The sequence below is a fragment of the Clostridium sp. CS001 genome (assembly GCF_020443565.1).
Classification (GTDB): Bacteria; Bacillota; Clostridia; order Clostridiales; family Clostridiaceae; genus Clostridium_AD.
This window is the reverse complement of the sequence record NZ_JAIZZN010000009.1, coordinates 1-57671: the sequence shown is the minus strand read 5'-3', so window position 1 is coordinate 57671 and position 57671 is coordinate 1. Positions and strand designations below refer to the sequence as shown.

Sequence of the window (57671 nt, the reverse complement as noted above, 5' to 3'; positions counted from 1 at the left end):
CTACAGGAACTAAAGAGTTGAAAATGATATTTGGGGATAAAATTTTTGATACAACGAAACCTATTGCTATTACAGAATTTTTACTTGATTTAGCTATGTTTAACAAGAATGAAGGCACAGTTTTAGACTTTTTTGCAGGGTCGGGAACTACAGGTCAGGCGGTTCTGCAATATAATCAGAAGAATAATAAAAATCTTAAATTTATTCTCTGTACGAATGATGACATGAAGGAAAGAACTAGAAATAAGCTTTTGCAACAAGGATTTACTGAAGAAACTGAAGAGTATAAAGCTGAAGGCGTTTGCAGAAAAGTTACTTATCCCAAAATAAAGGCTATCATTGAAGGATATAAGTGTGAGGGAACAATTAAAACAGTTATTGGGAGTAAGAAATTAACCATAACTAATTTAAAAAATAATATGCCCTCTATATTTGAAACGATGGATTTAACGAAAGAACAAAAAGGTTCAGAATATGATGAATTTAAGTATGTTATTTCAAACGAATTGTTAAACTTGATTGGGATTAAGAACATTTCATATGATGTTACTGGTATTAAGTCTAATTTAAAGTATTTTATCACCGATAAAATAGCGAAAAACAAGAATAGGGACCAGATGATGGTCCTTATGGCACAAAAGATATACGATTTATTAACCATAAAAGAAAATTGTTTCGAAATTATAGAAGAAAGCCCTTATTATAGAATTTATAAGCAGGGAGATAAGATAATGGGAGTATATACATTCTTCTTAGACACATATATTAATGATTTTAAAATATCATTAAAAAGATATGCTGAAAAAACTAAGGTAATTTATAGTTTTAGTTTCTTAGATGATGTTGATTCAGAAGCATTCCAAGATATTGAGGGCTGTAGCGTTAAGGCTATACCTTCTAAGATATTAGAAATTATGGATGAACTAAATAGAAGGAGGTCTTAAATGATGTATGTTAAGAAAGTTGATTACCAAATAAAAGCTGTAGATAGTCTTATAGATATAACTGAAATTCTATTAGATAACGGAAAGGATTCATCTATACTTGTTTTTAAATCCCCAACGGGTTCAGGAAAAACAATAATGACCGCTAAATATATTCAGAAAGCTATTAGAACCTTTGAAGAAAATTTATGTTTTATATGGATGAGTGTTGGTAAAGGTAGTTTGCACATTCAATCAAAGAAAAAACTGGAGAAAATATTTAACAATTCGCCAAAGGTTTCATTATTAACTGAAGAGTATTATGGTAATAAAGCTGTTATTAGGAAAAATGAAGTTGTCGTTGTCAATTGGGAATCTATAAATAATAAGGACAGACAAGGTAATTATACAAATCTTGTTATGAAAGATGGAGAAAAGAGAAACTTTAGGCAAGTTTTAGCTAATACGAGGGCTTTAGGAAGAAAAATCATCTTAATATTAGACGAATCTCACTTTGGAACTTCAACTGAACGTGCAAATGAGTTGAGAGACCAAATAAAAGCAAAAATCATTTTAGAAATGAGTGCAACACCTAAATTTACACCTTCTAGGGATGAAGAAGATGATGGGCTTGCTGGTTATGTCCGAGTTAAAGTAAAAGATGTTATAGATGCACAAATGATAAAAAAAGAGATAATTGTAAATCAAGGGTTTGTTAGGCAGGAAGAAAAAACTCTTGATAGAAGTTTATTAGAAAGTGCATATAGGAAAAGGCAAGAATTAAAGAAATTATATGAAGATGAAGGTAGTTCAGTTAATCCGCTGGTAATTATTCAGCTACCTAACTCAGAAGAAGGTGCAACTAAAAAGGATTTAATTATTGATTTTCTTAAAGAAAAAGGAATTACTAAAGAAAATAAAAAACTTGCAACATGGTTAGAAAAAGATACATATAATACTGAAAATATCTCAGACAATGAAGATTCAGTTGAATACCTTATTTTTAAGCAAGCAATTGATACTGGTTGGGATTGTCCACGTGCACAAATATTGCTTAAATATAGAGAAACTCATTCGATGATTTTTGCAAAGCAAACATTAGGTAGAATTCTAAGGATGCCAGAACAAACTCATTATAGTAATGATATAATCAACTTTGCTTATGTTTATACTGACTTCACAGGTGAGATTTTAAATGTTATAGATGAAGAATTTGACTTCCCAAGCGATAGAATACAGACCATTCCCTTAATTAAGAAGGATGAATTTAAAAATATAATATTAAATAGCCAACAAGTAATTATAAAGAAAAGACCAGTGGTTTCAGAAGTTGCAAGAAAAGTTTTTCAAGAACTTATTAAAGAACATGGACTTGTTAGCGGTAAGTATGATGCTAATTGTGAAAAACTTGAAAAAGTAGGTTTTGTTTTTGATAGTAAGAAACTATCAGAGGATATTATAACAAATATTCAAATTGATACTGGTGAACTGTTATCTGATAAAAATGAATTTAAGGGAGACACAGTAAACATTCAAATTGATGATGAAAGAACAGAACAATTATTCAAGAGAATATTAAGGAAAAAATCAGGGACGTTAGGTAATAATAAGCAAATGATGTTTGATGTCTTAAGAGATAACATATATGATTTTTTCTTTAACTACATCTTAAACTTCACACAGCATGAAAATTTAATTATTGAAATGCAAAGATTATTGATAGTTAATTATAACTATCAAAATAATGACTTCTTTTTTAAACTAATTACAGATGTTGTTGATAAATATAAACAACTCAAAGAAGATGATTTAAAAGAAGTTATTGTTTCACCTAATTCACTTTATATGTTACCAGAAAAAATAAACGTTAATACTGTTACTTATGAAAAAAATATACTTGAAAAATGTTTTTATGAACCATGTTATTTGCAAAAGGATAGGTCAATACCTGAAAGAGGTGTTGAGGAATTCATAGAAAGACATTTAGACAAAATTGAATTTTGGTATAAAAATGGTGATAATGGTTCAGAGTATTTTTCAATAGTGTATGAATTAGAGGGTGAGGGTATAAGGTCTTTCTATCCTGATTATATAATTAAATTTGTTGATGGGAGAATTGGCATACTAGAAGCTAAGGATAAGAAGGATAGTGAAGCTAAAACTAAAGCTAAGGCAGAAAGATTATATCAATACATCCAAGAAGAAAATAATAAGGGTAAAAACCTTATTGGTGGTATTGTTGCAGACTTTGGAGATACGGATAACATATATATTAAAATCAATAGACAACAGGCATATTTTACAGATGTATACAATTGGGAGGACTTAGAAAGTTTAATATAAAGAATCATTAGCAAGGGAAAATTCCCTTGCTTTTTTATTGTGATTGATTAAAGTTTATCCACCCAACCCTATAAATTAACTGTTCTATATGGAATATAGTGGCTTAAATCAACATAAAAATAAAATTTTAATTGTCATCAAAACATAAATAAAATTATACAACTAGAAGACTTTTTGAAAACACAAGCTTTTTGAAAAAAAATATACGATAATTAAATTACTTTTCGAAAAGGTAAAAAAATAAATAAAATTACAGCATAATTTGCATTATCCAATCTATAATATATAAATATAGAAAACTGGAAAGATTTAATTTATGGATTGGAAATAAACTTAGGATTTAAATAGATGTAGAGGTATGCAAAGCATATAAACTACTCGTGGTAGGAATTTCTGAAATGATAGGAAATTTTTGTGGCGGGAATTATACGTGGTTGCATATCTCTTTTACTTTTACTATTAAAAATATTAAAAACAAAGGAGAGTTGATTTTTATGAAAACAACACTTAGAGAGGTTTATGAGAAAAATGAAGGAAAAATTGACAAAATAATAAGCGGGGCTTGTTTGGAATCATTAGAATGGCCAATTGGATATACAGTCGAAGTTGCAATAACTAAAGATGGTAATTGTTCGTGGAATGTTCTTGAGAAGGGTTCTTACAATATTTTTGAAGGTGAGGTATATACTTTTAATATACCAGCAAACAATGAATCTACTTATTGTGAACGTGAAGACCAATCGTTTATTGATGCCAGAGAAGAAATAATAGAAAAATACACAAATTTGCTAGTTGAAAACTACGGAAAAGAATTAAATAAATTATCTTTTTTAGAAATACTCAAAGAATATCTTGGAAAAGAAAATTTTGAAGAAGCTAATTACGAAATTGATGAAAAAGATGAATTTATAGAATCTTTAAAAAATGATTTAGAAGAATCTATAGAGAAAGAAATTGGCTGGGATTACATTCCTAATGAACTAACAGACGCTTTTCCACAAATTAAAGAAGAAATATCTAATTTACTAGAAAAGTGTGAGGAAGATTATAAAGAATGGCAAGATGAAGAGAGAGTATCTATTATGTTTGATAATTATGTATCAGAAATTGACTGGAATTTTGAATTTAACGACGATGATGATGAAGAAGAAGCTGACGAAGAATAAAATCATAAACCTACAGAAGAAGCCTAATAAGCTTCTTTTTTTATATGCAAGCAGTCTTTTAAACATCTCATTAAAAGACTTTTTATTTCATTAAAAAATATATCCAAAAACAGCATAAAGTAAGTCCATAAATGCATCTTTTAATCATAGGACATTAATCAAGTTATAGATGGGTTTAAAAGACACTATAATAATAAAAATACTAAAACGAAGGAGGAGAAAATATGATTTTTGGATACGCAAGAATAAGCACAAATGTAGACAAACAAAGCTTTGATAGGCAAACAGATGCCCTAAAAAAATATGGGGCTGATGAAATAATTAAAGAAGCCTATACTGGCACTAAAAAAAGTAGACCAGAATTAGACCAGCTTTTCGCTAAGCTAAGAAAAGGCGATAAAATAGTAGTAACAGAACTTACAAGGCTGGGGAGAAACTTAAAAGATTTAATCATACTTGCAGAAGAATTTGAAAAAATTGGAGTAGAATTAATAAGTTTAAAAGAAAATATAGACACAACAACAGCAACGGGAAGATTGTTATTCCAGATGATGGGAGTACTAGCAGAATTCGAAAGAGATTTAATCGTAGACCGAGTTAAACAAGGGTTAGAGAGTGCTAGGGCTAGGGGGCGAATTGGCGGAAGGAAGCCACTGCTAAAAAGTAAAATTAATGATGCTTTAAAGTTATACGATACAAAAGAAATCCCAATTGCCAAAATAACTGAACTTACAGGCGTTTCTAAATCTTGCTTATATAAATACGTAAAAGAAAGACAAAAGGACAAGGAGGATAAATAGTTATGGGTTTTAAATTACTTTTAATAAAAATATATAAAGATATAATCAAAATACTTAGAGAAAGCGACTTTAACATTTTAATAGAGATTAAAATAAAGATTTTGGGATTTATTTATCAGTACAAAAACGCAGTGATTGCAACATTATTACTTAGTTTATTAACAATTATATTATATATTTTCTTTGGACAAGCAGTAGTTATAGCAATAATAGTTTTGTTAATATTTATGTTTATTACACAAGTAAAAAAATAAAGTTATTAAACAAAAACTTAGTGTGTATAATACATTATAACTAAAAAAATGGAAAGAACTTTTTATGGATACCTAATTCCTCTCCCTTTTTTAACATAGAAGCCCCAGCAATTTTGCTGGGGCTTTTGCTTGTCTAAATAAGTCTTTCTTATATATTTTTTTTAATAATCTATAATAAAGAAATATAAAAAACTGGAAAGATTTATAAAAGGTAAGAATTAAAATTTGGGAGGAATTTATTATGGAGAAAATAAAAGTAACTGGAAAGAAAATAAAAGCGGTAGAAATTGAGATAAGGGACTATCTAAAAGTCAAAGAATTAGACAAGTATTACGATTGTTTTAGGTTCATAAAAGCTTGCACAGGAGAAGAGATAATCCCAGATGCGGATTATCAAATCATTATTAATGTGCAACAAGGGAGTAACGAAGGGTTCTATATCTTTATATCAACTTTAAATTATTCTTATAAGTTAAGCGATTGGTTTATGCTTAGATTTAATTGTTTCGATATTGAGAATGTGCTAAAAGTGCAAAACGAACTTATAAAAGCATTAGAACTCTAAGAGAAGTCTTTTTAGGCTTCTTTTTTTATTAAATTAAAGTGCTATAATAGATATAATTAGTCTATACGAAAGAAGGGGTATAATTATGTATATAAGTGAAACTAAATTAATTGTTAGATATGCAGAAACGGACAAAATGCAAATTGTTCATCACTCTAATTATTTGATATTTTTTGAAACTGCTAGAACGGAATTTATAAAAGGAAGTGGAATGTCATACTCCCAAATGGAAGAAAATAATATTATGTTACCACTTGTAGAAAGCAATTGTAAGTATATAGCAGGGGCAAAATATGAGGATGAATTAACAGTAAAGGCTTGGATAAAAGAATTAACTCCAGTTAAGGTTCAATTTAATTATTTAGTTATTAGAGAAAAAGATGGGAAAGAAATCGCAAGGGGAAGCACAACACACGCTTTTGTAAGTTCAAATGCTTTTAAAATAATTAATATGAAGAAAAAACACTTAGAGGTATTTGAAAAACTAAAAGCATTGATATAAATAAAAAAGAGAAGTCACATTCTGACTTCCCTAAAAAGCATTGATAATACTGTGTTTTAAGAACATACAAGTTTAAGTTCAGTCTTTCTATTTTCTTCGGAGTATGCCATGATACGTTGAGACAGATCAAATGGCAATAGTGCATCATTCAAATTATTATGCCTGGTTTGAGGTAGGTAGAACAGAATACATAACGGAGATAGGGATGACCTATAAAGAAATGGAAGAAAATAATATTATGCTACCAGTGGTTGAGAGTTCTTGTAAGTACATAGAAGGTGCAAAATATGAGGACATACTTATAATTCAAACATTTATGCAAGAGCTAAATGGGGCTAAGGTAATATTTAATTATAACGTTATTAGAGAAAGAGATGGAAAGATTTTAGCTAAGGGTAGCACAACTCATGCGTTTGTTAATGAAAAATTTAGAGTTGTAAATTTAAAAAAGGCTAATGTAGATATGTGGGAGAGGTTTAAAAAACTCTTTGAAGAGTAAAGGGTAAATTCTATTATGAGTAAAGAGTTTTTTCTTAGATTAAGCTATAACTAAAAGTATATGTTGCTAAAATGCGCTCACTTAGCCGAGTAATTCTAAAATTTATTTTATTTGCAGTTGCTAAAAAACATAAACTCGCTTCGCTCAAACATATGTTTTTCTTTACGCAACTGTAAAAAAATAAATTGTGAATTACTAAGGCGCGTTCAAACGCATTCCACGCAACATATACTTTTGTTAGCATAATCCAAGAAAAAATATATAATTTAAAAAGTATTACTATTTTTGTATATGCGTGAATGGAGTTTATTCCGAGATTTAGTATGAGATAGAGAGAGTTATAGACTATATATGTTGTGTGTAGTCCATGTATCAAGCAAAATCAATCAGTGTACAAGCATATACACTGGATATTTAAAGGAGTGAATTTAAAAATGTTTAATACTTTAAGTTACATAGGGGAGAAACTGAATGAAGAAGGAATTGTCTGGGCAGTTGGTGCTTCTATATTACTTAATCATTATGGATTTATAGATAAACCTAATGATATTGATATTTTGGTAGATTTAAAGGACATTGAAAAAACAGATAAGGTTCTTAAAGGTATTGGAGAAAAGATAGCCTGGGAAAAGACAGATACATACTCTACGAAATATTTTTATGAATATATTATAAATGGCTTTGATGTTGATGTTATGGCAGGATTAAGCATTAATTATGATAGTGGCACATTTAAATATATTTTTGACCAAAGTTCAATTTCGGAGATTAAAATAATTAATGGAGTAAATATACCGTTAACTTCTTTAGAGGATTGGTATGTAATATATCAGCTAATTCCTAATAGAGAAACAAAGGCTTATATGATAGAAAATTATTTATTATCAAATGGAATAAAGAAACCTAATTTATTAAAGAGAACATTAAAAGAAAACATACCAGATGAAGTGAGAAAAAATATTCTTAGGTTATTAAATGCATAGTAATCTACACAAGGGGGTATTTTAAAATGAAGTATTTAAACTATTCAGTATTAGGGTTTATAGTTTTTTTTATTGTTGAATTCCTATCCATAAGTGTGGGTGGTGTTTTAGGTTCAGTACCCGCAGAGATAGGTAGTGTAGTTAGTGCCATATCAGTACTTTGTGCAATTATAGTAATTTGCACAGTAATATTGGTCGATGCCATTAAAAGGTATACTCAAGAGAATAAATAAGCCATACTTAATTATAAATATTCATAGAAATAATACTAAACCTTGAATTTATTTAATGAATAATTGTATATAATAACGTCATAACTCATCAATGAAAAGGATTTTCTTGATATATTTATATTGAAGAAAGCACTTCTTGAATTATATATTTTATTGTGAGATAATTTTTTAAGATTGCACAAAGGAAAGGAGATATATTATGCATATTCAGCATGTGACCTTAATGGTCAACAACTTAGAAGAATCTATTGAATTTTATGAGACGATTACAGAACTAACTATTTCCCGACGCTTTAAAGCAGGATCTGGAGAGGTTGTATTTCTGACAAATGGCAGTGAAGAAACTGAGATTGAACTTGTCTGCATGCCACAAGGTCAGAAGTTTGAAGGCAAAGGTATGTTCATTTGCTTTAATACAGATAAACTGGATGAAATGCATAAGCTTGTGCAAGACAGAGGGTTTAACCCTTCTGCTATCCAAAACCCTGGCGATGGAACTCGCTATTTTTATGTTTATGACCCAAATGGGGTATCTGTACAGTTACGAGTTTTCCCGAAGTAATTTTTAAAATCATCCGGCTTGAATCTTTAAAATTAAATATTTTTTCTTACATTATGCTAACAAAAGGATCTATTGCGTAAAATGCATTTAAGCAATAGATCCTTGACCTTATAGCATAATCTAAGAAAAAACGCTTAATCACCTTTATAAATTATTTAACAAGCTGCGAAAAATAATGTTTAGGGATAAAACCTTTCTTAATACCCTCTGTAACCAGCAAATATGTTGCAGTAGTATCAAATCTAGCGTCATGAAAACTTGCAGTATCTCCAAAATATTCATTGCTTTTTAAATTTATTTCATTTTCATTTAATTTTAGGAAATCGATGCTTTCCGATAGTTTGGGGTTTTTATAGCCTCCGCGTGCCGTGTATAGTTTGCAAATATCTTTATAATATTTCATTGTGCAAAATATGTGTTTAGGGCTTAAAGTATGCCCACAATTATTAAGTTCGTGAGTTAAAAACTTTATATCAAAGTTAACATTGTGACCTATAAGAATATCTGCAGTTATAAAATCATCAATAAAATCTTCGTAAGAATCTTCAAAGGTTTTACCATCACTTAGATCAAATAAAGTATCTATACTAAAACCATGAACCTCTTGCGCAGATGGTTCAATATAATCTACAGTAAAGAATATATTTTTTCCTGTCGTTTTTGTAGGTTTATAACTAGTATCAACAAGTATATAACTAAGCTGACATATGTTTCCTGGTCTTATACCAGTAGTTTCTGTATCGAAAAAAATCATTTTCATTAAATGGACCCTCCTGTAGTTCTCTATAGCACAAAACAATCATTAATAGCTTTGCTGATTGTAAGTTATCTGTGTGCAAATGATTAATTATTTTTTAATACTAAAATAATATCACATTAATTATAACATAGATTTTATATCTTTATATATTGTAGATTGTTGTATATAATACTTATAAAACCTTCTTTAGGAATCTAAGATGGTCAAGAATTAATATTAATTATGTTTTAGAGAGTTCCTTAGGTGAAAGGGAGTTAACATAAATGATTGAACTGTTAAAAAATCTTACTAACAATTTAGGATATGTAATTCTTATTGCTTTTTTTGTTTCTAGAATTGGAAGCTTTAAGAAAATTGTGCAAAAGGACAAGTTCAGAAATGTAGATTTAATTATGCTTTCAATAATCTTTGGAGCATTTGGAATTTTGGGAACCTATTCAGGAACAGAGATTAATGGAGCTATTGCAAACACAAGAATTATTGGGGTAATGGCAGGGGGCATATTATGTGGTCCTTTTGTAGGGATATTTGCAGGAATTATTGCTGGAATGCACAGGCTACTTGTGGATATAGGGGGTATTACTTCAATACCTTGTGCAATAACCACTATAGTTTCAGGAATAGTTGCAAGTTTCATATATAAGAAATCTAATGAAGGTGACAAATGGTTCTATGGATTAATAGGTGGACTTTTAATTGAAGTTTTAGAGATGATTTTAATACTTGCAATGTCTCGTCCTTTTACCAGTGCTGTAACCATTGTAAAAGGTATATATTTTCCTATGAGTTTTACCAATGCCATTGGAATTGCAATCTTAATAATAATAATTCAAAAAATACTTAAGGAAAAGGACGAGATTGCAGCAAAACAAGCACAAATTGCTTTAGAGATAGCTAATAAAACTTTACCGTACTTTAGGGAAATGGACGAAAATTCCTTGGAAAAGATATGTGGAATAATAAAGGAATCAATTAATGCAGATGCCGTATCTATAACAAATAAGGAGTATATATTGGCTCATGTGGGCGTGGGAGTTGATCATCATATAAAGGGGCAGAGAATTGTAACAGAATCTACAAGAAAGGTTATTAAGGAAGGAAATTTAATTTCCTTAACTACTGCAAAACAGATTGACTGCCCTAACTTAAATTGTAAATTAAAGTCTGCTATTATTTCTCCATTGAAGGAAGGGGAGGAAACCATAGGGACATTAAAGATATATTATTGCAAAGGGGATGCAATTTCCTTTAGAAATATAAACTTAGCCATAGGATTATCCCAACTTATTTCTACTCAACTAGAAATAAGTAAACTTGGAGAGTTAAAGCTTATGGCAAATAAGGCTGAGATAAAGGCGCTACAAGCTCAGATAAATCCACATTTTTTATTTAATGCATTAAATACTATAATCTCATTTATTAGAATTGATCCAAATCGTGCAAGGGAATTAATTATAAATTTATCCACTTATTTAAGATATAATTTGGAGATAGGAGAATCACCAGTAGATATTTATAGAGAACTTGAGCAGGTTAAAGCATATATAGAGATAGAAAAAGCTAGGTTTGGAGAAAAACTTAATATAATTTATAATATTGAAGATGATTTAGAAGTTAAAATTCCAAGTCTCATAATCCAACCAATAGTTGAGAATTCTATAAAACATGGTATCTTAGAAGGAAAGGGAACAGGCAATGTTATAATCGAAGTTAAAAAAATAGAAGACGGCAATGTTATGGTAACAATTGAAGATGATGGAGTTGGCATTTCCAAAGAAATCATAGAAAAAGTCTATGAGGGTGAAATGGTAGAAAGTAAAATAGGGATGTCAAATGTTCATAAAAGGTTAAAATATATTTATGGTAAGGGATTAAATATTGAGAGGCTTGAAAATGGTACTAGAATTAATTTCAATGTGAAGAACGTAAGGGAGTGATAATGTGAACTGTATTATCGTTGATGATGAATATCCTTCAAGAGAAGAATTGAAGTATTTTATAAAAAACTTTAGTAATATAAAGATAATGGAGGAATTTGATGATTCTATTAAAGCACTAGAATACATTGAAGAAAATAAGCCAGACATTATTTTTTTAGACATTAATATGCCTAAGTTAGATGGAATGGCGTTAGGTAAAATTATTAATCACTTCCCTAAAAAATCACTTATTATTTTTATTACAGCTCATAAAGATTATGCAGTAGATGCCTTTGAGCTTCAGGCTTATGACTATATATTAAAGCCATATTCAGAAGAACGTATAGTTAGCACATTAAAAAACATTGAAAAGCCTATTGATAAAAAAAGTGTAAATAGTAAAATTACACTTTGGAAAGATAATAAGATGATAGTAAGGCGCATAATTGATATTTCTTATTGTGAAGCAAAAGAACGAGAAACATTAATCTATATTAAAGGGGTGCAGTACACTATAAATTGTAGCATTTCAGACTTTTATAAAAAGCTACCTAAGGAATCTTTTTTTAGAAGCCATAGATCATATATTATAAATACTGATAGAATTATTGAGATAATTCCATGGTTTAACAATACATTTATGTTAAAGCTACAAGGTGAAGAAATAGATATACCAGTTAGTAGAAGTAATATTGTTGAGTTTAAACAAATTATGGGCATATAAAAGCACTTGATGTGCTTTTTTTGTTTTCTCATGTATGAAAGCGTATTCAAATCTTAAAAGTATATTACAATTGTGTTAACAATTAATTAGGAGGGGTTAAAATGATATCCTTTATTTTAGCAATTATTGCCCTTGTTGTAGGTTATTTTATTTATGGTACAATCGTAGAAAAAATCTTTGGGGCAGATGAAAAGATTCAAACTCCAGCAGTGAGACTAGAAGATGGTGTAGATTTTGTTAAGATGCCTGGTTGGAAGATTTTCTTAATTCAATTTCTTAACATAGCAGGACTTGGTCCTATATTCGGGGCAATTGCAGGTGCAATGTGGGGTCCGTCAGCGTTCTTGTGGATTGTTTTTGGATGTATCTTTGCAGGTGGAGTTCATGATTATTTTTCAGGAATGTTATCTGTAAGACATGATGGAGCAAGTATACCTGAAGTTGTAGGAAAGTATCTTGGAAAAGGCTTTCAAAACTTTATGAGAGTGTTCTCAGTAATACTTTTAGTACTTGTAGGAGTTGTGTTTGTAAGTGGACCAGCAAGTATCTTAAAAGGTTTAACAGGAATGAACTTACAATTATTAATTTATATCATATTTGCATATTATATAATTGCAACAATGGTTCCAATAGATAAACTTATCGGAAAGATATACCCTATCTTTGGAATTTGTTTATTGATTATGGCAATTGGTGTTGGTGGCGCATTGATTTTTGGAGGTTTCCCAATTCCAGAAATAGTACCTTCAAATTTAATAAATATGCATTCAAACCCAGGGAAAAATCCAATATTCCCTATGCTATTTATAACTATTGCATGTGGAGCTATTTCAGGATTCCATGCAACTCAATCACCTCTAATGGCAAGATGTATAACTAGTGAAAAACAAGGTAAAAAAATATTCTACGGTTCAATGATAGCAGAAGGTGTAGTTGCATTAATTTGGGCAGCAGCAGCAATGAGCTTCTTTGGTGGTGTAGAACAATTAAATGCTACTATGGCAATAAAAGGTCATACAGCAGCATGGGTAGTAAATGAAGTTTCAATTAGTTTACTTGGAAAAGTTGGTGGAGTTTTAGCTATACTTGGAGTCGTGGCTTGTCCTATAACTTCTGGTGATACAGCATTTAGAAGCGCAAGATTAACTATAGCTGATGCATTTAAATTTAATCAAGGACCTATAAAAAATAGATTTATAATTAGCATACCTCTATTTGTAGTAGGATTCATATTAACTAAAATAGATTTCAATATAATATGGAGATACTTTGGATGGTCAAACCAAACTTTAGCAACTATAATATTATGGACAGCAGGAATGTACTTAGTTAATATAGGTAGAAAGCATTGGATTGCAACAATTCCGGCTACATTTATGACAGCGGTATGTACTTCCTACATTTTAATTGCACCAGAGGGTTTTAAGCTTTCTCAAGCAATTTCATATCCAATAGGAATTATAGGTGCAATCGTAGCAATGATAATTTTCCTAGTTGCAGCAAAAAAGGTAGAAGCAAAAATTGACGTTAAGATGTAAGATTACTTTATAGTCCCCCTATAAAATAATGAGGCTGTTAACATAAACAAATTATGTTAACAGCCTTTTCTTATTATTTTACAACTAAACCATTAACCATTACAAACTCTACTTTACTTTTTAAATCAAAGGGATGTCCACTATACATGACAATATCTGCATCTTTTCCAACTTCGAGACTTCCGAGTCTATCTGCTATACCAAGTATTTCAGCAGCATTTATAGTTATTGCTTTAAGAGCTTCATTTTCATCCATACCTTCTCTTGCAGCTATACCAGCACATATTGGAAGGTATTGAAGAGGAATAACGGGGTGGTCTGTCATTATAGCTACTTTTATTCCTGCTTTAGAAAGGATTCCCGGAGTTTCAAAAGTTAAATTTTGAAGTTCCACTTTTGATCTATTTGATAAGGTTGGACCAACTACTATACCCTTTTGAATGCCTTCTTTCAAATAATCTATAATTAAATGACCTTCTGTACAATGCTCAAGGGTTATATCCACATGGAATTCTTTTGCAATTCGAAGAGCAGTAAGGATATCATCAGCTCTATGGGCATGGGCTTTTAGAGGGATTTCTTTTCTAATAACCTTTGCCATTGCCTCCATTTTCATGTTAAATTCAGGTGCTTTGTCAGGATGTTCTATAGCTCTATTTTGTTTTTCAATATACATCTTTGCTTTAATAAGATTTTCTCTTAGTATTGCAGCAGTGGCCATTCTTGTGCTTGGTGATTTCTTCTGAGCATTATAAACTCTTTTAGGATTTTCACCAAAAGCGACCTTCATTGCAAGACAATCATTTATAATCATATCATCAATTCTATCTCCATAGGTTTTAATAACTGCAAATTGTCCGCCAATGACATTAGCACTACCAGGACCAGTTGCAACAGTTGTTATTCCAGCTTCCACTGCATCTTTAAAACATATATCTTTCGGATTAATGGCATCTATTGCTCGAAGCTCTGGAGTAACAGGGTCGACAGCTTCATTTCCATCAGCACCTTCAAAACCCATTCCATCTTCCCACATACCAAGATGGCAGTGAGCATCAATCATTCCAGGCATAACAAACTTACCTTTAGCATCAATTATTTCTACGTCACTTGGCGCATCAACAACATCTCCAATGGCAATTATTTTACCATTATCAATTAATATCATTCCATTTTGAAAGTTTTTATCTGCCATACTGTGTATGTTGGCATTTTTAATTAAAAACATATAAAGACCCCCTCGATATTTTAATAATTTCATAACAAAAAAAGATATTTAATATTCATTTCGCTATACTAATATTTCTGTATTCGAAATATTATGTTAAGGATATTATAACATATTATTATAATATTGTTAAAGAAAAAGGTTAAGGTAATATGCATTTTAATATAACTTATTACTAAAAAGAACTGATTAGAAATCTTACTTTCTAATCAGTTCTCTTAGAATTTAAAGTAAATACAATGAAGTAATATTAGAGTACAAGTTATCTTCTATGCTCCATCAAATCAATGGCCCCAAGTACAATGTGAGCCAGCCCAAAGCCAACAACAGCAGCTTCAAGCATAGGGATTTTGTTCTTCTTACTCATGTTATTTCTTGAAAATGATGCACCAGTAGCAGTAACAACTGTTCCTAATAAAGTTGGAATTAATCCTTCACGCATATTAAAAGACCTCCTTTTTAATAACATGTTATTATGTTTTACAAATAGGGGAATTTTAATACTTCATATTTGTAATGCTAAGTATTATTTTTTAGTTCTAATTGAATTATAATTCTTTTACTATATTATTTATTATAAATTCCCGCAACAGAATTCAGCTCTGTAACGGCAGCTAAAACCTGTTCTTTATCAATTGTGCTAGTAGCTGCGGAAAGACCATGTTTCTTTAAGATTGCAGTTACTTCTTCATGGGTAATATTAGTTGAAGGATATTCACCACGAATTCGTAAATCTAAATCCTCATTATCGCGTTTAAAAGACACAAAATATTCACCAGCATTATTTTTATCTAATATAAAACCTTTAGCCATGTTTATGCCACCTTTCTTTTTATAAAAATATTATAATTATAGTATAATGCCTAGTTAAGAAATTATCAAAGTATTTTAATGATATATTAGTGCCACCCACGTGACAAGTGGCATATTCATATGCCACTTGTCACGTGGGTGGCGCTAGTGTATTAAATAACAATAATATGTAAAAGATAATAGGTGTAACTAAATACTAATTAGAAAATATAATTAGATAGTAAATGAAGGAGGAAAATCATGGCCAAGAAAGGAATGAGCAGACCATCACAACCACAAGTTCAACCTAAAGGTGATAATAATAAGAAAATGAAAAATAAAGATGTAAAACCAGTTCCAGAAGTAGGTAAGTAAAGCTAGTATACTGTGTATCACCTTTAAATAAATTTTATAAAAAACAACAAAAAGCTACTTATTTAATGGGTAGCTTTTTGTTGTTTTTATAAGGATAAGAAGTTAGAATAATAAATAATTTATAAAAGTATAAAAGTATAAAAGTAAACATAGTATATAAGGTTGATGTTTATTTAAGAATATTTCATTGATTTACCATTTGAAGTTTAGTATAATGCCTAGGGGGGTGTGGGACATGAAAACACATAAAATTAAAAATTTGGTTTTATTAATTGCTATAACTTTAATATTTTTGATGCCAGTTAAGGCTTTTGGTATTGAAGGTGAAATCATACAAACAGTTAGTAAGGATAAAATATGGAGTATAAACTTTAATGAAGCTACTTTACTTGATGAAGTAAATGCGGATAATGTCTATATATTAGATGACAAGGAGCAAAAGGTTGATGTAACTTTAGAATTAGATAAGGAAAGTAAAGTACTTTTGTTAAAACCACCAAGTGAGGGATATGAAGTCGGAAGAACTTATATACTAGAAATAACTGATAAAGTGCAGAATCCTGAATATGTAGACTTAAAGCAACCTGTTAGTTTTAAGTTTATAATAGAAAATCCTGTATATATAGTAAATGCAAATAATATAAATTTATCTATAAAACAGGGACAAGCATTCACATTTCAGAAAAAGGTAACTGTGGATTTAAGTAATGGGGAGAAAAATGATAGAGATGTTGTATGGGATTCTATAGCTATAGATACCACGAAAGTAGGTACATATAATTTTAAAGGAACTGTAGAAGGATATGATTCTAAAATAAATTTAACTGTAAATGTAATGTTAGATTATAACTATCTTGTAAAGCCATCAATTGTAACGGCAGAATTAAACTGGGATTCATATTTTTATAATGATATGTCATTAAAGTCTAAAAAATTAGGTATGATTAAAAAAGGTAGTAAAGTTGAAGTTATAAGGGATAAAAGCTATCAATGGTATTATATAAGAAGTAAAGAAGGAACCTGTGGATGGATTAGTGCAACTGCATTAATAATATCTAAAGATCCAGTAACGAATACAAGTAAATTGACTAAGAAAGAGGCAGAGGGATATATAAATTTAAAGAAGTTTAGTAGTTCTTCTAAGTACTTTTTATGGGTAGATATTAGTCGTCAAACAGTTAATGTATTTGAGGGAACTAAAGAAAAATACAAACTCACAAAAACTATGAGTTGCGCAACAGGAAAAAATGTATCACCTACAGCTAGGGGTACGTTTACTATCCAAACTAGAGGAACTTGGTTCTTTAAAGGTAGTAGTGGCGCTAAGAATTGGGTGCAGTTTAATGGGGCTTATTTATTTCATTCTGTAGTTATGAATGAGAATAAAACCGTAAAAGACAATACCATAGGGAAAAGAGCTTCTGCTGGATGTATAAGATTATCAGAGAATGACAGTAAATGGATATACGATAATATTACTAATGGTACTACTGTGTGGGTTAACTAATCTTTAAGTAAATTAAAAACCATGTTGAATGCTAAATTCAACATGGTTTTTAATTATTAATATTGCACTTTGCAGGATATGATTAAATCAAAATTTCAAAAGTCGAAGCTTATTCATATAGCCCAAATCCAGTTATAACCAGTAAGTCCCAATCGGATTCTTCGTCTTTTACCCAATTGTATTCTATGGCTAGTTGTTTTAACCAAGCATTAAGGCCACTGCTTTTCTTGCTTACATTTGGTGCTTGACGTCCAAATCGGTCCTTTATTATTTCAAGTAATTCTAACTGCTCATCTTGTGCAAGTGGCGTATCTAGCATTTCGTCTATAACTTCACAACATAGCTCATAGCATTTTTTATCATCAGTATATAATTCATCTGCTAGTATTTGTCTTTTCTTGTTTAAGGTATCTCGCACAGAATTAATTTCTTCTAAGTTTGATAAGTATTTCTTAGCTATGTTCATAGCCGCAATCTCATTATCTATTTTAATTATTGCTCTTTCTAATTTTGCATTTCTCATTTTAATCTTCTCACCTTACATTTTTTATTTAGTCATTGATTGAGGTATCTTTTACTTATTATTTAGATACTCAATGACAATATATTAATTATAGCATTAAATTTACTATGATACAAAACTTAGCTTATATTAGAAGTAAATAGGGAAGTAGTACTACCTTCACTTACTTATTAAAAATTATTTACAAGAATCTACATAGATTATCTCTAATTCTCTTAGTAACTTCACATATTTATCTTGAAGATTAGCTTTTGTTGCTTCAATTTCTACGTTATTGCATTGTAGATCTATTTCCGCTAGTTGATCTTTACTTAAACTTCTTTGTGCAAAGGTATAAATGGCAGTGTTCTCTTTGTCAATGTGTCTATTTAGAAGGTCAGCGTAACCAATAGCATTGGCAATTATATCTACTCTAGAATCATCATCGCCAGCTTGGAACTTATTTAAGGCTGCTTCTAGGTTTCCTATAAAAAGTCTGCCTAAATCATGTTCAGTAAGCATTCCCATAATTGGTCCTTTAGCTATTCGCTCTCCTAAAACATCACTCATTGTTTTAAAAAGAATAAGTTCTTCCTTGCTATGATGATGTTTATCAGCATAGTTACGTATAAAATCTACAATTTTATTAAAATCATTATAATCTACATTTTCATTGTTTAGCACCTTAATAGAAAGACTTCGCACTACGGCTAGCATTCTTTTTATAAGTTTATGTTCTTCAACCATTAATTCTATTGCGTTCATAATAGATCACTCCTCATAGTTGTATTGTATACATATCAATTGTTAATTAATATGGTTCTTGTAAATTTTTAATTTATGAAATAAGGTTTTTTTATTCATAAATTACTTTTGGTATAATAACTATCTTAATCAAAATCATAACTTTGTATACATAAAAATAAATGATAATCATTATTAATTAATAATATACCATATAAATTTATGTAAGTAAATAAAAAAATGAAAAACCTATATTTTAAGACCTCAAAAACTTTATGACAGAGGTAGAGCGGTGCTCGCTTTTAGTACTAAGAAAATATATTTCGTATATCGAAAGAAATATAGTGAAGTTTAAAATAAAATATGATATTCTTAAATTATAGCTCATGAATTTAACATATTTTATAGCAAATAAAGTTATAAACAATACATATGGAGGTATAAGAATAATTCTAATGCTTAGACTAAAATAACGGCTTGGGAGGCTATATATGATTGACTTAAATATAGGACAAGTAGCGGCACTAATTACCGCTATCTGTTGGACACTAACCCCTATTGCATTTGAAGCAGCTGGGAAAAGAGTAGGATCACTATCAGTAAATTTTATAAGACTTATTATAGCATTTTTACTAATAGGGATATTCACCTTCTTTACGAGAGGTATGTTTTTACCACTAGACGCATCAGGCTCCACATGGATGTGGTTAAGTATTTCTGGAGTTATAGGATTTGTTTTAGGAGACTTATTTTTATTTGAAGCCTATGTACTAATAGGTTCACGAATAGCCCTATTAATAATGGCTGTGGTTCCGCCTATAACGGCATTAGTTGGATTCTTTGTTTTGGGTGAAAAACTTACTGCTTTAGATTTACTAGGTATGTTTGTAACTATGGGTGGTATCAGTCTGGTTATATTGGTAAAAGGATCCAAGGAGAAAAAGGTTAAGTTATCTCATCCTATAAAGGGAATCACTTATGCATTTATAGGTGCTATAGGACAATCTGTAGGTACGGTTTTTAGTAAGCTAGGAATGGGGGATTATAATGCCTTCGCGGCCACTCAAATTCGAATTATAGCAGCTACAGTTGGTTTTATAATAATAATTACTTTAAGGAAAAATTGGAGCAATTTAGCTCTAGCATTAAAAGATTTTAAAGCTATTAAATACATTACAGTAGGGGCATTTTTGGGACCATTTATAGGGGTATCTTTATCCTTATTATCTGTCCAATATATTTCTACGGGAGTATCCTCAACGATTTCTTCAATTTCACGTATTTTAATCATTCCAATTTCTATAATTGTATTTAAAGAAAAGGTAACTGCAAAAGAGATACTAGGAGCAGCTATAACCATAGCTGGGGTTGCACTTCTGGTTATCTAAAGCATCTTATCTTTTCGTGCAAGTTTTAAATGCCTAATAGATACACATTAAGGAAGTAATTTGATAGTATTATAAAACAGTAAAAACCCCAAGTTGCCCTGGGGTTTTTACTGTTTTAAAGAGCTTTTAGAGAATATGGTTTAGCATAATTGAGTGAATTGAAAAGCGAAGTTTATTTATTAGGAGAGTGAAATAAAGTTCACTTAACATTTAATATTTTTGCCACATTATTTTTATTTAAACACAAATACATAACTTTTTTAAAAACATCATTTGCGCAATCTATTAATATATTTTTATTTTGTGATTTATTCTTATGTAACAGAAAATCATACACTGTAATATTATATACTACAAAGATTACATTTTAAATATTATATTTTGCCTTGTAAGTAAATGTATCTTCAATAGTTAATAAAAGGCAGAATACTATAGGCTTGTTAGAATCTTTGTATGCAAAATTTCCTTATGTCAATTCCCTTAAATAGAAGGAGGATAATATTATAATGAATATTAATTATAAATCAAATCAAGATAATAATGCTTTCACTGCAGCTTGTGCTATAGAAGCTCAAGGTTGTGCAAATGTTGCTACCCAAATTCAATCAATAACTGAACAGCTTGATGTAGCACCTGCTGTTATTCCTGCTGGAGCTGTAGTAGTTAAGGTTCCAGTTGTTATAGCAGAGACAAATATAACAATCCCTGTTGAAGCTACTATCACATTAGACCAAGTAGCTATGGAGATTAAACGTATCAAGAAAAATGTATATTTAACTCAATCTCGTCTTATTCCATTTTCTCAAGACGGCCGTGGAAACACTGGGATATTATTCATAGCAGGTTTTATTAGAAAGAATATTGAATATGCAACCCAAAGTTGTCCAGTAGGTATAAGTGCAAACGTATGTGGAGATATAAGGCACTGTACAGTTGAAGTTCCTTTTAATTTTACAACTAGAGTTAATTTCCTTAGAGGACCTGTTTTTGAAGAAAATACTACTCCAAGTGAACTAGAATTCTTTACAGATAAACTTCAGGGCTGTGACACTTGTGCAGATCCAGTTATTGGACGTAATCCTTGTGATCAAAGTTTCTTTTTCACAGAAATTTTCAATGAAAAACCTTTTGTTGAATTAGTAAGAGCAGATATTACTGAAATTGATATTCACACAAATCCATCTTCAAACTGCCTAAACCCAACAGAACAAAAATTCACAAAACTTACTGAAAAAATAATAGTAAATTTAACTCTAAAAGTGTTACAAAATCAACAAGTGAGAGTTACCGCAATATAAGCCATCTTCAGCATCATTTCACAGAATAGTTGCAAGTGAAAATTTAATTGAAGATTAAGTTTTATACTATAAATAAGGGGATAGCTTTAAGTTATCCCCTCTTTAATTATTACCCTTTTTCAGTAACACAAAAACATAAATTTTAATATTATATAGTATAAATACCACGCTAAATTTTACATTCCATATAATAATTTCACAAGTTTTCAATAGTAAATGACTGAATGTAATAGATTTAATAGGATATTTACACAATCCACTGATTATATTAGGTTAGATAAAAAGGAGGATACTATTATTATGAACACTGATCATAACTCAAGTCAAGAAATTGAAATGTACATTGATAATGTCCCTAGCACTGTAGGTGGATGCAAAGAAGATAAGCATTGTGCAACCGTTAAAACTCAAGCTGAATCAATAACTGAACAAGTTAATGTTACCCCTACTGTTATTACTCCAGGACCTGTAGTAGTGAAAATTCCAGTTGTCATAGCAGAAACAAATATAACAATTCCCGTGGAAGCTACTATAACATTAGACAAAAATGCCATAGAGATTAAACGTATTAAGAAGAATGTGTTTTTAACTCAATCTCGTATTATTCCATTTTCTCAAGGTAATCATGACTGTACTGGAGTATTATTCATTTCAGGTTTTATTAGAAAGAATATTGAATATGCAACTGAAACTTGTTCGTCAGGTAAAAGTGGAAATGTATGTGGAGATATAAGACACTGTACGGTTCAAGTTCCTTTTAATTTTTCTACTAGGGTTACTTTCCTTAGGACCCCTATTTTTAACGAGAATACTACTCCAAGTGAGTTAGAGTTCTTTACAGATAAACTTGAAGGTTGCGATGAATGTACAGATCCAGTAATTGGACGTAATTCTTGTGATCAAAGCTTCTTTTTTACAGAATTCTTTAATGAAAAACCTTATGTTGAACTTGTCAGAGCAGATATTACTGAGGTTGATATTCACACAAATCCAAATTCCTGTTGCCAAGAAGCTACAGAGCAAACTTTTTCACAACTTACTGAAAAAGTGATAGTAAACTTAACATTAAAAGTATTACAAAAACAACAGGTAAAGCTTGGAGCAATTTAATTAACTAATAGATATTCTATAGGTCCAAAGCTTACTAACAGTGGGTTTGGGCCTATTTTAGAACTAGATAAATATTGAATTATGGGGACAAGGTGACAATGATCTTTAGGAACCTCAATCTATAACAATTTTAATAGGGGGAGAAATTATGTGTAGTAGACACCATCCAAGGGTATATGATAAGAATGGCAATAAAAAAGAAGATGATGGGGGATTCAATAATATAGATTGTGTTAAGCTAGAAGATACAATGAAAGAAAATTATAATAAAGAACATGAGGATGTCCAAAATAAAAAGATGCATAAAAAGGAACATCATAAAAAGCATCATAAAAACCATAGAGAGGATAATCATCAAAAGAAAACACACAGTGATAATCATCATAAAAACCATGATGATTATAATCTACATAAGAGAAAACACGTGGAGAAACACCTTGAAAAGGATCATAATGAAATTGAGCTTGAGAAAAACAGAAATAGGAATATTTACTTGAAAAACTGGCTTGTTAATTTTTTAAAAGCCTATAGTGGGGATTTCAATAATAATTTCTTCTTAGAAAGGAAACGAAAACCTAAAGAAACTAATTTATTCAAACAGGATAGCTTAAAAGGTAACCCAAAGCGAGAAAATGAATATTCTATCAATGATAATCCTTTAGAAGTTAATATGGGGAGCGATTTGGAAGTTAATATAGAAGAGGAAAACTATAATTTATGTAAGAATCATGAGCTAAAAAATAAGCAACATGACGATTTTGAAGATTTAAATGAAGAAGATTCTCTAAAAAAAATGGATAATAATATTATAAAAGGGGACTGCTCAAAAGAAAATTATGATAACATTGAAGATGAGGACTATCTAAAGGAAGATGGTGAAAATATCAAAGAGGGAGATTTTCCAAAGGAAAGTCAAGATGATTTTAAAGAAGACTGTACAAAAGAAAATTATGATAGTACTGAAGAGGAAGACTATTCAGAGGAAAGTATTGGAAATATACAAGAGGGAGATTTCGTAAATGAAAGCTATGATAATTCTGAGGGAGACTACCTAAAAGAAGGCTATGATAATGTTGAATATGAAGGCTATCTAGAAGAAAGTTATAACAATACTAAAGAAGATTTACCTAAAGAAATCTATAAAGAACAAGTTGATGAGTATACAATTATTAATTGTAAAACAGAGGTGATTTCTGAAACCTTACCCACATGCCACAATGTTCCTTATAACTCTGAAGTAACTGTAGGTCCTGTAATAGCAAAGGTGCCAGTGGTATTAATAGAATGCACAGTGGAAATTGCTGTGGAGTCATCTCTTAAGTTGGAAGATGCTATTTTAGAAATCAAAAATATAAAAAAAAACGTATATTTAAGCCAGTGCCAACTTATTCAAAGTTCGGAGGATTATAATTCAAATACTGGCATGATATTTCTAGATGGATTTATCAAAAGTGACATAGAATACACCACAAAGGTCCATAATCATGAAGGTGGTCTGTATGGAGAGGTTAAATATGTTACAGTTAAAGTTCCGTTTAAGTGTACAACTGTAGCTATGTTTAAAACTTACCCCCAGTTTAGGCATAGCACCAACCAAGATAAAATGAAAATATTAGAAACTAGTATTAAAGTTTACGATGATTGTGGAGGAGAAATAACGGGTAGGGATATGAGGGAACAAAGTTTTAAAATCCTTGAAGTTTTTAATGAAAAGGTATTTTGTGAATTAATTAGTGCCGAAATTATAGAGTCTAGCATTCTTGAAAACCCAATAGACGAAGAATGTAAAATAACATTACAGCAGGGATTTCATCATATTGCTGAAAAAGTGGTACTATTACTAACAATAAAGTTGTTACAAAATCAAAATGTGGAAATTTCAAAAAAAGATGAGAAGTAAATGTTAATATGAAATAAAGGGAAACATAAGAATAAATCTTATATTCCCTTTTTAAGTTGAAATAATATAACAAAATGCAGTAATATATAAATAAGTAGGATATAATAGTCTTAAAGTAAGATATAGCAAATAAAATAAGCTAGTACAGTGACTAGTTATTTTTTTATATACCTAAAGATAAACTTTAATTAAGACAGAGAGGTTGGGAGTTATGTCTAATCAAAATGCCTTTAGCGAGGAAATTAGTATTAAAGAAAAGACAGAAATTAAAATGAAGATGCCAAACAAGTATAAAGTCATTATTCATAATGATGACTATACAAGTATGGAATTTGTTGTGCAGGTTTTGGTTGGAGTTTTTAAAAAACAGGTTGTGGAAGCCACAAAGGTTATGTTTGATGTCCATAAAAAAGGTAGTGGAATTGCAGGAATATACAGCTACGACCTAGCTGTAACAAAAGTTGATCAAACAATGGAGATGTGCGAAGAAAGTGGATTTCCATTAAAATTAACATTAGAAGAGGAGTAGTTATGCAATTAGATAATATATTAAATGAGATTATTACTGCAGCTTATAATGAAGCTCAAATGTCCAATCATGAATACTTTACCCCAGAACACATTCTATATGCTTCTTTATTTTTTGAAGAAGGAATTGACATAATAGAAAGCAGTGGTGGTAACGTTAATAGACTTAAAAAACAGATAATTAAATTTTTAAAAGAAAATATAGACATTGTGGAAGATACAGAGCCAATTCAAACCGTTGGAATTCAAACAATATTATCAACAGCTGCAGATCACGTTATGTTGTCAGGAAAAGATTTAGTTAAAATTGGTGACGTTATTGTAGCAATGTATGATGATGAAGAAAGCTTTGCTTCTTATTTTTTACGAAAACAGCAAATAAAGAGGAGAGATCTTCTTAACTATATAGCTCATGGCATATCTGTGGTAGATACTTTTGAATTTCTTGGTACTACAAGTAATGAGGAAGATGAAGAATTTTACTTTCAGGATGATGATCAAGATGAAGAAGATGGTATGGAATATGACTTTGAAGATGAGGTATACAATCCTAAGGGTGAAGAAAACTTTTTAAGTAACTTTACTGTGGAGTTAACGGGGAAAGCTAGCAGAGGAGAAATGGATCCGCTTATTGGAAGGAAGGATGTTTTGCAAAGGACTCTGCAAGTGTTATGCAGAAGACTTAAAAATAATCCGGTACATGTCGGGGAACCAGGGGTAGGGAAAACTGCCATCACAGAAGGTATTGCACAATTAATAGTAGAAAATAGAGTGCCAAAGTTATTGCAAGGAAGTAAGATATACTATTTGGATATGGGTTCTCTTCTCGCAGGTACAAAGTATAGAGGGGATTTTGAAGACCGCATTAAAAAAGTATTAAGAGAAATAAGTAAAGAAGAAAAGGCTATAGTGTACATTGATGAAATACATACAATAGTTGGAGCAGGTGCGGTTTCGGGAGGGTCTATGGATGCTTCTAATATTTTAAAACCTTTTCTTGCAGATGGGAAGATAAGGTTTATTGGCTCAACTACTTATGATGAATATAAAAAACATTTTGAAAAAGATAGTGCACTAGCAAGAAGATTTCAAAAGATTGAAGTGCCAGAGCCTTCAATTGAGGATACTTTTGATATTCTAATGGGACTAAAAGATAAATATGAAGATTACCATAAGGTTACATATAAAGAAGAGGCTTTAAGGTCAGCAGCGGAACTATCAAGTAAATATATTAAAGATAGATTCCTTCCGGATAAAGCTATAGATATTATGGATGAAGCAGGGGCGTATGCAAGGCTCTATGCTAAGGAAGATGAGGAGAGTATTACCATTACTGTAGATGCAGTGGGTAAGATAGTTGCAGAAATTGCAAAAATTCCAGAGCAAAATGTATCAATAAATGAAGTAGATACGCTAAAAAATCTAGATCTTAATTTAAAGAAAAAGGTTTTTGGGCAAAGTGAGGCCATAGAGACTTTAGTAAAATCTATAAAGAGATCAAGAGCAGGTTTTAATGAAGAAGAAAAACCAATAGCCTCCCTCCTTTTTGTTGGACCTACGGGAGTTGGAAAGACGGAGGTGAGTAAGCAGTTATCAAAAGTATTGTCTATTCCAATTGTTAGGTTTGATATGAGTGAATACCAAGAAAAACATACTGTGGCTAGACTTATTGGATCTCCACCAGGATATGTAGGCTATGAAGAGGGTGGGCTATTAATTGATGCCATGAAAAAGAATCCTCATTGTGTGCTACTTCTAGATGAAATTGAAAAAGCTCATCCTGATATACTAAATGTGTTATTGCAGGTTATGGACTATGCAACACTTACAGGTAATACTGGTAAAAAAGCAGACTTTAGAAATGTGATTTTAATAATGACTTCTAACGCAGGAGCGCGTGAGGCTAGCAAGAATGTAATTGGGTTTGGAGACAGAGTAGGTTCAGGAGCTGCAATTATCAAAGAAGTTGAACGAGTATTCTCACCAGAATTTAGAAATAGATTGGACAATATAGTTGTATTTAATAAAATGGATGAAGCCATGGCTCTGCAAATAGCAAAGAAGGCAATGAAACAGTTTGAAGAAAAACTTCTGTCTAAAAATATAAGATTAAAGGTTACAGACAAGTTATATGAATGGTTAAGTAAGAAAGGTTTTTCAGAAACTTACGGTGCTAGAGAAATCAATAGGGTAGTTCAACAGGACATAAAGACTTACTTTGTAGATGAAGTATTGTTTGGGGAACTGTCTAGGGGTGGTAGCGCAGTGGTTGATATTGTGGAAGATAAACCTAAGATTAAAATAGAGAGACAACATTAGTACGGTTTTATAGTGTTTTTTCATGTATTCTAATTTGGATTATTAGAAAAGGGTTTACTAAAGTAGTAAATCTTTTTTTTGCGTTTTAATCTAATTTTAATCTTATCAATAGATAATAGAGACATGATGATATAACGAGAGGGGAAAAAGGAAATGAATATGGAACTTTTTAGATTAATAAATAATTTAGCAAATAAGAATATAGCTTTAGATTGGATGATGGTTTTCTTTTCAAAATATGTACCCTATCTATTTATGGCTGTTATTGTAATATTATTTATTATGGGAATTGTAAAAAAGAATTCTGATTATAGAAAAGTTGCTGTTAATACTTTTGTCATTACAGTAATTAATTTAATTCTAAGCTTTATCATTGGAGGGATATATTATGTGGATAGACCCTTTATTCATAATAAAGTGAATTTATTATTTCCACATGTAACAGATGCATCTCTGCCAAGTGACCACGCTACAGGAACAATGAGTATTGCATTAGGGATTAAAAAATATAATAATCTATTTAGTATAATATTAACTATATTATCAATTATTGTAGGCTTTTCAAGGGTGTACGTGGGACATCATTATCCTATGGATGTTATAGGAGCATATGTAATTGTTTTTGCAACAAGTTATATTTATAATTTAAAATTAAGAAATAAGATTGATAATTTATATGAAATTATAGAAAAGAAAATAAAAACAAGTTTTGGATTTGAAAAAGTATAAAAAGAAGAACGGTAAACCATCACCTATACTAATACAAGATTAAGGACTTCAGAAGGAGAACAACCTTCTGAAGTTCTTAGAATTTATCTCGTATTTTCAAAACATGAGGTGAATTTAATTATCTTTTTGGAATAATCTCTATCCAGTATCCATCAGGGTCCATTATGAAATATATTCCCATTGGCTTATTTTCATAGCATATGCAGTTCATCTCTTTATGATGTTTGTATGCCTCGTCAAAATTATCAGCAACTACAGCAAGGTGAAATTCATTTTCGCCTAAATCATAGGCATTAGTTCTATCCCTCATCCAAGTGAGTTCTAACTTATGATTAGTAGTCTCATCACCTAAAAATACAAGGATGAAACTATCGTCTGAAGCATATTTTCTTCTTGCTTCTACAAAGCCTAGAGCATCCTTATAAAACTTAATGCTTTTTTCTAAATCCAATACATTTATATTATTATGATCGAAAGAAAATTTCATTTAATATAAACACCTCCAAATAATTTGATATATTACATATACTATATCATAATTATACACTTACTGGAGTTCATTCTGATACCTTATATTGATTTCCACCATTTATTTTTTCAAGGGTTGAGGATATTTTTAATATAATTATCTTGATATTTTAGTCTGAATATATGGTATTATTTTAATATGAGATCAATATGAAGGGGTGATAGTTATGAATGAAATACAAGCTAAAATATATTATATATACCATAGTGGATTTGCAATTAAGACTAAAAATCATTTTTTAATATTTGACTACTATAAGGAACCTATACAAAATAACAAAACAAATGTAAGCCATGAAAGTAAACAGCGGGAAAGTGTATTATCGCCTGAAAATATCAAAGATATGAAAAATATTATTGTGTTTTCAACACATAGCCATGGAGATCACTTTAATCCTAATATTTTTAATTGGGAGAATTATAACAGTGATGTACAATACATACTTAGTAGTGACATAGAAGCAGATAAAGATAAATGTAATTATAGTTTTATAGAAGAAGGCGAGGAAAAATCATATAAGGATGTCCATGTAAAAGCTTATGGCTCAACTGATATTGGAATATCTTTCTTAGTGAAAGTAGATGGATTAACTATTTTTCATGCTGGGGATCTTAATTGGTGGCATTGGAAGGAAGATAGTCTAGAGGAACAATTAGTTGCGCAGGAAGCATTTAAGGCTCAGATAGAAAGGCTAAAAGAAGAAAAAATTATTGATATAGCGTTTTTTCCTGTAGATCCAAGGCTAGAAGAATCTTATTATATAGGCGGAGAGTATTTTGCCAGAGAAATTCATCCTAAAATGATTATACCTATGCATTTTGGAGATGCTACTTATATTACTAAAGAGTTTAAAAGTAGAATGGAAAAGATCAACATAAAGGCAGTTGAAATAAATTATCCAGGGCAAGAAATAATATATTAAAAATATTTTTAATAAATAGGAATAAACATAATGGTTTATGTCAATCATTTATATAAACCCAATAAAAAAGCATCACAATCAATATTTTTAGTCCCCCTAATTAATATTGATTGCGGTGCTTTTTCTTGGGTGATTTTTTATAAAGATATTTGCAACAGAAGTAAAATTAATTAATAAAATTACTTTTATGTTTACATAGCATTATAATTGTGGTAGTTTAATTGAGGGCAAAATAGAAAATAGAAAGTAGGATGCAACAAATGAGAAAAGAAACCAGAAAAGAAAACATTTTGAATTATATTTTTATTATTATTGGAACTACAATATTAGCAGCAGGAATAAATATGTTTTTCGCAAAAATCAAATTAGTAACTGGTGGGTTATCAGGCCTTGCTATTGTTATAGAGTATGTTACAGAAAAGCAATATGGGAAAGGTATACCTTTGTGGTTTACTAATATTGTAGTAAACATACCACTACTTGCAATTGCTGCAAAGCTTAAAGGAAAAGAGTTCGTAGGTAAATCGCTCTTTGCGTCGGCTTATTTATCTTTTGCATTGTTTTATACAAGCTATATACCATCCCCAGAAGTAGATTTTTTGTTAGCAAGTATATTTGGTGGGGTATTAGTTGGGACAGGATTAGGATTTGTACTAAGGGCATCTGCTAGCACTGGAGGTACTGATTTAGCTGCAAATATTATAAAAGTTTATTTGAAAAATATACCAATAGCGAAAATCATATTAGCAATGGATTCAACAATAATACTAATAGGTGCATTTGTATTTGGAATTGAAAAAGCAATGTATGCCCTAATAGCCATATATATAGTTACTAAGGTTATAGATAGTATACTTGAAGGAATAAATTTCTCAAAAGGAGTATTTATTATCTCAGATCACTCTAAGCAAATAGCAGAAGCATTAATGAAGGACCTAAAAAGAGGTGTTACAGGAATAAATGGAACAGGAATGTATACAAAGGGCGAAAAACAAGTTCTATTTGTTGTTGTTGGTAAAAATCAAATAGTATCTCTTCAAAAAATAGTTAAAGACATAGATAGTAATTCATTTATTACCATAACTGATGTAAGAGAAGTATTCGGAGAAGGATTTACAGAATAATTAATTAGGAAAGATTTTCAAAGCATATTTTGAAATGGATCTGCACAGACTATCTTTAGAAAGGAAGTGATTATACCATGAATGATAAATTAAACGACAAACCCGTTACATTTGAGCACCCAGAAAAACTCACAAAGGGAGTCACTTTAAAGGAAGGTAATATCACAGCAAAAGCTTTCATTAGCGAGGAAGATGGATGTGTAAAATCTAACATTGTCATTGAAAACAAAATTACTGGAAATGTATCAAAGAAAGATGCAGTTATCGGGAATATAGATGAAGATGTGGATGAAGAAGAAATAGAAGAATATTAATTATTTTGAGTATATATACCTATAGTATAAACATGTTAAAGTGTTTATATTATAGGTATTTTTTATATAAAATTTCAGCACCTCAGGTGATGATTTAATAGCTTTTGGATTTCAGTGAAATTATCATGAGCTTCATGTGTATCGTATTTAAGAATTATGATATAAATAAAAAGTCTTTTATACAACGAGCTATGGCTTCTTCGGTTTTAGAAAAAAATATACCATGTTGTTTAAGTTTATCATTACATATTCTTAAATCTCTACTTTTTAGATTATACCTTTCTGTATCTTCCAGTAAAACTTCATTAATCCTATGACTAAGACCCATTTTATTAAGTACTATCGTGCCTATGTCATAAGTGCTTAAATCATTTTCACTTCCTGTGTTATATATACCGCTTGGAAGATTAAGAATTTTATCAAAATTATCTATCAAATCATAAACATAGGTTATTCCTCTGTATTCATGTGATGGAAGCTTTAATATTTCATTTTTAAGAGCTGCTGATAATACATTACAAATAATATTTGCATTTGTTTTTTTGCTTTTCTCGGGAAGAGTAAAAAGCCAAGTAAGTCTTAAAATACAGGCATTATTAAGTATTTCTGTTATCTTATTTTCAGCTTCGAGCTTATGGTTACTATATACAGTGTTAGAAGTAGCAATGCAATTTTCATTATAAGGGCCAATTTCAGTATTTCCGTTATATACTTGATCAGAACTAAGATAAATAAGTTTTGAATTTGAAATTGAACATGCTTTGGCTATATTTATAGAACCACGAACATTAACATCAAAAGATAAATATGGGTTTGTTTCACATATACCTGTATCTGAAATTGCGGCTGCATGAATTAAGTAATCAGGATTATACTTTTCAACAATTTCAATGGTTTTATTCTCATTTGTTATATCTAAATCGTTATGGCCAAAACTTATAATGTTATATTTTGATTTATAAGAATCAATAAATCGAGAAGCAAAAAAGCCATTTGCGCCAGTAATTAATATAGTCTTCCTAATTTTAAACACTTCCTTTCTAAAGTAGCATAAAAAATGATACATTTATCATTTTTGAAACTACATATCTACTATTATCTACAATTAATAAACACATAATAATGTTTTTAATATAGCACAAGATATATTATATAGAAAGTATATTTCTTGGTAATTAAACTAAAACTTAAGGGAAAGATAAGAAATATAAAATATGAAGGTGAAAGAAATTAAAAAGTGTTTGACAATTATTAATATGAATACTATAATTGTAAGTAGAATATAAAAATAATCGGCTAATCTGCTAATTATTTTAGTTTTAAATTTAAAGACTGTGAAGAGAAGAGTAAATATAAAAAGTAGTCCTAGCGAGTTGGTGGTGGTGAAAGACCAATACGAAGTTTATATTGAAGAACGTCTCAGAGTTTCTAACCGAAATCCGTAAGGTAGTAGGCTTAGACGGGTCCAATCCGTTAAATTTTGGGCAGTATCGGATTTATAATTCTGTACTGATTAGAGTTGGTCATATATTATGACAAATTGGGTGGTACCGCGAAATTTTAACCTTTCGTCCCTTTATTTTATTAAGGGATGGAAGGTTTTTTGTTATTACAAAAATTATTAAATTATAAGGAGGGCAATTTTATGGAAAAATTGTTAGTAAAACAAATTTATAGAGAAACAGAAAAATATTCAGATCAAACAATATCTATCTCAGGATGGATAAGAACTTTAAGATCTTCTAAAGCTTTTGGGTTTATAGAAATTAATGATGGGAGTTTCTTTAAAAATATTCAAGTAGTTTTTGAGGAAGACTTAGAAAACTTTGCGGAAATTGCTAAATTACCTATAAGCTCTTCTTTGACTATAGAAGGTAAATTACTTGTAACACCAGGTGCTAAGCAACCATTTGAACTTAAAGCAACTAAAATAATTTTAGAGGGGATGTCACATGTTGACTATCCATTGCAAAAGAAAAGACATTCTTTTGAATTTTTAAGAACTATAGCTCATCTTAGACCAAGAAGCAATGCTTTCTCTGCTGTGTTTAGAGTGCGTTCATTAACTGCTTTTGCTATCCATGAGTTTTTTCAAAAGAGAGGATTTGTATACACACATACACCAATAATTACTGGAAGTGATTGTGAAGGTGCAGGTGAAATGTTCAAAATATCAACTCTTGATTTGAACAATATCCCTAAGGATGAAAACCAAAAAATTGATTTCTCAAAGGATTTCTTTGGTAAAGAAACTAGCTTAACTGTTAGTGGTCAGCTAGCTGGAGAGGCTTATGCTTTGGCTTTTAGAAATATTTATACTTTTGGACCAACCTTTAGAGCAGAAAACTCTAACACAGCAAGACATGCGGCAGAGTTCTGGATGATCGAGCCTGAAATATCTTTTGCAGATTTAAAAGATAATATGAAACTCGCAGAAGATATGATGAAATACATTATAAAATATGTTATGGAAAATGCTCCAGAAGAAATGGAGTTTTTCAATAGTTTTGTAGATAAGGGTTTAATTGAAAGATTAACTGGCGTGGTAAATGCAGAATTTGGTCAAGTGACTTACACTGAGGCTGTAGATATTCTACAAAAATCAGGAAAAGAGTTCCAATATCCAGTAACTTGGGGTTGTGATCTTCAAACTGAGCATGAAAGATATTTAACAGAAGAAGTATTCAATAAACCATTATTTGTAACAGACTATCCAAAGGAAATAAAATCTTTCTATATGAGAGTAAATGATGACGATAAGACAGTTGCAGCTATGGACTTACTTGTTCCTGGAGTTGGAGAAATCATTGGTGGAAGTCAAAGAGAAGAAAGAATAGACGTATTAGAGGCTAGAATGGAAGAGTGTGGTCTTAATAAAGAAGATTACTGGTGGTATTTAGAGCTAAGAAAATACGGCGGAACTAAGCATGCTGGTTTTGGATTAGGATTTGAAAGAGCTATAATGTATATCACAGGAATGAGTAATATTAGAGACGTTATTCCTTTTCCAAGAACAACTGGATCTGCTGAGTTTTAAAATTAAAGATAGTGTCAAAAAGGGTTCTGCGAAGCGCAGGGTCCTTTTTGAATGAAAAATAACAATTGCAGCATGGCGGATGATGATTTAATTCATTCTCTTATGGACAAAATGCAAATAAGGAGGAAAGAAACATGAAAAAGATCATTAAAGAATACATCATGATAACTATTGGATTAGCACTAGTAGCAGCAGGATTTTACTTTTTCTTAGTACCAAATAACTTAGCAGTGGGTGGAGTTAGTGGTCTTGCTATGATTATAAATCATTATATACCTACATTTACTATTGGTATTATAATGCTGGTATTAAATGTGATTTTGTTTATCATAGGGTTTATATTTATAGGATCAAGTTTTGGAATTAAGACTATTTACTCTAGTTTTGGATTAGCTGGTATGGTATGGGTATTTGAGAAGATTTGGCCTATGAGTAGTAGTATAACAAATGATTTATTCCTAGAATTAATATTTGGTATACTGATTGCAGCAGTTGGACTTGGTATGGTGTTTAATCAAAATGCATCCACAGGAGGAACTGATATAATAGCTAAAATTCTAAATAAATATTTTCACTTAGACATAGGTAAAGCTTTACTTGCAGCTGACTTTTTTGTAACTATCTTGGCAGGTGTAGCATATGGGCCTAAGATTGGAATGTATGCATTAATTGGAGTTATTATGAATGGATTTATTATAGATGCAGTTATTGCAGGAATGAATGTGGTTAAAAAAGTTGAAGTGGTTAGCTCAAAAGGAGAAGAAATAAAGAAGTATATTATTGAAGATCTAAACCGAGGTGCCACATTATATAGTGCTAAAGGCGCATATACTAATGAGGATAAAGAGGTTATAACCACGGTTTTAGGTAAAAAACAGTTCATAAAATTAAGAAATTATATAAAAGAAATTGATAAAAAAGCATTTGTAACAACATACAACGTACATGAAACCCTTGGAGAAGGATTCACAGACATAGCAGAGTAAAAAATATACAAGCCACTGACGAAAGTCAGTGGCTTGTACACTAATTATAGAAAATATGTTCTAATTAAGCTTCAACTGGAGCGCCTACAGGACAAACGCTTGCACAAGCACCACAATCGATACAAGTATCAGCATCAATTATAAATTGAGAATCTCCTTGGCTTATAGCATTAACTGGACATTCAGGCTCACAAGCTCCACAGTTTATACATGTATCAAGAATTTTGTATGACATATAAATAACCTCCTTTACTAAGTAATTCACGTACATAATATCATAATTGAACTAATAAATAAAGTATCTTTTTTAATTTTATTTTTTAAGTATAAAAATAAAAACCATAGATTTTTAATCTATGGAAAATTAGGTGACAATTATAAAATAGAGGTATCTAAATTATAGAAGCATAAAAGTAAAGTATTAAATGAACTGAGTTAAATTATCGTTACAGCTAAAAACTAGATTTAAAACAGTTCATTTAATACACATGGTAGTTAGTAACTTTTAGCTGTATCTATATTAAAGATGAGCTCATCTAACTAGCTTCTAGTTAATAACTATCAATAATATTATATGTCAGTATGTAAGAAAATATTCAATATAAAATAAATATTTAATAAGTTAATTACAATTTCATTATCTGAGAATAACTGTTAATATAAAAATCCTTATGTTAAAATATACTAAAATAGTATTTATATTTATTGTTTTGCATCATACATATTATTATAATTATTAAGGGGGATTAAAATGAGAAAGAAAAACTCTATTTTAATAATTGTTATGACTATATTTACACTTATGATTGCTACAAGCTGTTTAGGAAAGACACCTACTAAGGAGAATCAAAGTGATGGTAATGAAAAAAAACCAACTAAAGCATCTGATGTTGTAGTATCCATAGATGTTACCCCAGAAAATTATCCCCGTATTGATGGTTCAACATCAACATTAAGACTTGTACAGGAAATATACAAGGAAGTGTTTAAATATGTAGGGTGTGAGCAGTCTGATTTGCCACAGAAAGCATCGAAAACTGTGCCCTCATATGAAAAATTAATTTCAAACCAAGTAGATATGATATTTGTACCATATGCATCACAAGAAGTACTTGATAAAGCACATAAAGCTGGAGTTGAGCTTGAATTTCACCCAGTTTCAATAGAAGCACTTATATTTATAACAGCTAAGGATAATTCCACACAAAATATTAGTAAGCAGCAAGTAGAAAAAATATATATTGATTATGGTATAAATAATTGGAAAGAGCTTGGAGGTCCTGACAAAGAGTTAATACCTTTATGCAGAAATGCAGACAGTGGAAGTCAATCACAGATGGATAATTTAGTGCTTATGGGTAAACCTATGAATGAAAAAATTAAGAATAACTTTGTTGAACTTACCATGGATGGACTTTTAGAGCAGGCTGAATTTTATCAAAATGTTTCTAAGAGTGATTGTTTTGGACTGGGGTATACATTATATTATTATCTACAAAACATGGGTAATGTAACAGGTATTGATAAAGCATTAAAGATTCTTAGTTATGAAGGTATTGTTGCAACCCCGGAAACCATAGCAGACGGTAGTTATCCATTAGCAACAAGATATTATGCCGTGGTGCGATCAGATTTGCCAAAAGAACATTCTGCACGTAGTTTAATTCATTGGCTTAGTAGCAAATATGGTAGTGAATGCATTAATAAAAGTGGATTGACACCTTTAAGTAAAGTTAATTAAGTTACCCAGATAGAGAAAGATAATATGTCTATGAATTAAGGAGAATAATTGTATGAATAAAATAGAAGATACATTATTTAAAGAAGGATTAATGGAAGAAGACCTACTGAAATTAAGGAAAGCACCTAAGGTGGAGGCTCATAATCATTGCGGACTCGGCATGAGATTTTCAACTTTTAATAAATGGGCAGGTGGAATGGTTAATGAACCACCTAAAAGGATATCCACCGAAGATTTAAACACAATGTTAATACCTTGTATAGATAGTGGAGTATTTAAGTCCATAGATTTATATGGGGATGAAGCCATGGAGAACTTTGAAAGATTCAAAGAGTATTACAAATACGCAAAACAGAAAGGCCTTAAGCTTAAGGCTCATGCTGGAGAGTTTCAAGGAGCTGAAAATGTCAACAACCACTAGCCTAAAGGCGTAGTGGCTTGTAGTAGAAATATCACAAGCCAAGTTGAATAGCCTAAGTATTAACTTACTACGTTATATAAGAATATATATTTACCCATGGATACTTCTCTAGTCTGTGGCTCTAAGCTTTAATATTAAACATCTCTGAGGGTAGGAGAAGTGTATTAAAGATACAAAACCTTATATAACATTGGCGAAGAGAGCTTACCTTAATATAGCAATATATTAGGAGTTTAAATTATCTGAAAGGATGTGTAATTAATGGTATATGTAATTAGTATTGATGGGAAACCATTAATGCCAACATCAAATGCTAAAGCAAGAATATTATTAAGAGAAAACAAAGCAAACGTTAAAGAATTGAAACCTTTCACTATTCAATTAAATTATAAAACTGAAACCGAATATACGGAGGAAATCATTTTAGGTATAGATTCAGGATATAATAATGTTGGTTTTAGTGCTATAACAAGCAATAAAGAATTAATTGTAGGAGAATTAAAACTACTACAAGGTATGAAAGAAAGATTATTAGATAAAGCAAGGTATAGAAAAATAAGAAGACAAAGATTAAGATATAGAAAACCTAGATGGAATAATAGAACTAAGTCAAAACCCAAAGGTTGGTTAGCCCATTCACTACAACATAAATTGGATAGTCACATTAAATTTATTGATTATTTATACTCTGTTTTACCAATAACAAAATGTATTGTTGAAGTTGCTAATTTTGATATTCAAAAAATGAATAATGACTCTATCAGTGGAGTTGAATATCAACAAGGTGATATGATGGGATTTTGGAATCTTAGAGAATATATTCTTCATAGAGACAATCATAAATGTCAAAATCCTAACTGCAAGAATAAAGACAAAGAACAAATACTAGAAATACATCACATTAAATATAAAAGTTTAGGTGGTGTGGATAATAAAAATAATTTAATAACTCTATGCAATAAGTGCCACACATCTCCAAATCATAAAAAAGGAAAATTCTTATATGATTGGTGTATGGAAGGTAAGAAAGTTAGAGGATTTAAAGATGCTACATTTATGAGTATGGTTAGATGGTATTTAATTAATCAACTTAAAGAAAATCATTCCAATGTTTATTCAACTTATGGGTATATAACTAAAAATTATAGGATAGAAAATAAGATAGAAAAAACTCATTACAATGATGCATTTGCTATAGCTAAAGGAATGAGCCAAATTAGAAATACAAAAATACATGAGGTTAAACAATCAAGAAGAAATAATAGAAGTTTAGAAATGTTTTATGACGCTAAATATATTGATATAAGAACTGGTGAAAAAGTTAGTGGTGGAGATTTAAATAATGGTAGAAGAACAAGAAATAAGAATTTAAACTCTGAAAATTTACATCAATACAGAGGACAAAAATTATCAAAAGGACAAAGAAGGATAAGAAAAGTTAGATATTTCTATCAACCTAATGATTTAGTTAAATATGAAGGCAAGGTGTATAGTGTTAGAGGAACACAAAATGGTGGTGCTTATATAAGATTAAATGAAATAAAGAAAGTGCCTAGAGTAGACTTATTAATACCCTACAAATTTAACAAAGGAATAGTGTGGATCTAATGGATTATATAAGTCAAAATCATTCAAAACATTTAATAATGGCACATTTAATATTTTCAGTTAAATACAGAAAGAAATTGTTAATCAAATATGGCAATGAAATTAAGAAAATATTATATGATATTTCAGAAGAAAAAGATTTGAATATAATTGAGATGGAAGTAGATAAAGACCATATTCATATTTTGGTTCAATATCCACCAACAAGATCAATATTAGATGTAGTGAGATTGTTCAAAAAAATGTCTACTTATAGAATATGGAGACAAAATAGTAATCATATTTATTTAAAGAAGCAATTTTGGTACGAGAATACATTTTGGGGAGATGGTTATTTTGCTTGTAGTATAGGTCAAGTATCAAAGGAGACAATTGAAAAATATATACAAAATCAAGGATAGAACGGTATTCATCCACTACCCTAAAGGTATAGTGGATGAATACCTAATTCGTTGTAAAAAGGGCTATAGAAATACTGGAGGTAGATGAGATTCAACATGGTATAGGGGCAGCTTCTAGCCAGTATGTAATGGATCTTATAAAAGAAAGAAATATTAGATTGAACATTTGTCCAAGTAGTAACTATATATTAGGAGCGATTAAGGATATGGCAAATTATCCTGCTAAAAAGTTATTTGACAAAGGGATACCTATTACAATAAATACAGATGATTTATTATTATTTAATAGTGGAGTGTCACAGGAATATTTATATTTATATAAGTTAGGGATATTTAATGAAGATGAATTAAATGAGATAAGGAAGAGTTCATTGGCCTAAGGCTATTAAAAAGTTGAATTTGGGTATTATATTAATCTAGCAGTTAGTTATAGCTTCAGAGAATCATTAATAGTAATAGTAATTTTGAAAGGAAACAAATATGAGTAATTATGAAGATAATGCACTAAAGGAATTAATGCTATGGAAAAAAAAGATGAAAAAGAGGCCTTCTTTTTCAAATGATATCACTAAGGGACTACAAAATAAGATGAATAATTTATTACCAGAGAAATTTCAAAATCTTATTAGTGATTCAATTAAGAATATGGTGAAGGTTGTATTGATTGGTTCGGAGTTTACTTCAAAACCGCCTGTTACAAATACCTGCCTAGAACAACGTGAAATATTAGTAAAGGACAGAACGGACTTTTATAGAAAAACTGCCACTGTTAGTGGTGCAGGTACTGGAGCAGCTGGTCTTATAGTGGGGCTTGCAGACTTTCCTATTCTTCTAAGCTTGAAAATAAAATTTTTATTTGAAGTAGCCAGTTACTATGGCTTTGATGTGAAGAATTACAAAGAGAGATTATATATTTTATACGTTTTTCAATTAGCTTTTTCAAGTGATAAAAGAAAAGTTGAAATTTATGAACAAGTTTTAAATTGGGATGAGTACGTAAAAGATTTGCCTGAGGATGTAAATTCTTTTGATTGGAAGACTTTTGAACGAGAATACAGGGATTATATAGATTTAGCAAAGATGCTACAACTTGTTCCTGGAATTGGTATGGTAGTTGGTGCATATGCTAACTATAAATTAATGAATAAACTTTCAGAAACAGCAATCAATGCTTATAGACTAAGGGTTTTTAAATATTAAAGTTATATGTATAGTTGTAAGAAAAAGGTTAAGTAAGAAATTTTTTATTTGCAGGTAAAGTTAATGATTTTTAGAAAAATAATATATTATTCTGGGGGGTATAAATGAATAATGAGGAAAAAAATAAGTTCCTAGCAAAGCAAGTAATTTCATTGAGTAAAGTTAATGAATTACACAAACAATTAAAGGACATAGATGGATCATTATCAAAACTTTATCCAATAACAATTGTAGAAGATGATACTTTCTTTGTCTTTGATTTAGATGTAACTGGTGAAAAATATGAATTTAAATTAGAGTACCCAACGCCAATGCAAATCTCAAAAGGAGTTTTAGCAGCATTCCAACTTGAATTTTATAATATGAAGTCATCTGCAATAGTATCAGATGATGTATTTGATAGCCTTGAGGGGTATGTGTTTATTTTCCATGAATTTGTACACTGTTTTCAATGTGAAAACTGCGAGAGTGAGCTTAGAGAAACTTTAGAAATAGAGAGAAAGTCAAGAAAAGAAAATAATTTCATGTGGGAAATAAATTATTCATTCCCTTATGAAAATCCTATTTTCATTGAAAAAACAATGGAATTAGATAATTATTTCAATACAAGAGACTATAATAGAGTTTCAAATTATCATAAGGAAATAAGAGGATATTTAAACAAAATTGATTTTGAATATATGGTATGGCAAGAGTGGAAGGAAGGATTTGCAAGATATATAGAAAATCTTATAAGAGATAGGTTAGGTATTAATAGAAATACAAATAAATTGCAGAAACCATTTGATAGAGTTTGCTTTTATGAGATAGGAAGTAAATATATAGACTTATTAATTGATGTAAATGCAGAGTTAAAATATAACATAAAGGATTTATATTATAAGATGGCTAACTTAGGTTAGAGGCAGATTTCAACTAATATATAAATACAAATAAAGTAGGAGGATATGTATATGCTAGAAACTGAGCGTCTTAACATAATCGATGCAACAGAAGCAGATATTGAAACTATTATTAATTTGGAAAGGCATAAAGATAATCGTGATTTCATATGGATTGGCACATATGAGGAACATAAAGCTGAAATTGAGGATAAAAATCATTTGATTTTTGTATTTAGACGAAAAGAAGACAATTTAATAGTTGGATTTGCATTAATTAGACTAGATTTTAAATCTGAAATCTTTGAACTTCGAAGAATTGCTATTTCTCACAAAGGAATAGGATATGGCAAGGAAGTCATGGCTGCATTATTAAAATATGCCTTTGAAGATATGAAGATGAATAGATTCTGGTTGGATGTATATCCCGATAATGTTATAGGGATTAAGCTTTATGAAGGACTTGGAATGCATCGTGATGGAATACTTAGGCAAAATTATAAGTCTAACAGAGGTTATTTAGATCAAATAATATATTCAATGTTAAAAAGCGAATATGTTCAAAAGTAATTAGGAGTTATTACATGTATATAAGGAAAAAATATAGTGGTTTGTCCAAATATTATTTCAAGATCAAAAATAGGAGATGGTTTTGTGAGTATTTTTTTACTAAGACATGGAGAAACAGATTGGAATACTATTGATAGGTGTCAAGGGCACACAGATATTCCACTAAATGAAACAGGAAAAAAGAGGATTGAGCAAGTTGCTTTTATCTTCAAAAGAAGTATTGGCGATATTAACTATATTGTATCTAGCCCCCTATCTCGTGCCAATGAGAGTGCGGTGATTTTTTCAAAGAGCATTGGTTACAAAGGAGAAATAGTAATTGATGAATTATTTATCGAGAGATTTTTTGGTTTAGCGGAAGGGTTGTTAGTAGAGGAGATTAAATTTAAGTTTCCAAACTTAGACGTCCCTGAAATGGAGTCAGAAAAGGATGTTTTTTCAAGAGTAATACAAGCCTTAAATTACTACGATAGCATGTATTCTGATGTAAATATACTAATTGTAACACATGGTGCGGTGTTAAAGACATTAGTAGATAATCAAACAACTTGCTGTGGGGAAGATATCAACATAGTAAAATCTGTACCAGGTGGACTATTTAAACTAGATTTAAGAAATGGAGGGTATCAGATTAAAGAAATTAAGGTTCTATAAGGTGAAACTATGGAAATATTAATAACTGAGAGGTTAATATTATTAATAATTCATATTTTTTATATCTTGCGTCAAAACGGTAATTGAAGGCGCCTTAACACAAGTTATTGGTTAAGATAAATCTTTAAACTTAAATATAGAAAATCGAGGTGAAATATGGATGATTTATGGGAACGTTCAATACCATTTTATAATATTGGGATTAAGGAAATAACAGATATATTCAAGCAATATGATAAGCATTTTAAAATATTAGGCTTTATGACAATAAATGTTGGTTGTAGAAATAGCAATTATAAAATACATACAAACAAAGGATTTTTTTTATTGAGGATTTGTCCATTAAATGATTCAAGTTATAAGAAAGAAAAAATCATTAATGAATTATTTTATGGGTTCTTAAAAATCCCTAAATTATTTTTTATATCTGAAAACAACATAACTCAAAGAATATGTTTGATGTATGAATATATAAACGGAAATTCAATGCAAGAAATGTTGACACAAAGAGGTAAACTTGAAGATGGTATTATTATGCAAGTGGCAGAAAGTGCTGCATATATACATAACTTTGATGTTGTAAATAATGGTGAATTTAATAATGACTATCCTCCTTTTTTGACATGGTATGATTTGTTTCTTGAAAAAGATATTGTTACTGAACGTATTGGGAATGACCTTAAAGAACGAGTTAAGAAACTTATATCGGATAAACAAAGTAATTTAAATGTAATTGATAAGTATATCAGTTTTATTCACTCAGATTTTCGTCCAGCAAATATGATTGTTGATAAAGATAACAAAGTTTGGATTGTTGATTGGGAGTTTTCAGGATTTGGTCATAGTTTGGCGGATATAGGTCAATTTTTTCGGTATTTTAATTGCTTTGAACTAACACAAATTAAAATATTTGAGGTCGTATATAACAGTTTTGCTAAAAGAACTTTGCCATCTGACTGGTATGGATTAAGTAAACTTCGTGACTTGGTAAATCCATTGCAAATGCTCGGAGCAAAAGAAAATCTCCCACAAAAATATACTGATTTGAAAAACATTATTTTAGATTCATTAGTTTTGTTTGGTTATTAACGAATAATTAAAAAAAATTATTTAAAGAATATGATTGAGTAAGACGCATTATTCTAATTAAGCGTCATAAACAATAATAACTTGTGTAGTTTTTATTTGTGACTTATTTTCTTAATGAGGATAATTTATTTTTAAGTATCTGAAAGGAGTTAGCGTATGTATAAAATTCGTTATGCAAATGTAGATGATGCTGCAATATTAGGAGAAATTCACTCGAGATCCTGGAAAGTAGCATATAAAGGTATTGTTCCTGAAGAGATATTAAATAATATATCTTCAGAAAAAAGACAGAAATATTTTGAAAAAGCATTATCAGAGGGTTGGGAAGAAGATGCTATAATTTTCAAAGGTTGTATGGCAGTTGGACTAATATGTATTGGCAAGTGTAGAGATGAGGATAAAGATAATTCTTATGGTGAAATATGGGGTATATATTTGTTGCCAGAGTATTTTAATAAGGGCATAGGTTTTGAATTAATAAACTGGGGGATTAGTGAATTAACAAACAGAAAATATAAAAAAGTTAGTCTTTGGGTACTTGAAGGAAATGTACATGCACGAGGATTTTACGAAAAAGTAGGATTCACTCATGATGGTACTGTAAAAGAGATTACTATTGGAAAAGAATTAAAAGAATATCGGTATGTAAAGGTTATTGTATAGGATTTTTATATAGAGGAATATAAATTGAGAAAATATTTGGGGAAACTGAGGTTAAGGAAAGACAAGTAATTGGCAGTATACCAATAAATGAAGTAATGAATATCCATGATGAAATTATTAAGGCAATTAACAACGGAGTGCTAGAATAACTTTATGACAAAGGTATCTTTTAGATATTAAGGCATTATCAACTAAATAAAAGAAAAAAGATCATCTACTCAATAATCTGATTAAATGATCTTTTACTAAATATAAACTTGCCACTTGCCACCTGGGTGGCACCATGTTTTAATTATTTCCCAAGCAATTTAAGTGCTTTAGCAACAACATTTTCTGTTGTAAATCCAAATTCTTTGAATAGTGCTTCTGCAGGTGCTGAAGCTCCAAATCTATCAATACAGATTGTGTCTCCGTCTAGGCCAACGTATTTATGCCAACCGAATGAAGAACCAGCTTCAACTGCTAATCTAGTTCGTACAGAAGACGGTAAAATAGATTCTTTATATTCTTTTGATTGTGTTTCAAATATATCGATACAAGGCATACTTACTACTCTAGCTTTTATACCCTGCTGATTTAATAACTTAGCTCCTTCATAAATAAATTCTACTTCAGAACCAGAAGCCATTAAGATAATATCTGGGTTTTTGCCTTGCTCTTCGTAAGTTTTAAGTACATAGGCACCTTTTAAAGCTTCTGTTGAAGTCTCTTCGTATAGAGGAAGATTTTGTCTTGTAAGTATTAATGCTGTAGGTGTTGATTTTGAAGTCATTGCAGCATACCACCCAGCAGCTGTTTCTTTGGAATCAGCTGGTCTAAATACATTAAAGTTTGGTAGACTTCTTAGTGATGCAAGGTGTTCAATTGGTTCATGAGTAGGGCCATCTTCACCTACTGCAATACTATCGTGAGTTAAAACATAAACTACTGGAAGGTTCATTAGAGAAGATAATCTCATTGCACCTTTCATATAATCAGCAAATACAAAGAAAGTTGAAACAAATATCTTAAGACCACCGTGTACATAGATTCCATTTGCTATAGCGGCCATTGCATGTTCTCTTACTCCAAAATGAAGATTGGATCCAGTTCTATCTTCCATAGAAAAGTCACCACGGCCCTTCATGTATGTTTTATTAGATGGTGCAAGGTCTGCTGAACCACCAACAAGGCTTGGTACATGCTTTGCTAATATATTTATTATGTCTCCAGATGAGCTTCTTGTTGCAGCTTTGCCTTCAAACTTCCACATTTCTGGAAGGTCAAGTAAGTCTACAGAAAGCTCTCCACTTTGCCATGCTTCATATTCCTTAGCAAGCTGTGGATTCTTTTGGCTATATTGTGCATAAAGTGTGTTCCATGCTGCTTCTTTTTCACCAAGAGCAGATGTTATATTTTCCATATGTTTAGTTACTTCAGTTGGAACTGTAAATGGATCAAGGTTCCAGCCTAGGCAATTTTTCATTTCAACTATGTTAGCTTCTCCAAGGGCTTCACCGTGTGCTGAAGCAGTACCTTGTTTTTTAGCACAGCTAAATCCTATAATAGTTTTAATTTCAATAAGTGAAGGTTTGTTTAATTCAAGCTTCGCAGTTTCAATAGCTTTACTTATTGCTTCCATGTCATTACCATCTTCTACACGTAAAACTTGCCATCCATAAGCATCAAATCTTTTAGCTACATCTTCTCTAAAAGCAATGTTTGTATCTCCCTCTATTGTTATATTGTTTGAATCGTACATTAAAATAAGTTTTCCAAGGCCTAAAGTACCTGCAAGAGATGCAGCTTCACCAGATATACCTTCCATAAGGCAACCATCACCTGATATAGCATAAGTATAATGATCTACAATTGCATGTTCTTTTGTATTAAATTTTGCCGCAAGATGAGTTTCTGCTATAGCCATACCCACTGCATTAGCAATTCCTTGGCCTAAAGGACCTGTAGTAACTTCAACACCGTTTGTATGACCATACTCAGGATGGCCAGGTGTTAAACTTCCAAGTTGTCTGAAGTTTTTTAAATCTTCCATAGTTAGACCATATCCAAAAAGGCTAAGTAGTGAGTATTCAAGCATTGAACCATGACCAGCAGACAGTACAAATCTATCTCTATCCTGCCATTTTGAGTTTTTAGGATTATGTTTCATATGTTTTGCCCATAAAGTGTAAGCCATTGGTGCTGCTCCTAGTGGAAGTCCCGGATGGCCTGATTTTGCTTTTTCTATTGCGTCAGCAGATAAAAGTCTTATGGTATCTACGGTTAATTGATCAATTTTATTCATTTATTGTTCCTCCTTGTGTTATAAAAGTATATTTTAAGCTTTTTAATATCTCTGTTAAAGTACATAATATATTATGCTCAATTATATTATATAGTATTATTACTATATGGGCTATAAATAGCTTGAACTTAAGAAGAATTTTTGTTGATATTATTAAAAAAGATTCTAATTGCATGATATTTAGATATTAATATGGTTTTTTATTGTAATAGAATGGCTGAAATTGCTTTTGTTGCATTGATAAGGATATTGTTTTATTATATAAGTTATGAAGCACAAGAAGTATCCACGCCTTTATGTTCACAAGATAAGGAACTCATTGAAGAATTAAAATCAGAGGGATATACCTCTTGGGCTGAGTGGGAAGAGGATTATTTATATTATATTGAAGGAAAATAAAATATAAAGGATAATTATTATAGATGGGAGATGTATATATGAATTTAAAAGGTAAAGTAGCCATAGTTACAGGGGCATCTAGAGGCATTGGAAAAGGTATAGCTATAGCACTAGCAAAAGCTGGAGCTTGCGTTGTAATAAATTATAAAAGCAATGATGAGGCAGCAGAAGAGGCCCTTAAAGAGATTAGAGAGCTTGGAGCTTATGCCATGAAAATCAAAGGTGATGTAAGTGATTATGAATTTTCAAAGCAGATGATAAAAACTACTGTTGAAAAATTAGGTAAAATAGATATATTGATAAATAATGCAGGAATATCAAAGGTAGGACTGTTTATGGATGCAGTGCCACAAGAATGGGACAGTGTTTTAAATGTAAATCTCATGGGTACAATTAATTGTTCCCATAATGCAGTAAAGGAAATGATTAAACAAAAAAATGGAAGTATAATAAATATATCTTCAATGTGGGGGAATGTAGGTGCTTCTTGTGAGGTAATTTACTCAGCTTCCAAGGGGGCAATTAACTCTTTTACAAAGGCTTTAGCAAAAGAACTAGCACCTAGCAACATTAGAGTTAACGCTATAGCACCAGGTGTCATAGATACAGAAATGAATAAATGGTTAAGTGCTGAGGACCGCAAATCGCTGGTAGATGAAATACCCATGATGAAATTTGGAGAGGTTGATGATATAGGTAATCTTGTAACCTTTTTGGTTAGCGAAAATTCAAAATACATTACAGGGCAAGTTATAACAATAGATGGGGGAATGCAATAGCAGTTTCAACATAAGTTAAAATTAAATTCAATTGAAAATAATAGGTAAATATAGTATGATTTATCTATATATACTATACATAAGATATTTTTGTAGGTAAATAAAAACATTATGAAGGAGAGTCACGTATGCAGGACGGAAAAGAAATCACTAGTAGAAATAAAAAAACCTTGAAGTTTAATATTATAGCAATATGGATATCTACTATTGTGTTAACATTACAAACGGTAATGGCACAAGGCAAAGAACCGGGTATTGAAGTTTTAATTGTAACTGGAATATCTTCAATAATTGCAAGTGTTATTTATACATTAAAGATCAATTTTAGAATTAAGGGGCTGCTAGTAAGTTTATCTCCATTCTTTGGGTGTTTATATTTAGCTCATTTACAAGGAGGATTAGGGTCTGGATTTCTAATATATAATGCTTGTCTATTATTAGCAGCGCTATACAGTGATATTATTTTGTTATGTATTTATGGATTTATTTTAGATGGTTCATTGATTTTAATGTACTTTATTTCGAAAGATTCGGTGCTTGGAGCTAACATGGTAGCTACAGATTTTATAAGCAGTCTAGCTATAATAAACATAAGCATATTTTTACTATGTTTGCTTACAAAATGGAGTTCCGAGTTAATTAAAGAAAGCTTAGAAAAAGAGAAAAAAACTTTGGAGTTATTAAGTAAATTAGAAAATACCATGGGTGGTATAGATAAAAGTACAGGGGTTTTGAATAGCAGCATAGAAAAATGCAATTCAAATATAAATGTGGTAAAAGAAATAAGCAAAGATGTAGTTGCCGCAGTTAATGAAATGACAAACGGAATAAATATGCAAGCAGATAATGTTAACAACATAAGTCAAACAATAATTAATACAGGAAAGACTGTTGAGCAAAGCACAGAAATTTCGCAGAAGATAGTAAGTATTTCAGAAATGGTAAATAATGATGTTACAGAAGGATCACATCAAATTGAAGAAATGAATAAACAAATGGTTATTATTAAAGATACTGTGAAATCTTCCTTAGATACAGTAATTACTCTTGAAAAGCAAATGGGTGATATAGATGTATTTTTAACAGGAATAAAAAATATAGCTAAGCAGACAAATCTATTAGCTTTAAATGCTTCAATAGAAGCTTCAAGGGCAGGAGAAGCAGGGAAAGGATTCTCAGTTGTAGCTAATGAAGTTGCTAAATTAGCAGAGCAAAGTAATAATACTGTTGAAGATATTTATCAAGTTATAAAAAATACAAGTACAACCACCGCTTTAGCACTAAAAGAAGCTCAAAAGGGTAATGAGGCAGTAAATATTGGCGATAATGTAGCTCAGAAGATTTACCATACATTTGAAGATTTAGCTAGGGTATTTAAAGAGTTAAATTCCAATATTTCAAAGCAAAATCATGTTATAAATAATGTTAAAGATACATTTATTGTTGTTGATACAGAGGTTCAAAACATAGCTGCTGTATCTGAAGAATATGCAGCAACTACAGAACAAATCTTATCGGTAATAAATCAGCAAAACCTTAAGGTATCTGAAGTTGTGCGAGAAATTCAGGAGATTAACAATATAAGTAGCGAACTAAACAAGATGATAAAGTAGAAATCCAAAAAAATCAGCAGTGATAGTTAATAAATCATTAACACTTTCTTAAAGGATAATTAATATTAAATTCAATTTATATGATATAATTAGTTTACTATTTAGAAAAGAAATTATATAAAGTGAAAGAAGGACAATAATATCATGGAATATGCAAAGGGAAGAAATACGATGTCAAAATTATTAAGATCAGCTTTATCAATTGGTACATTCATTCTTTTAGTAATAGCAATACCTTATATAGCTATTTTTATTTTTAAGGCATTGTTTGCAATTGCAGTATTTGGAGTTTTAGTGTGGGGTGGTTTTAAACTAGTAAAGGGTGCAAAAAACATTATGTACAAGTTAAGCACAAAGAAAAATACTAGGGTACAAGCTGATATGTTTAGTAGTAGCCCAGATACTTCAGATTCAATTGATATTAATTATGAAGACAGTGTTATTATTGACGTGGATTATGAAAATTTAGGATAAGCTATTTAAATAGGTATTTTTATAAATAATATTTCAAAAACCAATCTTTAACTTAGATTGGTTTTTTATTTTTTAGATTTTAAAGATTAGGTTATAATACTTTAGAAAGCTCTTATAACTTGTAGCAATATTTGATATAATTTTAGTTATATATAAATAAGTATTTAGTATTTAGGATCAATGCAAATGGGAAGGTGCGGTATGAGCAAAATATTAATAGTAGAAGATGAAGAATCTATTAGAAAGTTTATTAAAATAAGTTTAAAAAGAGAAAAGTTTGAAGTTTTTGAAGCCGCCTCAGCAGAGGAAGGTTTGCAAAGAATATTGCAAGAAACACCAGATGTAGTTATATTGGATATTATGCTTCCAGGCATGAATGGATTTAAGTTTTGCGAAAAGTTAAAAAAACAATATGAGAATATTGGAATAATTATATTGACAGCTAGAGGACAAGATATGGATAAGATTATGGGATTGGAATTTGGCGCAGATGATTATATGGTTAAGCCATTTAATCCACTAGAACTTACAGCGCGGATAAATTCACTTTTAAGGCGAATGAAGCATGTAAACAAAGAAGAAACAAATTTTATTCATTCTAAAGATTTTAGAATAGATAAGTACTCAAAGAAGGTTTTTAAAAATGAAGTAGAATTAGACTTAACTCCAAAAGAATTTTTGCTTATGAAAATGTTTATTCAAAACCCAGGTAAGGCACTTAGTAGGGATGAACTTTTAAATGTTGTTTGGGGATACGAATTTATAGGGGACACTAAAATAGTGGATGTGAATATTAGAAGACTTAGAAGCAAAATAGAAAAAGATTCATCAAACCCTAAGTATATAGAGACAGTGTGGGGGACAGGATACAGATGGGGTGATGTTTAAAGTGAAAACTATAAGAACAAAGCTGGCTGGTAGCTATCTATTGGTAATATTAATTACAGTTATAATTGTAGAAGGATTTTTAATAGCATCTACTAGAAAATACTGTTACAGAAGTTTAGAATCAAATTTGTCTAATCAGATAAAGTTATCTAGCAGCTTTTATAATACATACCTATCATCAGCAAGTGTAAAAGAAAATGTAGCCAACAATGTAGATGTATTTTATGAGAATATTACTGCAGAAGTTCAAATTATAGATTTAAAAGGATTTGTAATTATGGATTCATTAGGTGTAATGCCAAAGGAGATAGTAAGTAGTAAGGATTTTAAATCAGCACTAGAGGGTAACATTGGGAGCATAATTGATAGACAAGAACATGAAAATGAAGGAGTTATGACAGTAGCATATCCATTATTATATAATGGAGAAATAAATGGAGCATTAAGGTTTATTACTTCAATCAAAGGAATTGATGAAGATATTTACCAAATATCTAGGTTTTTCTTGATTATTGGTGGAATTGTTATTATACTATCGGGAATAGTAAGTTTTTTTATTTCTAATATTATCACAAACCCTATAAAAAAAATCATGATAGGTGCGCAGAAGATGGCTAGTGGAAACTTCAATGAGAAAATAAGTATAGGTTCAGAGGATGAACTTGGACAATTAGCAAGAACATTAAATTATATGACCGAGGAAATATTAAAGAGTGAAAGACTTAAAAATGAATTTATTGCCTCTGTTTCACATGAGCTTAGAACTCCATTAACATCAATTAAGGGATGGTCTATTATCTTAAATTCTAGTGAAGTGGAAGATGAAGAAGAACTTAAAGAGGGGCTTGAAATTATACAGCAAGAAGCTGATAGGTTAACTTTCCTAGTTGAGGATTTGCTAGATTTCTCTAAATTATCATCAGGAAAGGTATCCATAAAAAAGGATTATGTTGACCTAAGGGATATGTTAATGAACATTAAAACGCAGACGTTGCCAAGAACCTTAAAAGGAAATATAAAACTTACGCTATACCTAGAGGAAGACTTGCCAAGAGTATTTGTAGATAAAAATAGGTTGAAGCAAGTTTTACTAAATATTTTAGATAATTCCTTCAAATTTACGCCAAGTGGAGGAAACATCAGTATAAGGGTAAATCTTAAAGATAATGATGTTATTATTCAAATAATAGATACAGGATGTGGTATAGAAGAAGATGAATTACCAAAAGTAAAAGAACGATTTTTTAAGGGGAGAAATGCTAATTCCAAAAACGGTATAGGACTCTCTATATGTGATGAAATTATAAAACTTCATCAGGGAAGTCTTGAAATTAGAAGTCTAGTTAACGAAGGTACGGAGGTTTCTATAATTCTCCCTATATAAAAACTTGTTATTTTGCTAAATAAGGAGAAAAAAGATGAAAAAAATATTATCGTTATTTGTTTTATTAATAATATTTATGAATTTAACAGCCTGTAATGATATTGATTTATCAACAACCACCAGAGTAAATCCACCTAGAGTAGAAATTCCAATAGAGGGCGCTTGGAAGATAGAAAAGTATGCTTTTTCGGCTATGGCTGAAATGACTGAAGAAGATGCAAATGAGCTGATTGGGCAAGAAGCTTATTTTCAAGAACAAAAGGTTGTTCTACCAGATGACAATTGCGAAAAACCTGAGTTTAAGATTAAAAGTGTGGATACAAGTACATATTTATATAGCAATTATAAATCTTTTATGGAAAGCTTAGGTATAAGTCAAAAGGAAATTAAGGTTATTACCATCACTTCAAATAAGAATTATTTTAGGGATATTATAAAGCTTGATGATAACATGATAGTAATAATTAAAGAAGGAGTATTTTTCTTTCTATCAAAGCAAACAGATGAAAACAAAACGGGTATTCAAGATACTAAAAATAAAAAAAATTTACATGGTGTTAAGCTAAAACCATATATGAAAAAAGACCAATCTGGCCTGTTACTAGGGTTAAAGTATTATAAAGCGGTTGATTACAAACTACCTTACATAAATGGCAATAATCCCATATTAGAGCCAGCATATAGGACGCTATGGATTAGTTATGATGGGTCAATTAAGGAAGTATCAGAGCTGCAATTTTTGCTTGTTCCAAGAAGAACTGGATTTTGGAAACTTGACACTAAAAGAGAAATTACTAATAATTACGGGGTAGACTCCTTCCTTGCAGCTCCCATTGGAAAGGAAAAGAAATGGGAAGATATTAAAATTAAATATATGGGAAAGGTAGGTTTTTATGATTTCAAAAGTATTAATTTTGTAGGGAATGATTATGTTTGTTATGAAAGGGAACGTCAAGATGGTGCAATAGGTGAAATGAAATCAAATGCATCCAAGGAATTAGAAGTAGTTCCACTTGATACTATATATGCAGGGTCAGAAGTTCCAATTGTTGCATCAAAAATATTAGGTGAAAAGGGCATGGAGTCTTTGAATGCTGGTGCAAGTTCATACTTAAGAACTATTTCAGAGAGTGATAGAAGTTCATTAAATAATACTCCTACACCAACGAACTTTGGAGTTTTTAGAAGAAATGGAAAGTGGCTATTGCATGGAAGATTAAACTATTTAAATTTATCTGAGAAGATTAATTATGTTGACTTTAATGTTCCCATAACGGCACCTGAAAACTTAATAAACTACGATTCACTATTTCCATCTTGGGAGGTTATAAAGCAAAAGGTTCCAAATGCTATAGATGGATATACCTCCCCTAATAGGGATATTGCTGTGGTGTTAACAAATTCAAAGTTATTGGTTTATACTATAAGGGATAATGTTTTAACAAATACTCCAATAAGCGAGTTTGAACTTAAAAATTCAGAAGTAGCTGTTATGGCACAATGGGCACTAGACGAATATGTTAGCATTTGGTCGGAGGAGGTAAAGAAGCTTGAAGTCAAATAAGGGGGGGGAGTAGCGTGCAGATAGAAATTATTAAATTTATACAATCTATGATATCTCCATTTTGGGATATAGTCTTTCAAATAGTTACAATAACAGGGGAAGAGCCTTTCTACATTCTTGTAGCTGCTATAGTGTTTTGGTGTGTGAATAAAAAGTTTGGGTATAAATTAGGCTTTGCACTATTGACAAGCACAATTATAAACTCTGCTATTAAAGATGCAATGAACGTACAAAGGCCTATAGGAACACCTGGTATACGCTCTTTAAGGGTGGAAACTGCAACGGGACAATCCTTCCCGAGTGGACATACTCAAGGTGCAACAACACTTTGGATTTCTACCATTATTCAGGTAAGAAAAAGATGGATGTTTGTAATTGGAATCGTAGCAATTATCTTAGTAGGATGCTCTAGGTTATATCTAGGAGTGCATTGGCCAACAGATGTTATCGGCGGAATAGTAATTGGAAGCCTATGGGTATTTATTTCTAATTATATTTTTGATTATGCCGAGGCAACGCAAAAAACATGGATATTGATGATAGTCGTTGTGCCTATGCTTATTGGGATGATATTTTTCCGGGAAAAAACCTATTATACTATAGCAGGAACAGTATTTGCCTTCTTTATTGGGTATATGGTAGAGTCAAAATATGTGCAATATGATGTTAGAGCTACTAAGCTAAAGCAACTATTAAAGTTAGTATTTGGACTTGGCATTCTTGTAATATTAAAAGGTGAATTAAAGCGAATTCTCCCTATTAGCATAGTGGCAGACTTTTTTAGATATTTTTTAATTGGACTATGGATTACAGTAGGAGCGCCTTACATCTTCAAAAAAGTTATAAGGCAGAGTGAAGTGTAGTGGCCTTAGAAAATAGCTAGTTTGTGTTATAAAATATTTAAGAAACAAGTGAAATCAATCGGTGTACAAGTAGTACACTAGATATTATAAGGAGTTGATAAATATGCCACAATTAAAGCTGCGAGGTGTGGAAGTAAAGGATATTTGCAAGATAAGCGGGGATATGGTACAAGAAATGCAAGAACTTCTTGAGTGTCCAAAGAATTATTTCACTTTAGAGTGCATTAATTCTACATTCATTATGGATGGTGAAATAGTAAAAACATGTCCAATCATAGAGGTTGCTTGGTTTGATAGAGGTCAAGAAGTTCAAGATGCTATGGCAAAAATAATTACAAAGCATATTCACTCAGCTGGATACAAAGATGTGGATGTAATATTTTCAGTGCTTGAAGAAAGCAAATACTATGAAAATGGAGAACATTTTTAACTAAATAGCATATATTTTTTAAAATAGCAAAACCTATAAGCATCATATAAATAAGGGAGATGGTTTTATGCCTAAAGATAGCCAACCAGATAATAAATTTGCTAGGTTAGTTAAAAGTAACTATGATACTCCTATAACTAGAGAAACTGCAAAAAATAAAAATGCTACAACTAAAAAACAATCTGCTGACAGATCAAACAAGTAAAGAATTAAGTTGAAATGAGAGCAAATAAACCTTAGTTTATTTGCTCTCATTTTTATAAAATAAAAATTGTAGAATAAGAAATAAAAAATATTCATATAATTTATTGCATTATTTTAATAGTATGTTAGAATTTATATATATAATTAATAAACCTTTTAAATAAGGGAATACGGGGGGCCTGTAAAATGTGTAGTTGCTGTTGCAGTTGTTGTAAAACTTTATCTAATGTTTATTTAATATGTATTGGGTCCTGCGGATATTATTGTTAAGATAATGAATTTTAAATTTGTAATGGTTAATCGCAGATAAATAATCTGCGATTCTTTATACTTTAAAGTTTAAAGCTGCAGAAAGACTGTAGCTTTTTATATTTTTACATCAAAGACTGAATTATTAATAAAAGTTTTAATAGAGTGGTTAATACTATTTTATTATTTAAGAAGGAGTGAGTGTATTGAGTTTTTATGTTTATAATACTATGACAAGAAGTAAAGATGAGTTTGTACCTTATAAAGAAGGAAAGGTAGGCATGTACACTTGTGGACCTACAGTTTATAACTATGCACACATAGGAAATTTAAGGACATATATATTTGAAGATATACTTAAAAAATCTTTGGAATATGTAAATTATAAAGTTAAGCATGTAATGAATGTTACCGATGTAGGACATCTTCAATCAGATGGAGATGAAGGCGAAGATAAGATGGCACTGGGAGCAAGTCGCGAACACAAAACTGTTTGGGAAATTGCTAAATTTTATGAAGATGCTTTTTTTGAAGATTGTAAAAAACTTAACATAAAAAGACCAACCATTGTATGTAGAGCCACAGATCATATACAAGAAATGATAGATTTTATAAAGGTACTTGAAGAAAAAGGTTATACTTATGTTTCTAATGGAAATGTATATTTTGAAATTGAAAAGTTTGAAGATTACACTAAACTTGCAAATATCAATATAGAGGAACTTGAAGCAGGAAGTAGAATAGAAGTAGATCCTAATAAGAAAAACCCACTTGATTTTGTATTATGGTTTACAAATTCTAAGTTTTCTAATCAAATTATGCAGTGGGAATCACCTTGGGGAAGAGGATTTCCAGGTTGGCATTTAGAATGTTCTGCAATGTCTGTTAAATATATTGGTGAATACTTGGACATTCACTGTGGAGGAATAGATCATATTGCTATACACCACACTAACGAAATAGCCCAATCTGAAGGAGCATTTGGACATAAATGGGTAAAGTATTGGATGCATGGAGAATTCTTAGTATTAGATAATGGTAAGATGTCAAAGTCTACTGGAGATTTCTTGACAATATCAAGATTAGAAGAGGAAGGTTATAGTCCTCTTGACTATAGATACTTCTGCCTTCAATCTAAATATAGAAAACAGTTGTTATTTAGTTTCGACAACTTAAATGATGCTAAAAATGGCTACAAAAAACTTAAAGAAAGAATAGCTGTTATTTTAACATCAGTAAATAATGACGATATAATTAATTCTGAAAAGATCGCACAATACAAAGAAGAATTTGTATCATTTATCAGTGATGATTTAAATATAGCAAATGCCTTCACTGTACTCTTTGATGTTTTAAAAGATTCACAGCTTAATAATAAAGAAAAAGTTATACTTATAGAAGATTTTGATAAGGTATTCTCATTAGATCTTATGAAAGCTCCAAAGCAAGCTACGAATGTAGATGAGGCTCTTATAAACAGACTTATAATCGAAAGAGCAGAGGCGAGAGAAAGTAAGAACTGGGCAAGAGCAGATGAGATAAGAAATGAATTTATTGCTATGAATATTGAACTTCTTGATACTAAGGAAGGAACAACTTGGAAAGTTAAGTAAGTATTAATTAATAAAGCGCCTATGAGTAGGTGCTTTATTTCAGTTGAATTTTCTAGTGATTTAGGGATATGAAAGTACACTAGGAATAAAGGGGAGATGATAGAATGGCAAGATTTGTATTGATAATCACAGCTATATGTACTGCAGTAACCGCTATAACTTATTTAATTCACAGGTTCTTAGGTAAGAAAAAATATATAAAGTATGTACCAGCAGTTATTTTTATGGTTGCGGGAATATATAATATGTACATGATTAGAACTAACCCAGGTGAAGGGTTCGAAGATATGGTAAAAGCCTTATATTTAGTTGTAAATTTTGCTTGTTTCATAAGTGTAGTAGTAACTGCTTTGTTTATTGATTTTATTGCACCTAAATTAAAGAAGTAGAATTGTATAAATATATAATTTTTAATATTTGCTAGGTGATAATGTGGATATGTTTATGAATGTAGATAGAATTGTGTGAACAAATCTATCTACATTTTTTATTGTGCGCCCAGCATGGGCGCAATCTAAAGGGTGAAAGTCCCTAGCACGGGTTAATAGTGCCAAGTGCATAGCTTAAGACAAGGGTGTCCATGGTGACGTGGAATC

General features: G+C 30.5%; 58 protein-coding genes, 2 pseudogenes and 1 other annotated feature (1 of these 61 running past the window's edge). Of the genes and pseudogenes, 50 read left to right on the top strand and 10 right to left on the bottom strand.

The window, feature by feature from the left end:
* The 11 genes and pseudogenes from LGK97_RS08240 to LGK97_RS08190 all read left to right on the top strand — a co-directional run.
* Window positions 1-944 carry the 3' portion of a site-specific DNA-methyltransferase gene (locus LGK97_RS08240; protein ID WP_226259280.1) on the top strand. It extends 1042 nt beyond the left edge of the window, so 944 of the gene's 1986 nt are visible here — the last part of the coding sequence; the start codon falls outside the window, past its left edge; its stop codon occupies window positions 942-944.
* Window positions 945-3266: a DEAD/DEAH box helicase family protein gene (locus LGK97_RS08235; protein WP_226259279.1), complete on the top strand. Its 2322-nt coding sequence runs from the start codon at window positions 945-947 to the stop codon at window positions 3264-3266.
* Window positions 3267-3832: 566 nt separating this feature from the next.
* Window positions 3833-4432: a hypothetical protein gene (locus LGK97_RS08230; RefSeq protein WP_226259278.1), complete on the top strand. Its 600-nt coding sequence runs from the start codon at window positions 3833-3835 to the stop codon at window positions 4430-4432.
* Window positions 4433-4656: 224 nt separating this feature from the next.
* Entirely contained in the window at window positions 4657-5232 is a 576-nt protein-coding gene (locus LGK97_RS08225) for a recombinase family protein (protein WP_226259277.1), read from the top strand.
* Between the two features lie 2 nt (window positions 5233-5234).
* Window positions 5235-5486 carry a hypothetical protein gene (locus LGK97_RS08220; protein ID WP_226259276.1) on the top strand — a complete coding sequence of 84 codons (252 nt, stop codon included), beginning with the start codon at window positions 5235-5237 and terminating at the stop codon, window positions 5484-5486.
* 241 nt (window positions 5487-5727) lie between these two features.
* The gene (locus tag LGK97_RS08215) at window positions 5728-6051 is read left to right on the top strand and encodes a hypothetical protein (protein ID WP_226259275.1); all 324 of its coding nucleotides are present in this window, start codon (window positions 5728-5730) and stop codon (window positions 6049-6051) included.
* Between the two features lie 85 nt (window positions 6052-6136).
* On the top strand, window positions 6137-6553 hold the full coding sequence (locus LGK97_RS08210; protein ID WP_226259274.1) for an acyl-CoA thioesterase: 417 nt from the start codon (window positions 6137-6139) through the stop codon (window positions 6551-6553).
* 124 nt (window positions 6554-6677) lie between these two features.
* Window positions 6678-7052, top strand: a pseudogene (locus tag LGK97_RS08205) (acyl-CoA thioesterase); the annotation flags it as partial.
* Between the two features lie 434 nt (window positions 7053-7486).
* Window positions 7487-8035: a nucleotidyltransferase family protein gene (locus tag LGK97_RS08200; RefSeq protein WP_226259272.1), complete on the top strand. Its 549-nt coding sequence runs from the start codon at window positions 7487-7489 to the stop codon at window positions 8033-8035.
* A 26-nt stretch (window positions 8036-8061) separates the two neighbouring features.
* Window positions 8062-8268 (top strand): hypothetical protein, encoded by a 207-nt coding sequence (locus tag LGK97_RS08195; RefSeq protein ID WP_226259271.1) that lies wholly within the window; start codon window positions 8062-8064, stop codon window positions 8266-8268.
* A gap of 199 nt (window positions 8269-8467) precedes the next feature.
* The gene (locus LGK97_RS08190; protein ID WP_226259270.1) at window positions 8468-8830 is read left to right on the top strand and encodes a VOC family protein; all 363 of its coding nucleotides are present in this window, start codon (window positions 8468-8470) and stop codon (window positions 8828-8830) included.
* Between the two features lie 151 nt (window positions 8831-8981).
* Here the strand turns inward: LGK97_RS08190 and LGK97_RS08185 are convergent, their stop codons facing one another.
* On the bottom strand, window positions 8982-9590 hold the full coding sequence (locus LGK97_RS08185) for a 3'-5' exonuclease (protein WP_226259269.1): 609 nt from the start codon (window positions 9588-9590) through the stop codon (window positions 8982-8984).
* A gap of 263 nt (window positions 9591-9853) precedes the next feature.
* Between LGK97_RS08185 and LGK97_RS08180 the strand changes: the two genes are divergently transcribed.
* The 3 genes from LGK97_RS08180 (at window position 9854) to LGK97_RS08170 (ending at window position 13771) form a co-directional block, all read left to right on the top strand.
* Complete coding sequence (locus LGK97_RS08180; protein ID WP_226259268.1) at window positions 9854-11527, top strand: sensor histidine kinase; 1674 nt, start codon at window positions 9854-9856, stop codon at window positions 11525-11527.
* 4 nt (window positions 11528-11531) lie between these two features.
* Entirely contained in the window at window positions 11532-12233 is a 702-nt protein-coding gene (locus LGK97_RS08175; RefSeq protein ID WP_226259267.1) for a LytR/AlgR family response regulator transcription factor, read from the top strand.
* Between the two features lie 101 nt (window positions 12234-12334).
* Complete coding sequence (locus tag LGK97_RS08170) at window positions 12335-13771, top strand: carbon starvation protein A (protein WP_226259266.1); 1437 nt, start codon at window positions 12335-12337, stop codon at window positions 13769-13771.
* A gap of 73 nt (window positions 13772-13844) precedes the next feature.
* Here LGK97_RS08170 and LGK97_RS08165 read toward each other — a convergent pair whose 3' ends face one another.
* The 3 genes from LGK97_RS08165 to LGK97_RS08155 form a co-directional block, all read right to left on the bottom strand.
* Window positions 13845-14999, bottom strand: coding sequence for an amidohydrolase (locus tag LGK97_RS08165; protein WP_226259265.1), 1155 nt, complete (start codon window positions 14997-14999; stop codon window positions 13845-13847).
* 262 nt (window positions 15000-15261) lie between these two features.
* Entirely contained in the window at window positions 15262-15441 is a 180-nt protein-coding gene (locus LGK97_RS08160) for an asparagine synthase (protein WP_226259264.1), read from the bottom strand.
* Window positions 15442-15566: 125 nt separating this feature from the next.
* Window positions 15567-15812 (bottom strand): hypothetical protein, encoded by a 246-nt coding sequence (locus LGK97_RS08155; protein WP_226259263.1) that lies wholly within the window; start codon window positions 15810-15812, stop codon window positions 15567-15569.
* Between the two features lie 589 nt (window positions 15813-16401).
* Here LGK97_RS08155 and LGK97_RS08150 point away from each other — a divergent pair.
* The gene (locus tag LGK97_RS08150; protein WP_226259262.1) at window positions 16402-17673 is read left to right on the top strand and encodes a L,D-transpeptidase family protein; all 1272 of its coding nucleotides are present in this window, start codon (window positions 16402-16404) and stop codon (window positions 17671-17673) included.
* Between the two features lie 109 nt (window positions 17674-17782).
* On the opposite strand, the gene LGK97_RS08145 is transcribed toward LGK97_RS08150, so the two are convergent.
* The gene (locus LGK97_RS08145; protein ID WP_226259261.1) at window positions 17783-18196 is read right to left on the bottom strand and encodes a hypothetical protein; all 414 of its coding nucleotides are present in this window, start codon (window positions 18194-18196) and stop codon (window positions 17783-17785) included.
* A 177-nt stretch (window positions 18197-18373) separates the two neighbouring features.
* Window positions 18374-18940: a hemerythrin domain-containing protein gene (locus LGK97_RS08140; RefSeq protein WP_226259260.1), complete on the bottom strand. Its 567-nt coding sequence runs from the start codon at window positions 18938-18940 to the stop codon at window positions 18374-18376.
* A 470-nt stretch (window positions 18941-19410) separates the two neighbouring features.
* Between LGK97_RS08140 and LGK97_RS08135 the strand changes: the two genes are divergently transcribed.
* The 7 genes from LGK97_RS08135 (at window position 19411) to LGK97_RS08105 (ending at window position 28191) form a co-directional block, all read left to right on the top strand.
* The gene (locus LGK97_RS08135; RefSeq protein ID WP_226259259.1) at window positions 19411-20307 is read left to right on the top strand and encodes a DMT family transporter; all 897 of its coding nucleotides are present in this window, start codon (window positions 19411-19413) and stop codon (window positions 20305-20307) included.
* A 506-nt stretch (window positions 20308-20813) separates the two neighbouring features.
* Window positions 20814-21605, top strand: a complete 792-nt coding sequence (locus LGK97_RS08130; protein WP_226259258.1) for a CsxC family protein — start codon at window positions 20814-20816, stop codon at window positions 21603-21605.
* A gap of 300 nt (window positions 21606-21905) precedes the next feature.
* On the top strand, window positions 21906-22715 hold the full coding sequence (locus LGK97_RS08125) for a CsxC family protein (protein ID WP_413228425.1): 810 nt from the start codon (window positions 21906-21908) through the stop codon (window positions 22713-22715).
* A gap of 148 nt (window positions 22716-22863) precedes the next feature.
* Entirely contained in the window at window positions 22864-24615 is a 1752-nt protein-coding gene (locus LGK97_RS08120; RefSeq protein ID WP_226259257.1) for a CsxC family protein, read from the top strand.
* A gap of 211 nt (window positions 24616-24826) precedes the next feature.
* Window positions 24827-25144, top strand: coding sequence for an ATP-dependent Clp protease adaptor ClpS (locus tag LGK97_RS08115; RefSeq protein WP_226259256.1), 318 nt, complete (start codon window positions 24827-24829; stop codon window positions 25142-25144).
* A gap of 2 nt (window positions 25145-25146) precedes the next feature.
* The gene (gene clpA / locus LGK97_RS08110; RefSeq protein WP_226259255.1) at window positions 25147-27462 is read left to right on the top strand and encodes an ATP-dependent Clp protease ATP-binding subunit ClpA; all 2316 of its coding nucleotides are present in this window, start codon (window positions 25147-25149) and stop codon (window positions 27460-27462) included.
* Window positions 27463-27615: 153 nt separating this feature from the next.
* Window positions 27616-28191, top strand: coding sequence for a phosphatase PAP2 family protein (locus tag LGK97_RS08105; RefSeq protein ID WP_226259254.1), 576 nt, complete (start codon window positions 27616-27618; stop codon window positions 28189-28191).
* A gap of 118 nt (window positions 28192-28309) precedes the next feature.
* Here the strand turns inward: LGK97_RS08105 and LGK97_RS08100 are convergent, their stop codons facing one another.
* Window positions 28310-28678 carry a VOC family protein gene (locus tag LGK97_RS08100; protein ID WP_226259253.1) on the bottom strand — a complete coding sequence of 123 codons (369 nt, stop codon included), beginning with the start codon at window positions 28676-28678 and terminating at the stop codon, window positions 28310-28312.
* A 208-nt stretch (window positions 28679-28886) separates the two neighbouring features.
* On the opposite strand from LGK97_RS08100, the gene LGK97_RS08095 reads away from it, so the two are divergent.
* From LGK97_RS08095 to LGK97_RS08085, 3 genes are all read left to right on the top strand, one after another.
* Window positions 28887-29642 (top strand): MBL fold metallo-hydrolase, encoded by a 756-nt coding sequence (locus LGK97_RS08095; protein WP_226259252.1) that lies wholly within the window; start codon window positions 28887-28889, stop codon window positions 29640-29642.
* Window positions 29643-29902: 260 nt separating this feature from the next.
* Entirely contained in the window at window positions 29903-30766 is an 864-nt protein-coding gene (locus LGK97_RS08090; RefSeq protein ID WP_226259251.1) for a YitT family protein, read from the top strand.
* A 77-nt stretch (window positions 30767-30843) separates the two neighbouring features.
* Complete coding sequence (locus LGK97_RS08085; protein ID WP_226259250.1) at window positions 30844-31080, top strand: hypothetical protein; 237 nt, start codon at window positions 30844-30846, stop codon at window positions 31078-31080.
* Window positions 31081-31234: 154 nt separating this feature from the next.
* Here the strand turns inward: LGK97_RS08085 and LGK97_RS08080 are convergent, their stop codons facing one another.
* Window positions 31235-32113, bottom strand: a complete 879-nt coding sequence (locus LGK97_RS08080; RefSeq protein WP_226259249.1) for an SDR family oxidoreductase — start codon at window positions 32111-32113, stop codon at window positions 31235-31237.
* Between the two features lie 292 nt (window positions 32114-32405).
* Window positions 32406-32659, top strand: a binding site (T-box leader).
* A 66-nt stretch (window positions 32660-32725) separates the two neighbouring features.
* Here LGK97_RS08080 and asnS point away from each other — a divergent pair.
* Window positions 32726-34117, top strand: a complete 1392-nt coding sequence (gene asnS, locus LGK97_RS08075) for an asparagine--tRNA ligase (RefSeq protein WP_226259248.1) — start codon at window positions 32726-32728, stop codon at window positions 34115-34117.
* A gap of 134 nt (window positions 34118-34251) precedes the next feature.
* Window positions 34252-35103: a YitT family protein gene (locus LGK97_RS08070; protein ID WP_226259247.1), complete on the top strand. Its 852-nt coding sequence runs from the start codon at window positions 34252-34254 to the stop codon at window positions 35101-35103.
* A 64-nt stretch (window positions 35104-35167) separates the two neighbouring features.
* Here LGK97_RS08070 and LGK97_RS08065 read toward each other — a convergent pair whose 3' ends face one another.
* Window positions 35168-35338, bottom strand: coding sequence for a 4Fe-4S binding protein (locus LGK97_RS08065; RefSeq protein ID WP_226259246.1), 171 nt, complete (start codon window positions 35336-35338; stop codon window positions 35168-35170).
* A gap of 516 nt (window positions 35339-35854) precedes the next feature.
* Here LGK97_RS08065 and LGK97_RS08060 point away from each other — a divergent pair.
* From LGK97_RS08060 to LGK97_RS08010, 11 genes and pseudogenes are all read left to right on the top strand, one after another.
* Window positions 35855-36844 (top strand): PstS family phosphate ABC transporter substrate-binding protein, encoded by a 990-nt coding sequence (locus LGK97_RS08060; protein ID WP_226259245.1) that lies wholly within the window; start codon window positions 35855-35857, stop codon window positions 36842-36844.
* 52 nt (window positions 36845-36896) lie between these two features.
* The gene (locus LGK97_RS08055; RefSeq protein WP_226259244.1) at window positions 36897-37265 is read left to right on the top strand and encodes a hypothetical protein; all 369 of its coding nucleotides are present in this window, start codon (window positions 36897-36899) and stop codon (window positions 37263-37265) included.
* A 261-nt stretch (window positions 37266-37526) separates the two neighbouring features.
* Complete coding sequence (iscB, locus tag LGK97_RS08050) at window positions 37527-38873, top strand: RNA-guided endonuclease IscB (protein ID WP_226259243.1); 1347 nt, start codon at window positions 37527-37529, stop codon at window positions 38871-38873.
* On the top strand, window positions 38873-39274 hold the full coding sequence (gene tnpA, locus LGK97_RS08045; RefSeq protein ID WP_226259242.1) for an IS200/IS605 family transposase: 402 nt from the start codon (window positions 38873-38875) through the stop codon (window positions 39272-39274). Before iscB ends, tnpA begins: the two co-directional genes overlap by 1 nt.
* Before the next feature lie 62 nt (window positions 39275-39336).
* Window positions 39337-39654: pseudogene (locus tag LGK97_RS08040) on the top strand (adenosine deaminase); the annotation flags it as partial.
* A 100-nt stretch (window positions 39655-39754) separates the two neighbouring features.
* Window positions 39755-40474 (top strand): EcsC family protein, encoded by a 720-nt coding sequence (locus LGK97_RS08035; RefSeq protein WP_226259241.1) that lies wholly within the window; start codon window positions 39755-39757, stop codon window positions 40472-40474.
* Window positions 40475-40578: 104 nt separating this feature from the next.
* A complete protein-coding gene (locus LGK97_RS08030; RefSeq protein WP_226259240.1) occupies window positions 40579-41376 on the top strand; it encodes a hypothetical protein in 798 nt (265 codons plus the stop codon).
* Between the two features lie 51 nt (window positions 41377-41427).
* On the top strand, window positions 41428-41925 hold the full coding sequence (locus LGK97_RS08025; protein WP_226259239.1) for a GNAT family N-acetyltransferase: 498 nt from the start codon (window positions 41428-41430) through the stop codon (window positions 41923-41925).
* A gap of 84 nt (window positions 41926-42009) precedes the next feature.
* Entirely contained in the window at window positions 42010-42579 is a 570-nt protein-coding gene (locus LGK97_RS08020) for a histidine phosphatase family protein (protein WP_226259238.1), read from the top strand.
* Window positions 42580-42735: 156 nt separating this feature from the next.
* Entirely contained in the window at window positions 42736-43668 is a 933-nt protein-coding gene (locus LGK97_RS08015) for an aminoglycoside phosphotransferase family protein (protein ID WP_226259237.1), read from the top strand.
* Window positions 43669-43824: 156 nt separating this feature from the next.
* Window positions 43825-44331, top strand: coding sequence for a GNAT family N-acetyltransferase (locus LGK97_RS08010; protein ID WP_226259236.1), 507 nt, complete (start codon window positions 43825-43827; stop codon window positions 44329-44331).
* A gap of 292 nt (window positions 44332-44623) precedes the next feature.
* Here the strand turns inward: LGK97_RS08010 and tkt are convergent, their stop codons facing one another.
* A complete protein-coding gene (gene tkt, locus LGK97_RS08005) occupies window positions 44624-46615 on the bottom strand; it encodes a transketolase (RefSeq protein WP_226259235.1) in 1992 nt (663 codons plus the stop codon).
* A gap of 192 nt (window positions 46616-46807) precedes the next feature.
* Between tkt and LGK97_RS08000 the strand changes: the two genes are divergently transcribed.
* From LGK97_RS08000 to LGK97_RS07945, 12 genes are all read left to right on the top strand, one after another.
* Complete coding sequence (locus tag LGK97_RS08000) at window positions 46808-47014, top strand: hypothetical protein (protein WP_226259234.1); 207 nt, start codon at window positions 46808-46810, stop codon at window positions 47012-47014.
* Between the two features lie 38 nt (window positions 47015-47052).
* A complete protein-coding gene (gene ymfI, locus LGK97_RS07995; protein ID WP_226259233.1) occupies window positions 47053-47793 on the top strand; it encodes an elongation factor P 5-aminopentanone reductase in 741 nt (246 codons plus the stop codon).
* A gap of 128 nt (window positions 47794-47921) precedes the next feature.
* Window positions 47922-49406, top strand: a complete 1485-nt coding sequence (locus LGK97_RS07990; protein ID WP_226259232.1) for a methyl-accepting chemotaxis protein — start codon at window positions 47922-47924, stop codon at window positions 49404-49406.
* A gap of 171 nt (window positions 49407-49577) precedes the next feature.
* On the top strand, window positions 49578-49880 hold the full coding sequence (locus tag LGK97_RS07985; protein WP_226259231.1) for a hypothetical protein: 303 nt from the start codon (window positions 49578-49580) through the stop codon (window positions 49878-49880).
* A gap of 201 nt (window positions 49881-50081) precedes the next feature.
* Window positions 50082-50768, top strand: coding sequence for a response regulator transcription factor (locus LGK97_RS07980; RefSeq protein WP_226259230.1), 687 nt, complete (start codon window positions 50082-50084; stop codon window positions 50766-50768).
* Window positions 50761-52152: a sensor histidine kinase gene (locus LGK97_RS07975; protein ID WP_226259229.1), complete on the top strand. Its 1392-nt coding sequence runs from the start codon at window positions 50761-50763 to the stop codon at window positions 52150-52152. The genes LGK97_RS07980 and LGK97_RS07975 overlap by 8 nt, the downstream gene beginning before the upstream one ends.
* 34 nt (window positions 52153-52186) lie before the next feature.
* On the top strand, window positions 52187-53716 hold the full coding sequence (locus LGK97_RS07970) for a hypothetical protein (protein ID WP_226259228.1): 1530 nt from the start codon (window positions 52187-52189) through the stop codon (window positions 53714-53716).
* A gap of 14 nt (window positions 53717-53730) precedes the next feature.
* Entirely contained in the window at window positions 53731-54579 is an 849-nt protein-coding gene (locus LGK97_RS07965) for a phosphatase PAP2 family protein (RefSeq protein WP_226259227.1), read from the top strand.
* 103 nt (window positions 54580-54682) lie between these two features.
* Window positions 54683-55009 (top strand): DUF1904 domain-containing protein, encoded by a 327-nt coding sequence (locus LGK97_RS07960; protein ID WP_226259226.1) that lies wholly within the window; start codon window positions 54683-54685, stop codon window positions 55007-55009.
* Window positions 55010-55076: 67 nt separating this feature from the next.
* The gene (locus tag LGK97_RS07955) at window positions 55077-55214 is read left to right on the top strand and encodes a hypothetical protein (RefSeq protein WP_226259225.1); all 138 of its coding nucleotides are present in this window, start codon (window positions 55077-55079) and stop codon (window positions 55212-55214) included.
* A 454-nt stretch (window positions 55215-55668) separates the two neighbouring features.
* Entirely contained in the window at window positions 55669-57075 is a 1407-nt protein-coding gene (gene cysS, locus LGK97_RS07950; protein WP_226259224.1) for a cysteine--tRNA ligase, read from the top strand.
* A 104-nt stretch (window positions 57076-57179) separates the two neighbouring features.
* Window positions 57180-57464, top strand: a complete 285-nt coding sequence (locus tag LGK97_RS07945; protein ID WP_226259223.1) for a hypothetical protein — start codon at window positions 57180-57182, stop codon at window positions 57462-57464.
* Window positions 57465-57671: the final 207 nt, after the last annotated feature.

What these genes read in the sequence shown, in the direction of transcription:
- LGK97_RS08235 (WP_226259279.1), top strand. Translation starts at nt 945, where the DNA reads ATGATGTATGTTAAGAAAGTTGATTACCAAATAAAAGCTGTAGATAGT.
- LGK97_RS08225 (WP_226259277.1), top strand. Translation starts at nt 4,657, where the DNA reads ATGATTTTTGGATACGCAAGAATAAGCACAAATGTAGACAAACAAAGC.
- LGK97_RS08220 (WP_226259276.1), top strand. Translation starts at nt 5,235, where the DNA reads ATGGGTTTTAAATTACTTTTAATAAAAATATATAAAGATATAATCAAA.
- LGK97_RS08215 (WP_226259275.1), top strand. Translation starts at nt 5,728, where the DNA reads ATGGAGAAAATAAAAGTAACTGGAAAGAAAATAAAAGCGGTAGAAATT.
- LGK97_RS08210 (WP_226259274.1), top strand. Translation starts at nt 6,137, where the DNA reads ATGTATATAAGTGAAACTAAATTAATTGTTAGATATGCAGAAACGGAC.
- LGK97_RS08200 (WP_226259272.1), top strand. Translation starts at nt 7,487, where the DNA reads ATGTTTAATACTTTAAGTTACATAGGGGAGAAACTGAATGAAGAAGGA.
- LGK97_RS08195 (WP_226259271.1), top strand. Translation starts at nt 8,062, where the DNA reads ATGAAGTATTTAAACTATTCAGTATTAGGGTTTATAGTTTTTTTTATT.
- LGK97_RS08190 (WP_226259270.1), top strand. Translation starts at nt 8,468, where the DNA reads ATGCATATTCAGCATGTGACCTTAATGGTCAACAACTTAGAAGAATCT.
- LGK97_RS08185 (WP_226259269.1), bottom strand. Translation starts at nt 9,590, where the DNA reads ATGAAAATGATTTTTTTCGATACAGAAACTACTGGTATAAGACCAGGA.
- LGK97_RS08180 (WP_226259268.1), top strand. Translation starts at nt 9,854, where the DNA reads ATGATTGAACTGTTAAAAAATCTTACTAACAATTTAGGATATGTAATT.
- LGK97_RS08170 (WP_226259266.1), top strand. Translation starts at nt 12,335, where the DNA reads ATGATATCCTTTATTTTAGCAATTATTGCCCTTGTTGTAGGTTATTTT.
- LGK97_RS08165 (WP_226259265.1), bottom strand. Translation starts at nt 14,999, where the DNA reads ATGTTTTTAATTAAAAATGCCAACATACACAGTATGGCAGATAAAAAC.
- LGK97_RS08160 (WP_226259264.1), bottom strand. Translation starts at nt 15,441, where the DNA reads ATGCGTGAAGGATTAATTCCAACTTTATTAGGAACAGTTGTTACTGCT.
- LGK97_RS08155 (WP_226259263.1), bottom strand. Translation starts at nt 15,812, where the DNA reads ATGGCTAAAGGTTTTATATTAGATAAAAATAATGCTGGTGAATATTTT.
- LGK97_RS08150 (WP_226259262.1), top strand. Translation starts at nt 16,402, where the DNA reads ATGAAAACACATAAAATTAAAAATTTGGTTTTATTAATTGCTATAACT.
- LGK97_RS08145 (WP_226259261.1), bottom strand. Translation starts at nt 18,196, where the DNA reads ATGAGAAATGCAAAATTAGAAAGAGCAATAATTAAAATAGATAATGAG.
- LGK97_RS08140 (WP_226259260.1), bottom strand. Translation starts at nt 18,940, where the DNA reads ATGAACGCAATAGAATTAATGGTTGAAGAACATAAACTTATAAAAAGA.
- LGK97_RS08135 (WP_226259259.1), top strand. Translation starts at nt 19,411, where the DNA reads ATGATTGACTTAAATATAGGACAAGTAGCGGCACTAATTACCGCTATC.
- LGK97_RS08130 (WP_226259258.1), top strand. Translation starts at nt 20,814, where the DNA reads ATGAATATTAATTATAAATCAAATCAAGATAATAATGCTTTCACTGCA.
- LGK97_RS08125 (WP_413228425.1), top strand. Translation starts at nt 21,906, where the DNA reads ATGAACACTGATCATAACTCAAGTCAAGAAATTGAAATGTACATTGAT.
- LGK97_RS08120 (WP_226259257.1), top strand. Translation starts at nt 22,864, where the DNA reads ATGTGTAGTAGACACCATCCAAGGGTATATGATAAGAATGGCAATAAA.
- LGK97_RS08115 (WP_226259256.1), top strand. Translation starts at nt 24,827, where the DNA reads ATGTCTAATCAAAATGCCTTTAGCGAGGAAATTAGTATTAAAGAAAAG.
- clpA (WP_226259255.1), top strand. Translation starts at nt 25,147, where the DNA reads ATGCAATTAGATAATATATTAAATGAGATTATTACTGCAGCTTATAAT.
- LGK97_RS08105 (WP_226259254.1), top strand. Translation starts at nt 27,616, where the DNA reads ATGAATATGGAACTTTTTAGATTAATAAATAATTTAGCAAATAAGAAT.
- LGK97_RS08100 (WP_226259253.1), bottom strand. Translation starts at nt 28,678, where the DNA reads ATGAAATTTTCTTTCGATCATAATAATATAAATGTATTGGATTTAGAA.
- LGK97_RS08095 (WP_226259252.1), top strand. Translation starts at nt 28,887, where the DNA reads ATGAATGAAATACAAGCTAAAATATATTATATATACCATAGTGGATTT.
- LGK97_RS08090 (WP_226259251.1), top strand. Translation starts at nt 29,903, where the DNA reads ATGAGAAAAGAAACCAGAAAAGAAAACATTTTGAATTATATTTTTATT.
- LGK97_RS08085 (WP_226259250.1), top strand. Translation starts at nt 30,844, where the DNA reads ATGAATGATAAATTAAACGACAAACCCGTTACATTTGAGCACCCAGAA.
- asnS (WP_226259248.1), top strand. Translation starts at nt 32,726, where the DNA reads ATGGAAAAATTGTTAGTAAAACAAATTTATAGAGAAACAGAAAAATAT.
- LGK97_RS08070 (WP_226259247.1), top strand. Translation starts at nt 34,252, where the DNA reads ATGAAAAAGATCATTAAAGAATACATCATGATAACTATTGGATTAGCA.
- LGK97_RS08065 (WP_226259246.1), bottom strand. Translation starts at nt 35,338, where the DNA reads ATGTCATACAAAATTCTTGATACATGTATAAACTGTGGAGCTTGTGAG.
- LGK97_RS08060 (WP_226259245.1), top strand. Translation starts at nt 35,855, where the DNA reads ATGAGAAAGAAAAACTCTATTTTAATAATTGTTATGACTATATTTACA.
- LGK97_RS08055 (WP_226259244.1), top strand. Translation starts at nt 36,897, where the DNA reads ATGAATAAAATAGAAGATACATTATTTAAAGAAGGATTAATGGAAGAA.
- iscB (WP_226259243.1), top strand. Translation starts at nt 37,527, where the DNA reads ATGGTATATGTAATTAGTATTGATGGGAAACCATTAATGCCAACATCA.
- tnpA (WP_226259242.1), top strand. Translation starts at nt 38,873, where the DNA reads ATGGATTATATAAGTCAAAATCATTCAAAACATTTAATAATGGCACAT.
- LGK97_RS08035 (WP_226259241.1), top strand. Translation starts at nt 39,755, where the DNA reads ATGAGTAATTATGAAGATAATGCACTAAAGGAATTAATGCTATGGAAA.
- LGK97_RS08030 (WP_226259240.1), top strand. Translation starts at nt 40,579, where the DNA reads ATGAATAATGAGGAAAAAAATAAGTTCCTAGCAAAGCAAGTAATTTCA.
- LGK97_RS08025 (WP_226259239.1), top strand. Translation starts at nt 41,428, where the DNA reads ATGCTAGAAACTGAGCGTCTTAACATAATCGATGCAACAGAAGCAGAT.
- LGK97_RS08015 (WP_226259237.1), top strand. Translation starts at nt 42,736, where the DNA reads ATGGATGATTTATGGGAACGTTCAATACCATTTTATAATATTGGGATT.
- LGK97_RS08010 (WP_226259236.1), top strand. Translation starts at nt 43,825, where the DNA reads ATGTATAAAATTCGTTATGCAAATGTAGATGATGCTGCAATATTAGGA.
- tkt (WP_226259235.1), bottom strand. Translation starts at nt 46,615, where the DNA reads ATGAATAAAATTGATCAATTAACCGTAGATACCATAAGACTTTTATCT.
- LGK97_RS08000 (WP_226259234.1), top strand. Translation starts at nt 46,808, where the DNA reads ATGGTTTTTTATTGTAATAGAATGGCTGAAATTGCTTTTGTTGCATTG.
- ymfI (WP_226259233.1), top strand. Translation starts at nt 47,053, where the DNA reads ATGAATTTAAAAGGTAAAGTAGCCATAGTTACAGGGGCATCTAGAGGC.
- LGK97_RS07990 (WP_226259232.1), top strand. Translation starts at nt 47,922, where the DNA reads ATGCAGGACGGAAAAGAAATCACTAGTAGAAATAAAAAAACCTTGAAG.
- LGK97_RS07985 (WP_226259231.1), top strand. Translation starts at nt 49,578, where the DNA reads ATGTCAAAATTATTAAGATCAGCTTTATCAATTGGTACATTCATTCTT.
- LGK97_RS07980 (WP_226259230.1), top strand. Translation starts at nt 50,082, where the DNA reads ATGAGCAAAATATTAATAGTAGAAGATGAAGAATCTATTAGAAAGTTT.
- LGK97_RS07975 (WP_226259229.1), top strand. Translation starts at nt 50,761, where the DNA reads ATGTTTAAAGTGAAAACTATAAGAACAAAGCTGGCTGGTAGCTATCTA.
- LGK97_RS07970 (WP_226259228.1), top strand. Translation starts at nt 52,187, where the DNA reads ATGAAAAAAATATTATCGTTATTTGTTTTATTAATAATATTTATGAAT.
- LGK97_RS07960 (WP_226259226.1), top strand. Translation starts at nt 54,683, where the DNA reads ATGCCACAATTAAAGCTGCGAGGTGTGGAAGTAAAGGATATTTGCAAG.
- LGK97_RS07955 (WP_226259225.1), top strand. Translation starts at nt 55,077, where the DNA reads ATGCCTAAAGATAGCCAACCAGATAATAAATTTGCTAGGTTAGTTAAA.
- LGK97_RS07945 (WP_226259223.1), top strand. Translation starts at nt 57,180, where the DNA reads ATGGCAAGATTTGTATTGATAATCACAGCTATATGTACTGCAGTAACC.